This is a genomic window from Spirillospora sp. NPDC052242, assembly GCF_040679555.1.
Taxonomy (GTDB): Bacteria; Actinomycetota; Actinomycetes; order Streptosporangiales; family Streptosporangiaceae; genus Spirillospora.
The window spans coordinates 1-56631 of record NZ_JBFAUZ010000011.1; the positions used below are offsets into that span (position 1 = coordinate 1).

The following is a 56631-nucleotide window of genomic DNA, read 5'->3' on the forward strand; positions in this document are numbered from 1 at the left end:
ATCCGGTGCCTCAAACGCTACGTCGCACGCGAGCTCTTCCAGATCATCACCGCTCACGATCTCGAACTCGCCGCTTGACATCCATAAGAGCATCCCCGGGGCGGTGCGCGCCGAGCGCCGCACGCCGGTCGTCACGTCCAGACGGCACCGGGCCCAGGGTGGCCCGGTGCCCCGCTCCCGACCGGGTCGGCGGCACCGGACGTTGACGTGCGCCGGGGCAGCCGATTTCCGGGTGCATGGCGACATCCGGCAACCGACGCCGGACGCTTGCGCACGCAGTGGCATATCGACGGCGGCCCGACCTGGCAATTCTCTTGGGCCTCGAAGCGACTTCCGTAACCCTGTTAGCATAAGTGCGCCCGATCAAAGCGGGACAAATTGCCCTGTCTGTTTGCCCTGCTCACATGCCCGAGTCGTGTGTCGTGCAATCGGAGGGCGTTCTCGGTGGGTAGGCGCGGAAGACCCGGCGGTGGGCGTGGCGGCGGTGCGGCTCGCGGCATATTCGGGAAGGTGGCCAACAACCTCTTCGTGGCCCCCCGGAGAAGCGGTGGCGGCGGCGGTGGTGCGCCGAGTCCCAACGGCCGGCCTCGGACCAGCCCGAACCCGTCACCGTCGGGCGGGAACCGCCGGGACGGTTCGCCGCAGTCGCAGGCGCGCCCCACCGACCGGACGCCCAGCGGCGGCGACCCGATCAGCATCGTCACCGGTGACGTGTTGTTGTCGCAGGTCGACGTGTCGTGGCCGGGGATCCTGCCGCTGGTGCTGGAGCGGACGCACATCTCGTCGTTCCGGGCGGGCCGCTGGTTCGGGACGTCCTGGGGCTCGACCCTCGACCAGGCGCTTGAGCTCGACGGCGAGGGCGTGCATTTCGTGGGTGCGGACGCGTCGGTGCGTACGTATCCGTTGAATCTGGTGCCGAATGTGGCGTTCATGCCGGGTGCGGGTCCGCGGCATCCGCTGACGCTGACGTCCGATGGCGGTTACTCGCTGGACGACCCGTACTCGGGGCGGACGTTGCACTTTCCGGCGCCGGGGGAGGAGACGGGCTGGTCGCGGCTGCCGTTGACGGCGATCAGCGACCGCAACGGCAACCGGATCGATTTCCTCTATGAGGACCAGGTCCTCACCGAGGTGCGCCATTCGGGTGGTTATCGGGTCCTGGTCGACACCGCGCCCACCGGTGACGGCGACCGCCGTATCACCGCCCTGCGCGCCGGTGACGGCACGACGCTCGTCCGGTTCGGCTACGACGAGGCCGGCGATCTGACTGAGGTCTACGACTCCTCCGGTCTCCCGCAGCGGTTCTCCTACGACGACGAGCACCGGTTGACGGGCTGGGTGGACCGGAACGACTACTGGTATCGCTACACCTACGACGACCAGGGCCGCGCCGTACGCGGCGAGGGTTCGGCGGGCGTCCTGAACGCCACGTTCGTCTATGAGCCCGAGGCCAGCCGGACCTTGGTCACCGACGCGCTCGGGCACACGACGGTCCATCGGTACAACGAGTTCGACCAGATCGTCGAGGAGACCGACCCGCTCGGCAACGTCACCCGCTCGGAGTGGGACGAGTTCGACCGGCTCCTGTCGCGCACCGATCCGCTCGGCCACACGACCCGGTTCACCTACGACGAGCGCGGCAACCTCACCGGTGCCCGGTATCCGGACGGGACGTCCGACGCGACGGAGTACGACGAGCTGAACCTGCCCGTTCGCCGGGTCCGGCCGGATGGTGCGGTGTGGCAGTGGGCGTACGACGAGCGCGGCAACCTGACCGCCGAGACCGATCCGGCCGGGGCGGTCACCGCGTTCGCCTATGACGATCGGGGCGGCCTGGTGTCGGTCACCGACGCGCTGGGGAACACCACCCGCGCCGAGCTGGATGCCGCGGGGTTGCCGGTCACGATCATCGATGCGTCCGGCGGTGCCTCCCACCGTTCCTACGACGCGATGGGGCGGGTGATCGGCCACATCGATCCGACCGGCGCGCGCACGGCCTTCGCTTGGACGGTCGAAGGGCGTCCGGCGTCGGTGACGCTGCCGGACGGGACGGTCGAGCGGTGGCGGTACGACGGCGAGGGCAACCAGGTCGAGCACACCGATCCGCTCGGGCAGACGACCCGTACCGAGTTCGGGCCCCTCGACCTGCCGTCTGCGGTGATCCGGCCGGACGGGTCCCGGCTGGACTTCGTCCACGATGCCGAGCGGCGGCTGAGTGCCGTCACCAACGACGCGGGCCTGACCTGGCGTTACACCTATGACGCCGCCGGACGCCTGACCGGCGAGACCGACTTCAACGGCCGCGCCCTCGCCTACGCCCTCGACGCCGCCGGACGCCTGATCGCGCGGACGAACGGTGCCGGTGAAACCGTCTCCTATACCCGCGACGCCCTTGGCAACATCATCGAGAAGACGGTCGTCGATCAGGTCACCCGCTTCCGCCACGACCTGCTGGGCCGTCTACTCGAGGCCGTCGGCCCGGACTGCGAGCTGCGCCTGGAGCGCGACGCACTCGGCCGCATCACCGCCGAGACCGTCGACGGGGCCGCCACGACCTACGCCCGCGACCCGCTCGGACGCGTGGTCCGGCGCCGGACGCCGTCCGGCGCCGAGGACACCTGGGCCTATACCCCCGTCGGGGTCCCCGCCCGGCTCACCACCGGCGGTCAGACCATCGGCTTCACTTACGATCTTGCGGGTCGTGAAACCGGCCGCCGCATCGGTGGCACCACGGCATTGGCCCAGCAGTGGGACGCCGCCGGCCGTCTCACCGCGCAGAGCCTGTGGGGCGCGCCCGCGCCGGGCACCGACCAGGCGCGGTTGCTGCAGCACCGCACCTACGCCTACCGGCCTGATGGGAACCTGACCGGGGTCACCGATCGCCTCACCGGTGACCGTGCCTACACCCTCGACGCCCGGGGACGCATCACCGCCGTCACCGCGCACGGCTGGAGCGAGCGGTACGCCTACGACGTCACCGGCAACCTCGCCCACGCCGACCACCCGGACCCGGACCCGGACGCCGCCGAGACCGGCCCCCGCGAGCACGAGGGCACCCTCGTGCGCCGCGCCGGACGCACCCGCTACGAGCACGACGCCCAAGGCCGCATCGTCCTGCGCGAACGCGTCACCCTGTCCGGCAAGCGCCGCACGTGGCGGTTCCACTGGGACGCCGAAGACCGCCTCACCACCGTCGAAACCCCGGGCGGGTCACACTGGCGCTACCACTACGACCCCCTCGGCCGCCGCATCGCCAAACACCAGTACGCCCCCGACGGCACCCACATCCAGACCTACACCTACACGTGGGACGGCACCCGCCTCGCCGAACGGGCTCACCGCGTCCACGTCCGGGACCACACGCCCACCACCACCACGTGGACCTACCGACCGGGCACGCACACACCACTCACCCAGACCGAACGCCATCCCGCCGCCACCGCACCACAGGAATGGGTGGACCGGCGGTTCCACGCCATCGTCACCGACCTTGTCGGCACTCCCACCGAACTGGTCGGCGCCGACGGCGCCGTCACGCCCGCGCGCACCAGCGCGTGGGGGGCGCCCGTGACGGACGTGCCGTCGCCCTGCCCCCTGCGCATGCCCGGGCAGTACCACGACCCCGAGACCGGGCTGCACTACAACTTCCGCCGGTACTACGACCCCGCCGCCGCCGGGTACCTGTCGCCCGACCCGCTCGGCCTGGCGCCGCAGCCCAACCCGCACGCCTACGTCCCCAACCCCACCACCTGGCTCGACCCTCTCGGCCTCACGCCGCACAACTACGGCGACGGGTTCGAGGTCGTCGGGCCCGGCGAGGTCAGGACGGGCGACGTGCACGGTGATGTCGTCGTCCGGGGCGGGACGGTCCGGGGCGACGTGCACGGGACGGCGGTGATCACCGAGGGCGGGACCGTCGTCGGGAACGTCCAGGGCGTCGTCCAGATCGGCAACCGGAACGTCATCGGCGAGATGGGGCCGCCCGGCGCGAACTCCCTCGTCGGCAACCAGAACGAGTTCAGCGCCGTCGTGCAGGCCCGGCGGATCATCGGGGACATCAACATCGGCGAGGGGCACAGCCCCGCCGTGCAGACCGGGCAGGTCATCGGCGACGTCAACGTCCGCGGCCGCAGGTTGTGGCCGCTGTAGTGAGGCACCCGGAGCTTTGCGCGCCCTCGGCGTGCGGGGTTCGAGCTCGGGCCGGGCGGCCCCGGGCTCGCGGCGTCAGCCGCCGATGCGCAGGCTCTTCAGCCGCTGCCATCAGGGCGGAGAGAATTTTTTCTTCAGAGCTGTTCGTCGGCCTTCCGTGGGGGGTTTTGGAGCGATCCACGCGCTACTGGACTATTGATTCAAAAACCTGAGAGTTTCTCGAACAAGATCGCCGGCGTGGCCGCATCCGGCCGCGTCCGGTCTCCACCCGGCGGTGGACCCCGCGGTCAAGCCACGCGCCGATGGCCGACGCCGTCCGGACCGCATACCGTCGTGCCCATGGACGAGTCCGTGAACTGCGGCGGTGCATCCCGGCGCGTCGATCAGGTCGCCCGGCTGCTCGTCGTCGGCTGCCTCATCGGCTGGGGAGTGGGCTCCTACGTCCACCGCCTCTTCACCACCGACCCGGCGCCCGGCCTCCACGGCGCCGGGCTCGCCGTCCTGCTGCTCAACATCGCCCTGTTCGCGCTGCTGATCTGCGGCCTGCGCGGCCGACGGGAGGCGGGCTGCGCGGGCTCGCGCCGCCCACTGATCCCCTGCCTGGTGGCGGCCTTCCCGGTCGCCGCGGCGCTGTTCGCCGTCAACCCGGACTACGACGGCGCCTTCTACCTGTGCATGCCCGCGCTCTGGGCGCTGAGCATGCGGCTGCCCCTGTACCGGGGGCTGGTGAACGGGGCGCTCATCGCCGCCGCCGTGGCGGCCCTCGGGCAAGTCGTCGGCGACGGCGCCGACCTCGGCCTGCTGATCGCGTTCGCCGGCATCATCCTCGGCGGCGTCGCCACCCGGCAGGGCATGGCCGCCCAGCAGGCCGCCCGCCGCGCCGAGGCCGCGAACGCCGTGCTCGCCGAACGGTCCCGCATCGCCCGCGAGATCCACGACATCCTCGCGCACTCGCTCTCCGCCCAGGTCGTCCACCTGGAGGGGGCGCGGCTGCTGCTGTCCCGGGACGGCGACCGCGTGCAGGCGCTCGACCGCGTCGAGCGCGCCCGCAACCTGGCGCGCTCGGGCCTCGAGGAGACCCGCCGCGCCCTCGCCACCCTCCGCGGCGACGTCCCCGAACCCCGCGAGGTGATCGCCGAACTCGCCGAGGACTTCTACGCGTCCACCGGCCGTCCCTGCGACGTCCAGGTCACGGGCGCGGTCCGCGAACTGTCGCCGCAGGCCGGGCTGACCGTCGTCCGGACGGCGCAGGAGGCGCTCACGAACGTCCGCAAGCACGCGCCCGGCGCGCGCGCACACGTCTCCCTGCGCTACCTGAAGGACATCGTGGAACTGGAAGTGACGGACACCGGCGGAACGGAGCCCGGCCTACACTTGGGCGGCGGCGGATACGGCCTCGTGGGGATGCGCGAACGCGCGGAACTCATCGACGGAACACTCGAGACGGGCCCGGACGGGCAGGGCTTCCGGGTCGCCCTCCGCGTTCCGGTGGGATGAGGGAACGGTGAGCAGCACGAGAATCCTGGTCGTGGACGACCAGACCGTGGTCCGCGAGGGGCTGGTCCTCCTCCTCGAACTCCTGCCCGGCATCGAGGTCGCCGGTTCCGCCGCGGACGGCGAGCAGGCCCTCGCCATGGTCGCCGAGAAGCGCCCCCACGTCGTCCTCATGGACCTGCGCATGCCGCGGATGGACGGCGTCGAGGCGACGCGCCGCATCCGGGCGGAGCACCCGGACACCGAGGTCGTCGTCCTCACCACCTACGCCGACGACGAGTCGATCTTCGCCGCGCTCCGCGCCGGCGCCCGCGGCTACCTCACCAAGGACGCCGGCGCCGACGAGATCGCGCAGGCCGTCGCGGCCGTCCAGGACGGCGCCGCCCAGCTCGACCCGTCCGTGCAGCGCCGGCTCATCGAGGCGGTCGCGACCGGCGACCGCCCGCGGGCGTCCGGCAACGGCCTCCCCGACGGGCTCACCCGCCGCGAGGGCGAGGTCCTCACCCTCATCGCCCGGGGCCGGTCCAACGCGGAGATCGCCGGTGACCTGTTCATCAGCGAGGCCACCGTGAAGACCCACATCAACAACCTGTTCGCGAAGGCGAACCTGCGCGACCGCGCCCAGGCGGTCACCTACGCCTTCAAGCACGGCCTCGCCGACTGACCGCACGCCGTAACTCGCGCCGGTGTAAGTCGGGTGATGTAACTCAGGCGGTGTAACTCAGGTCGTGTAACTCGAATGGTGTAAGTCGGCCGCGCGATTACGGTGTCCGCCCACCGGGAAACGGCCGAGGGCGGGCGACCGACCGCTTGCTAACCTCCCGCCATGCCAAGTCAAGAGCAGATGAAAGCCGCGCTCCAGGCGTACGTGGACGGCTTCAACGCCGGCGATCCGGCCGTCGTCGTCGCCCTCTTCGCCGACGACGCGACGGTCGAGGACCCGGTCGGCAACGCGCCCATCGCCGGACGGGACGCGATCGCCGAGTTCTACGCGAACTCCGTCGCGTCCGGCGCCAAGCTGTCCCTCGACGCCCCGATCCGCGGCTCGCACGGCAACGCCGCGGCCATGGCCTTCACCGTGGAGATGCCGACCATGCGCATCCGCGTCATCGACGTGATGACGTTCGACGACGACGGCAAGATCAGCACGATGCGGGCACACTGGGGCCCGACCGACGTCGAGTCCTGAGCGCCGCCCCGGTTCAGCCGGACCGTCCCGCACAAGGGACGAACCGGACGAACGGGGTCCGTTCGCCGACGGCGCGGAAGTCGTCCGCCGTGCCGTCGACCGCGTAGCCCATGATCTTGCAGAGCCGCCGGGCGGTCCGCGGATGCCGCGGCCCGTACCGGGCCATCAGCTCCGCGCCCTCCTCCCTCGACATCGGCACCGCGGTGACCGGGACGACGCGCCGCCCCACCTGCACCGTGACGTCCGGCGTCTTCAGGACGTTGCGGTACCAGTCGGCCTGGACGCCGAACCCGGACGCCGCCACGTACCCGTCCGGGCCGCGCTCGACGACCTCGATCACGGCCCGGCGCGGCAGGCCCGACGTGCGTCCGATGTGGGTGAGCAGCATGATCCGCGGCGGCATGAACACGCCGAGCCGCCACCGGTAGAGGTGGATCGGCAGGCGCCACAGCAGGCGGCGCACGCCGGACGGCGGGGCGGGCGTCTTGACGATCTCCACGAGCGGCCTCCGCGCGATTGGTCGTTTGCTTAAATTGGTCGCCTGACCAATCTAGGCCGGACGCGCCGCTCCCGCCATCGGTTCCGCGCGGAGTTCAGGGGCCGCAGATGCCCGGCGTTTTGCCGATCATGGCCGGGTCCTCGGCGATGTCGAGCAGCGCCGCCGCGTAGTCCGCGCGCGACAGCTGCATCGCGCCGCCCGTCGCGTTGTCCTCGAAGTCGATGTGGACGCGTCCGGCCGGCGGCTTGTCGGTGAGCCGCGTGCCCCGCGCGATGCTCCAGTCGAGCCCGCTGACCTGCAGCATCCCCTCCGCTCGCGCCAGGTCCGCGTACGCCTCGCGCAGGAAGAGCCACGCCAGCGCGACCGCGAGGCGCGGGCGGGTGGCGGGCACCGAGCGGCTGCTCGTCATCACCAGGCGCCGCACCCCCTCCTCGCGCATCGCGGTGATGAGCGTGCTCGCGATGCGGCTGCCGCCGACCGCGGCGATCACCGCGTCCTGCCCGCGCACGGCGTCGCGCACGGCGGCCGCGTCGTGCGCGTCGCCCCGGTGGACGCCCGCGAGCGCGACGCCCCCGGGGAGCCGCTCGGGACGCCGGGCGAACGCGGCGACCGCGTGCCCGCGGTCGACCCCCTGGGACAGCACGTGCACGCCCGTCCGCCCCGTCGAGCCGATGACCAGGATCCGCATGATGATGCCTCCCTCTATATTGCAACTTGCTCTATAGTGAGACGCACGCCGCTATAGTGCAAGTCGCACTACGAAAGGAGGCACATGGCCCGGCGGCCCGATCTGGTCGGCCTGACGGTGCTCGCCCTGCTCACGGTCCGGGCGAGCCACCCGTACGAGCTGCACCGCCTGATCGTCGACACCCACAAGGACTACGTGACGGGCCTGCCCAGGAGCCTGTACCACGCGGTCGACCGGCTCGCCGGCGAGGAGCTGATCGCGCCGGTCGAGACGGTCCGGGAGGGGCGCCGCCCGGAACGCACCGTCTACGAGATCACCGCCGAGGGCCGCCGCGAGCTGGCGACCCGGCTCCGGGCGCTGCTCGAGACGCCGGGCCCCGACCGCCGGACCTTCACCGCGGCGGTCTCGCTCATCGGCGTCCTCCCGCTGCCCGACGCGCTGCAGTCGCTGCGCACCCGGGCGGCGGCGCTCGAAGGGATGCTGGCGGGGACGGACGGCCACCTGAGCGCCCTGCGCGAGAGCGGCCTCCCCGACCTCCTGACGATCGAGCTCGACTACGAGCGGACGGTGATCGGGGCCGAACTCGGCTGGCTGCGGGCGCTCGTCGCGCGCCTGGCGTCGGGCGAGCTCGACTGGTCGAGCACCACGGACCCCGAACTGCTGCGGCAGGTGCTCGGCGAGCAGTGAGAAGCGGCCGCCGGGGTGCGCCAACACCCCGGCGGCCGGACATCCGAACACGGCGCCTGGCCTGTCCGAACTCGCGATCCCAGGATAGGCGCCGCGACCACGAGGAGTTGCGCATGTCCGTGCACACCGACGTCGCCGGCCTGCTGGACCGGCTCACCGAGGCGTGGAACGCCGGCGACGCCGCCGCCTACGCCGCCGCGTTCACCGAGGACGCCGACTACATCTCGTTCGACGGCCGCCGCACCCGCGGCCGCGCCGAGATCGAGTCCTCGCACCGCCACCTGTTCGAGGGACCGCTGAAGGGCTCCACCATGAGCTCGTCCGAGGGCGAGGTGAAACCACTGGCCGACGGCGCCGTCCTGCTGATCGCCGAGGGCGGCACGGCCGTCCACGGCGGCCCGCACCGCCCGTCGATCGTCTCCCTCACCGCCGTCCGGACCCCGGACGGCTGGCGGTTCGCCTCCTTCCAGAACACCCGGGTCGCGGCATGAGGCGGGCGCGTCCGCTCGCCGAGGCCGCCGGGATCGTCGAGGCGCCCGCCGCCCGCGTCTGGGACGCCCTCGCCGACGAACTCCTCCCGGACGGCAGGCGCTCCGGCCGGTTCCGCGTCGAGGACGCCCCGGGCCACACCTCGACGGTCGAGGTGACCGACCGGACGATCGCCTTCCAGGGCGGCTGGTGGTACCGCGGGGAGTGGAGCGTCGAACCGCACCCGGACGGCGCCCGGATCGTCCACCGCGTCTTCAACGTCGCGCGCGCGACCGGCTGGGCCGTCCCGCTCGCCAACCGCATGTTCGCCGGCTTCGCCGACGACACCCGCACGGCCTTCATGGAACGCCTCGCCGACGTGGGCCGCCGCCTGAACCGCCCCACCCGCCCCACCTGACCATCGCCGGTGGCCTCACCCGGGGCCACCGGCACCCACCGTCTCCGCCGGCCGGTCAGAGGGGGAGGGTGGTGAGGAGGGTGGCCACCTCGTCGGCTCGGAAGATGAAGCCGGCGTGGGACGTGTCGAGGGTGCGGACGTCGTACGGGTTGCCGGGGGTCAGGGCGTCCGCTTCGGCGATGAGGCGGTCCTGCATGGCCACGGGGATGGAGCGGTCCTCGGTGAGGCGGACGTAGGTGCGGGGGATCGTGCCCCAGGTGTCGGCGCGGACGCGGGCGTCGGACGCCATCACCGTCATCGACTCGTCGGGCTGCAGGATGTTGAGGAAGGCGCGGAAGCGCTCGTCCGTGACGTCCGCCATGGTGGCGGCCTTGAGGGCGGCGAGCATCTCCGGGTCGGCGGTGCGGTAGTTGGCGCGGCCGACGCCGAGCCGTTCGGGGTCGCCGATGTTCAGCGCCGCCAGCGGCGCCATGAGGTTGTCGGCGAACTCGGGTTCCTGCATGTACTCGATGGGGTTCGCCCGGCTCACGCAGGACCAGGCGGAGAAGTAGACGAGGCGGCTCACCAGTTCGGGGGTCTGGTTCCCGACTCCGGTGATGGTCGTCCCGCCGAGGCTGGCGCCCACGAGCACGACCGGTCCGTGCTCCGCGAGGCGGCGGACGGCGGCGGTGACCGCGTCGACGTTGTCCTGCAGGGTGACGCCGGCGAGGGTGGACGGTTCGGCCGCCCAGGCGTCGAGGTCCTGCGGGGCCTGGTACGCGACCGGGTACTGGGCGTCGAGGCCGTGGCCGGGGAGGTCGACGGCGAAGCTGCGGCGGCCGAGCAGCGCCAGTTCGCGCTGGACGGACGCCCACATGAACGAGCTGGTGCCGGAGCCGTGGACCAGGACGTACGTGGCGTCGGCGTGCGGGGTCGCCGAGTTGGAAGCCGATGGCATGAAAACGTTCCGTTCGGACGGCGGCATGGAATGCCTGAAGTCGAGAGATGATCTGCCGACGGCGCGCGGACATGGCGCGCTGCGTCGGGGAATGCGCGCGGCGGGGCCGCGGCGCTACGGCGTGCGTCCGCCGGTGATCGGCGGGGCGTCCCGTCTCAGACGGTGCGGAGCCGGATGAAGTAGACCATGATCGCGATGTTAGCGGGCGGGTCAGCCGCTCGCGGCGGCGATGACGCGGGTGAGCGTGCGGTGCAGGTCGCGGAGTTCGTCGAGGTCCATGCCGAGGCGTTCCATGATCGTGGCGGGGATCTTCTCCGCCCGGGCCCGCAGCGCCTCGCCGGCGGGCGTCACGGTGACGGCGAGCAGCCGCTCGTCCCGGCTGTCGCGCTCGCGGCGGACGAGGTCGGCGGCCTCCAGGCGCTTGAGCAGGGGGGACAGCGTGCCGGGATCGAGTTCCAGCAGGCGGCTGAGCTCCTTGACCGACAGCTTCCGGTGCTCCCACAGCGCCAGCATCACCAGGTACTGGGGATGCGTGAGGCCCATCGGCTCGAGGATCGGCCGGTAGTGCGCGAGGACGGTGCGCGAGGCGACCACCAGGGCGAAGCACACCTGGTTCTCCAGCGCGAGGGGGTCGGGGCTGTTGCTCGGATCACCTGTCACGGGGCCTCCGTACCGATCGGTCTCCGGCTATAACTAATAGCACGGCAATGATTGGTGCACCAATCTTTAGGAGGCCCCGTGTTCGGCAGAGCTCCGCTGGAGGAGCGCATCGCCCGGCGCCAGGAGGAGCTGGCGCCGCGGCGCGGCGGGACGGGGCAGTTCGACCAGCCCACCGCCAAGTACCTGCTGGTCGGGCTGCTGATCGTGACGGTCGCGGCCCACGTCATCGGCGGCGTGCTGCTCGCCGTCCTGGCGCACTGAGGAGGACCGCATGCCCATCAGACGACCGTCCTTCCTGCCGTCCCTGGACGAACTGGAGCGGCAGGCCCAGGACCGTTCGGCGCACCGCAACCCGCCCGGCTCGCAGTTCGATCACCCCACGGCCAAGTACGTCCTCATCGCCGTCCTCGTCGTGACCGTGCTGGCGCACGTCATCGGGGGCATCGTGTTCGCGATCGTCGGCTTCTGAGGTCAGTCGGGCAGGTCGTCCGCGCGGGCGGCGACCAGGCCGAACATGTCGCCGATCGTGGTCAGCGCGGCGGCGTGCAGGACGTCCGCCGGCAGCGGCGCGCCGTCCGGGCCCGCGAGCGGACGGGTCGCGCACGCCTCGGCCACGACGGTCGGCCGGTAGCCGCGGTTGAACGCGCCCTGGGCGGTGGACTGGACGCACATGTGCGTCATGAAGCCCGCCAGGATCAGGTCCGGCCCGGCGCCGAGACGCCGCAGCACCTCCTGCAGGTCGGTGTTGTGGAAGGAGTCCGGGAAGTTCTTCACCACGACGGGCTCGCCGTCGCGGGGCGCGACGGGCGGCGCGATCCGCCCGTTCTCGGCATCGAGGTCGTAGGGGCTGCCCTCGCCCCCGTCGTGGACCACGTGCACGACCGGGATCCCGGCCGTCCGGGCGCGCTCCAGCAGGCGGGAGGCGGCGGCCAGCGCGCGGTCGGCGTCCGGCAGCGCCATGACGCCGGTGCGGTAGGTGTTCTGGAAGTCGATCAGGACGAGCGTCCCGGACGACAGCGCCGGCAGGGCGCCGTCGAGGCCGACCACGTCGCGCAGGGTCGTCGAAACGGACATGTGTGCTCCTTCGGATGGCAGGGGCGACCACCGGCCGGACGGCCGGGGGCGAGGAAAAACGATCAGGCGGCGACGCGGAAGCGCCGCCGGTACGCGGCGGGGGTGGTGCCGAGCCGCCGCCGGAACGCCCGGTGCAGCGTCTCCGCCGAGCCCAGCCCGCACGCGGCGGCGACCCGGTCGAGCGGCTCGTCGGTGCCCTCCAGCAGGCGCCGGGCCTCCTCCACCCGCGCGGCCTCGACGTACGCGGCGGGGGTGCAGGCGGTCTCCCTGCGGAACACCCGCGCGAAGTGCCGTTCGCTCAGGCACATCCGCTCGGCGAGGGCCGCCGCGGACAGGTCGGCGGTCAGGTTCGCGGTGATCCACGCGCGCAGCTCGTCGATGTCGCGGCGCTCGGCGGGGGCCTCCCACAGCGGGACGCTGAACTGGCTCTGCCCGCCCTGCCGCTTGAGGTACATCACGAGCTGCCGCGCCACCGCGAGCGCCACCCGCTCCCCGTGGTCCTCGGCGACGAGGGCGAGCGCGAGGTCCATGCAGGCGCTGATGCCCGCGCCCGTCCACACGTTCCCCGACCGGACGTAGATCGGGTCGGGGTCGACGGTGACGTCGGGGTGGTCGGCGGCCAGCCGGTCGGCGGTGGCCCAGTGCGTGGTGGCGGTGCGGCCCGCCAGCAGCCCGGCGGCGGCGAGGAGGTGCGCGCCGACGCACACCGAGGCGACGCGGCGGGCGTGCCGCGCGGTGCCGCCGATCCAGGCGACCAGGTCGGGGTCGATCACCGGCGCGCCCGCGGCGTCCACCGCGCCGGGCACGAGGAGGGTGTCGACCCGGTCGCCGACCTCGTCGAACGTCAGGTCGGTCGCGACCCGCACCCCGGCGCTGGTGCGCACGTTGCCGCCGTCCGCGCCGGCCAGCAGCACCTCGTAGGGCTTCCCGGACAGCTCCCGCCCGGCGACCGCGAACACCTCGGCGGGCCCGGTGACGTCGAGGAGGTCGACGTCGGGGAACACGGCGATCACGACACGGTGTGGAGCGGACATGTCTCCATTGTCGCCGTCGGCGCAGGTGACCGCCATGACGGGCTTCTGTCACATCCGGACGTCGCTCACTCGGTCGGCGTGCCGATGCGGAGCCGGTTGCCGTCGGGGTCGCGCAGTTCGATCTCGCGGGCCCACGGGGCGTCCGCGGCCCGCACGCCGAACTCGGCGGCGACGGCGTCGACGTCCCGGACGCGCAGGTAGATCAAGGTGTCGGGACGGGCGTCGCCCTCGTGCTCGGACAGGAACAGCCGGACGCCGCCCCGCGCGACCTCGACGAACGCGGGCAGGCCCGGCTCGAAGCGGTGCTCCCAGCGGAGGGTGAAGCCGAGCCGCTCGTACCACCCGGCCGCCGCCGCGGCGTCCGCGACGCGGAGGATGGGGATGACTTCCTCGTCCATGCGGTTCATCGTCGCAGACCGCGCGGGATGCGGGGGCCGGGCGCACCGCCCGCCCCCGCTCATGTCACTCCGCGGAGTCCGGGGGCGGCGGGCCCAGCGGGCCGCTGATCGAGGTGATCGTCGTGTCGAGTTCGTCGCCGGAGCCGTCGCGGCGGCCCAGGGGGGCGTTGAGGTTGGCCGGCTTGCCGCCCGGGCCCGCGGCGCGCAGCGGCGTCGGGGCCGCCCACGCCTGCAGCAGGACGTCCTCGCCCTTCAGGAACCGGTGCGAGCGGACGCCGCCGGTCGCGCGGCCCTTCGACGGGAAGTCGGCGAAGTCGGCGATCTTGATCGCGCCGTTCTGGGTGCCCGGCAGCGCCTCGGACGAACCGGACACCGTGATCACCCGCGCCTCGCGCGCCGGGTCGAGCGCCCCGAACCACAGGACGCGCGCGTCCGCGCCCAGCTTGATGCCCGCCATGCCGCCGGCCATCCGGCCCTGCGGGCGGACGAGCGACGCCGAGTAGTGCAGGAGTTGCGCGTCGTTCGTGATGAACACGAGGTGGTCGTCTTCGGACTGGAGCTGGACGGCGCCCACGACGCGGTCGTCGTCCTTGAGCGTGATGACCTCGAACTCCTCGCGGTTGTGCGGGAAGTCGGGCACGACCCGTTTGACGACGCCCTGCGTCGTGCCGAGGGCGAGGCCCCCGCCGACCTCGTTCACCGACGCGATGCCGACGATCGTCTCGTCCGGTTCGAGGTCGACGTACTCGGTCGCGGGCGCGCCGCCCGCCAGGGACGGGGGCGTCGCGGTGGGCGGCAGGACCGGGAGGTCCACCACCTCGATACGGATCATCCGCCCGAGGTTCGTCACGGCCCCGATCTGCCCCCGGACGGTCGCGGGGACGGCGGAGAGCAGGACGTCGTGCTGCGCGCGGGGCCCGCTGTCGGGCAGCGGCGACGCGTCGTGGGTGCGGGCGAGCAGCCCCGTGGACGACAGCAGCACCAGGCACGGGTCGTCCGCGACCTGCAGCGGGACGGCCGCGGCGGTCGCCTGGCCGGACGCCTCGAGCAGCACCGTGCGGCGCGGCGTCGAGTACTCCTTCGCGACCTCGCCGAGCTCCCGCGAGACGAGGTTGCGGAGCTTGCGCTCGGACTCCAGGATCGCCGTCAGCTTCGCGATCTCCTTCGCGAGCTGCTCCTTCTCCTTCTCGAGCTCGAGCCGGTCGAAGCGGGTCAGCCGGCGCAGCGGCGTGTCGAGGATGTACTGCGCCTGGATCTCCGACAGCTCGAAGACGTCCATGAGGTGCTGCTTGGCCTGCGCGGCGTCGTCGCTCTCCCGGATGATCCGGATGACCTCGTCGATGTTGAGCAGGGCGACCAGCAGGCCGTCGACGAGATGGAGGCGGTCCTCGCGCTTCCTGCGGCGGAACTGCGAGCGGCGCCGGACGACGTCGATGCGGTGGTCGATGTAGACCTGCAGCAGGTCGCGGAGGCCGAGGGTGCGGGGCTGCCCGTCGACCAGGGCGACGTTGTTGATGCCGAAGGTCTCCTCCATCGGCGTCAGCTTGTACAGGTCGGCGAGGACGGCCTCGGGGTTGAAGCCGTTCTTGATCTCGATGACCAGGCGGAGGCCGACGTTGCGGTCGGTGAGGTCCTTCAGGTCGGCGATGCCCTGCAGCTTCTTGGCGTTGACGAGTTCCTTGATCTTCGCCTTGACGCGTTCCGGCCCGACGGCGTACGGCAGCTCGCTGACGACGATGCCCTTGCGGCGCGGCGTGACGTTCTCGATGGTCGTGGTGGCGCGGGTGCGGAAGGTGCCGCGGCCCTTCTCGTAGGCGTCGCGGACGCCGTCCAGCCCGACGATCTTGCCGCCGGTGGGCAGGTCGGGCCCGGGGACGAACTTCATGAGCTCGTCGAGGGTGGCGTCGGGGTGGTCGATGAGGTGCCGGGCGGCGGCGACGACCTCGCCGAGGTTGTGCGGCGCCATGTTGGTGGCCATGCCGACCGCGATGCCGGACGCGCCGTTGACCAGCAGGTTCGGGAACGCCGCGGGCAGGACCTCGGGTTCCTGCTCCTGGCCGTCGTAGTTGGGCCGGAACTCGACGGTGTCCTCGTCGATGGACCCGACCATCAGCATGGCCTCGCGGGTCATGCGCGCCTCGGTGTACCGCATGGCGGCGGGCATGTCGTCGCCGCCGAGCGACCCGAAGTTGCCGTGCCCGTCGACGAGCGGCATCCGCATGGCCCAGCGCTGCGCCATCCGCACCATCGCGTCGTAGATCGCGCTGTCGCCGTGCGGGTGCAGCTTGCCCATGACCTCGCCGACGACGCGGGCGCACTTGACGTGCCCGCGGTCGGGACGCAGCCCCATCTCGTTCATCGAGTAGAGGATGCGGCGCTGCACGGGCTTGAGCCCGTCGCGCGCGTCCGGAAGCGCCCGCTGGTAGATGACCGAGTAGGCGTACTCGAGGAAGCTGCCGCGCATCTCCTCGGAGACATCGACGTCGACGATGTTCTCTTCGAAGTCCGGCGGCGGGGGAGGGGCTTGGGATCCGCGTCGTGCCATGCGCCTTATTGTGGCCGGTCCCAGAGACAGTTGTGCACATGCCACCCGGACGTCCGTCGCGGAAGGCACGGATCCCGGATGCGTTCGCCGATCTTCCGGTCGCCCGGGTGCCCGGCGGTAAGTTGGGGCGGCTGCGGAGGGAACGAACCGCGAGGAGGACGCTTCGTGAGCGGACTGGCCGACTTCCAGAACTCGATCTACCTGCAGGGGCTCGGTGACGTCACCCCCGCCTTCCCCACGGACCTCACGAAACTGGAGGAGCGCGCAGAGCGCGCGCTGTCGGCCCAGGCGTTCGGTTATGTCGCCGGTTCGGCCGGGAGCGAGGCGACCGCGCGCGCCAACCGGGACGCGTTCGACCGCCACCGGATCGTCCCCAGGATGCTCCGGGACGTCGCGGAGCGCGACCTGTCGGTGAACGTGCTCGGCACGGCGATGCCGTCGCCCGTGCTGCTCGGCCCGATCGGCGTCCTGTCCATCCTGCACCCCGACGGGGAGTTGGCCGTGGCGCGCGCGGCGGCCGCCGAAGGCGTCCCGATGGTGCTGAGCACGGCGGCGTCCCACTCCATCGAGGAGGTCGCCGAGGCCGGGGGCGAGGGGCCGCGCTGGTACCAGCTGTACTGGCCCAAGGACCGCGACCTCGCCGTCAGCTTCCTCGAACGCGCCAAGGCGGCCGGCTACACGGCCCTGGTCGTCACCCTCGACACGTTCACGATGGCGTGGCGGCCCCGCGACCTCGATCAGGCCTACCTGCCCTTCCTACGCGGCATTGGCGTCGCGAACTACTTCACCGACCCCGTCTTCCAGCGGGCGGTCGGCGGGCCGGTCACCGACGCCAACCGCGACACCGCGCTGCTGCACTGGGTCGCGAACTTCGGGAACCCGTCGCTGACCTGGGACGACCTCGTGTTCCTCCGCGAGCACTGGGACGGCCCGATCGCCCTCAAGGGCATCCAGCACCCCGACGACGCCCGGCGGGCGGTGGACGCGGGCATGGACGGCGTGATCGTCTCCAACCACGGCGGACGCCAGGTGGACGGGGCGATCGCGTCGCTGGACGCGCTCCCCGGCGTCGTCGAGGCCGTCGGCGACCGGACGACCGTGCTGTTCGACAGCGGGATCCGGACGGGCGCCGACGCCGTGAAGGCGCTCGCGCTCGGCGCGCGGGCCGTCCTGCTCGCGCGCCCGTACGCCTACGGGCTCGCGCTGGGCGGGCAGGCCGGCGTCCAGCACGTCCTGCGCTGCTTCCAGGCGGAGATGGAGCTGACGATGGCGCTCGCCGGGATCGCCCGTCCGGACGAGATCGTCCGGGAGATCCTCGCGGGCACGTGACGGCCGGCCCGTGACGGCGGCTCCGTGACGGCGGCTCCGTGACGGCGGCTCCGTGACGGCGGGCGTCTGACATTTGTCACGGGCGACCGGTGCGTTCCTCACCGCCGATTCCTGATGCCCGTGACTGCACGCCCGCGCGCCGCGCGGGAAGCATGGACGGCATGAAGGCACCCGTGATCGAGGTACGCGACCTGGAACTCAGCGACGGCGTGCACGACAGCGTGCGGGACGTGGCGTTCACCGTGGCGTCCGGCGAGATCTACGCGGTGCTCGGCCGGTACGGCGCGGGCAAGACCACGCTGCTGGAGGTGCTCGCCGGGCTGCGGCGGCCCGCCGCGGGCACCGTCCGGGTGCACGGCGCCGACCCGTACGCCGACCGGGACGCCGCGCGCAGCGGGGCCGTCTGGCGCGACGGCGGCCTGTTCCCCGGGCTGACGGTCGCCGAGGTCGTCGACACGTGGCGCCGCTGGACGCTCGACCCGCTCGCCCGCGCGGACGTCCTCGACCGGGTCGGCCTCGCGGACGCCGCCGGCGTGCCGTTCGAGCGGCTCGCGCCGGGGCAGCGGCGGCGGCTGGACCTGGCGCTGGCCCTCGTCGGCCGGTCCGACCTGCTGCTCCTGGACGAGCCCACGGCCGGCCTCGACGGCGGCCCGGCCCGCGAGGTGCGGGCGCTGCTGCGCGACCTGGCCGCGCAGGGCACGACCGTCGTGCTCGCCACCCGCGACCCCGACGAGGCGTGCCGCGCCGACCGGGTGGGCGTCCTCGACGAGGGACGGCTGCCGGCCGGCCGCGCCTCCGCCCGCGTCTCCGGCGCCGCGTCCGGCCGCGCGTCCGGCCGCGCGTCCGGCCCGCGCGCGGCCTGACCCGGGCGCGTGGCGGGCACGTACGCTGGGCGCGTGCAGCCCTGGATTCCGCGGCCCACGGCGATCGCCGCGACGATCGTGGGGATGACGGTCCTCACCCTGAGCGGGTTCATGGTGCCCGCGCTGTGGAACGAGGCCGTCGGGGCGCGCGACGCCGCCGCGTTCGCCATCGGGCTCGTCGGGGTCGCGGCGGTCTTCGCCGGATACGCCCGGCTGCTGTGGCTGAACCTGATGCGCCGCACCCGTCCCGCGCACCGGCTCGGGCTCGCCGCGATCGCCGCGGCGTGCTGGACGGCGCCGCTGCTGGGCGTCGAGCAGGGCTGGGGCAACGCGCTGCTCGTGCCGTCCGGGCTGATCGCGGTGGTGCTGCCGGTGCGCGAGGCGGTCCCGGTCGCCGCCGCCGCGACCGTCCTGACGCCGCTCTACGGGGTGCTGCTGGGGCTGCCCGCGCTGACCGTCCTGTACGAGGTGACGGGCGTCCCGCTGGGCGCCTTCTCCGGATACGTCACGGTCTGGCTGTTCCATGTCGTGCAGGAGCTCCGGGAGGCGCGGGCCGAGCTGGCCCGGTCGGCGGTCGGGGAGGAGCGGCAGCGGTTCGCCCGCGACCTGCACGACGTGCTCGGGCACAGCCTGCAGGCGGTCGCGCTGCGCGCCGAGGTCGCCGAACGGTTCCTCGACCGCGACGGCGGGCGCGTCCGCAAGGAGCTCGCCGAGATCCAGCGGATGGCCCGCGACTCGGTGCGCGACGTGCGCGAGGTCGTCCGCGGCTACCGGGCGACGTCGCTGGCCGCCGAGCTGGACGGCATGTCGGCGGTGCTGCGCGCGGCGGGGATCCGGTGCGAGCCGCCCGAGGTGTCGCCCGCGCTGCCCGCCCACGTGCACGAACCGCTCGGCTGGGTGGCGCGGGAGGCCGCGACGAACGTCCTGCGGCACTCCGCCGCGACCTGGTGCGAGATCAGCGTGCGGGCGGACGGCGGCGGCGTCCGCGTCGAGATCGTCAACGACGGCGCCGGGCGGCGCTCCGCCGGGGACGCCGGCAGCGGCCTGCCGGGGCTCGCCGAGCGGATCGCCGCGGCGGGCGGCGAGTTCCACGCCGGGCCGGGCGGCGACGGGACGTTCCGCGTCGCGGCCGCGCTGCCCGCCGCGCCCCCGCCGGGCGCGGGGAAGGGAGACGCATGATCCGGGTGCTGCTGGCCGACGACCACCTCCTGATCCGGGAGGCGCTCGTCCTGCTGCTGGAGACCGAGGACGGCATCGAAATCGTCGCCGACGTCGGGCGCGGCGACGACGCCGTCGACCGGGCGCTCGCGCTGAAACCGGACGTCGCGGTCCTCGACATCGACATGCCGGGGCTGGACGGGCTCGCCGCCGCCGAGCGGCTGGCCCGCGACCTGCCCGGCTGCCGGCTGGTGATCGTCACCGCGCACGGACGCCCGGGCAACCTGCGGCGCGCGATGGCCGCCGGGGTGCGCGGGTTCCTCGGCAAGGACGCGCCGGGCGCGCGGCTCGCGGAGGTGATCCGGCAGGTCGCGGACGGCGCCCGGTACATCGACCCGCAGCTCGCCGCGGACGCGCTCGCCGCCGAGGAGTGCCCGCTGACCCCGCGCGAGCTGGACGCGCTGCGCGCCGCGGCGGACGGCGCCCCGGTGGCGCGGATCGCGCGGAGCCTCGGCCTGTCGGAGGGGACGGTCCGCAACTACCTGTCGGCGGCGGTCACCAAGCTCGGCGCCGACAACCGGCACGCCGCCGTCCGCACCGCCCGCGACCTCGGCTGGCTCTAGCCGCGGCGGCGGCTTCAGCGGCGGGCGAGGATCAGTGCGCCGCGCTTGGTGACCGGGCGCGGGGTCGGCACGCGCGCGGCGGCCTCCTCCGCGTCCGCGCGCGCGACGTGCCGCGCGATCAGGTAGTCGCGGACGGCCGCGCGGTGCGGGAGCGTGATCAGCGGGGCGTCCCAGCGCTCCACCTCGACCTCGCCGAACACCGCGCACACGAGCGCGGGCGCGTCCTCGGCGTCGAACGGGGTGCGCGGCGGGGACCAGACGGGCGCGAGCTCCGGGCTGTCGGCGCGGCTGATCGCGGACGCCAGCAGCAGCCCGCCGGGCGCCAGCACGCGCCGCGCCTCCCGCAGGGCCGGGACCGGATCGTCCAGGTGGTACAGCACGTTCACGGCCGTGACCGCGTCGAACGTCCCGTCGCGGAACGGCAGCCGCACCGCGTCGCCGCGCACCGCCGGACCGGGGTGGGCGCGCAGCAGCGCCGCGGACGCGTCCAGGCCCACGATCGGGAACGGCGGCGGGTCGGGCAGCGCGCCGTTCAGCGCGCCCTCCCCGCAGCCGACGTCCAGGACGCGCGACGCGCCCGCCGCCCGCAGCTTCGCGGCGACGTGGTCGTGCAGGCTGCGCGCGCCGATCAGGTACCGGCGGGTCACCCGCGCGGCGAGGCGGAAGCGTTCGGGGTCGGCGTCGTAGTCGGGCGTCACGGCCATGTCCGCAGTCTGCCCGGACCGGGACGCGCGGAAGCGTCGCCGCGTGGTCAGGCCTGCGAGCGCGCCGGGGCGGGCGCGGGCGCGAGGTCGAGGGTGTCCAGCACGGAGCCGTCGGCGTCGAGCGCCTCCACGACCGGCGCGCGGCGGGCGCCCCACACGACGGCGACGTGGCCGTGCGGCGGGACGACGAGCAGCCGCTTGCCCACGCGGACGCGCGCGACCTCGGCGGACGCGCGCAGCCGGGCCTCGCTCACCCACTTGGCGCCCCACGGCAGCAGCCGGTTGGCGTTGCGGACCGTCCGGCCCGAACCGTACTTCTGCAGGTGCCGGCCCATCTCCCCGGACGACCGGCGGGCGAGGGGCTCGTCGGGCGCGGAGCCGGCGGCGCCGCCGATCTCCATCCACTCGCCGTCGCGCTGGTGGAAGGTCCAGCCCTCGATGAGTGGAACGGTCCCGCCGTCGCCCCACTGAAGGAAGGTGACGACGGCGATGTCGCCGTCCCGGTCGACTCCCAGGGGAAGGAAGTCCAGGCCGTCGTCGAAGGCGTGGGGGGCGGGGTCGGGCAGGCCGTCCCGCAGGAGCCGCAGGCACTCCTCGTGCACCTTGTGGTCGTACATGGTGGGGGACCTCTGATCGCGCGGGCGGGGATTGACGCAGACGGGAATGATGCAGACGGGTTCGATACAGACAGGTTCGACAGGCAGGTTCGACAGACAGGGGGTCGCCGGGGCGAGGGCCCTCGTGCGCGAGGACCCCGGCGTCTGCATCACTCTAGAGGTCCGGCTCGTCTGCTTTCATCCGTCTGGCCCACACACGTCAGCGCTTCGCAAGCCGTCCGTCACCGAATCGTTGTTCGGAGGGCGATGTGGGGGTTTGTGACGATTCTCTCCCGTTGTGACGGTGCTCACGTGGAGTCGTCCCGCGATGGCGGGATGTCCGGCGGAAAGGCGGTACGCACCGCTTCAGGGTCGATTTGCGTCATCTGTCTTTCGCGGATTAACTGCTGGCATGACCGCCGTGCGCCCGTGCCCGGAGCACCGCCCGCAGATGACGCGGGCCCCGCGGTGTGCGCGCTGCCGTCGAATGTGTGACCGCTGAGGGCCCCCGCCTGAGCCTCGCGCCCCGAAGCGAGCGAACCCCGACCCCCGAGTCACGCATGATCATCGAACGCCACCTGCTGAGCCACGCCCCGTACCCGCCCGGTCGCGCCTGACCGGGCCGGTCGAGCGTCCGTCCGCGGCGGCCGGGACGCCCGCGCCCGCACCGGCGTCCCGCGCGGCCCGTTCGTCCCGGATCAGCACCATCCGTATGCATCCGCACGCCTCATCCGCACGCCTCATCCGCAATGCACCGCCGCCCCTCCGGCGGCGCCTGTCCGCACGGGTTGATTCTCTGTGATCCAGATCGAAGAACTCCGCAAGGTCTACCGCGCCCGAGGGCGCGAGGTGACCGCCGTCGACGGCGTCGACCTCACCGTCCGCGAGGGCGAGGTGTTCGGCGTGCTCGGCCGCAGCGGCGCCGGGAAGAGCACCCTGCTGCGCTGCGTCAACCTGCTGGAGCGTCCCGACTCCGGACGCGTCCTGGTCGACGGCTCGGACCTGCTCGCCCTGCGGGGGGCGGAACTGCGCCGCGCCCGCCAGGGCATCGGCATGATCCACCAGCACTTCGGCCTGCTCGGCAGCCGCACGGTCGCCGGGAACGTCGCGTTCCCGCTGGAGGTCATGGGCGTCCCGCGCGCCGAGCGGGCGGCGCGCGTCGCCGAGCTGCTCGACCTCGTCGGGCTCACCGACCACGCGAAGGCGTACCCGGCGCAGATCTCCGGCGGGCAGAAGCAGCGGGTCGGCATCGCCCGCGCCCTGGCCGGACGCCCGAAGGTGCTGCTGTCGGACGAGGCGACCTCGGCGCTCGACCCCGAGACCACCGCGTCGATCCTCGAACTGCTGCGCGACCTCAACCGGCGGCTCGGCCTCACCGTCCTGCTGATCACCCACGAGATGGACGTGGTCAAGCGGATCTGCGACTCGGCGGCCGTCATGCGCGCGGGCCGGTTCACCGAGTCGGGCCCGGTCACCGAACTGCTCGCCCGTCCGGGATCGGAACTGGCCCGCGGCCTGTTCCCGCTGCCGCCCGCCGAGCCCCGCCCCGGCTCGACCGTCGTCGAGGTCACCTTCGTCGGCGGCGCCACCGACGAGCCGTTCGTGTCCGCGCTGGCCCGCAAGTACTCGCTGGACGTCAACATCCTCGGCGGGGCCGTCGAGACGATCGCCGGCGAGCGCGTCGGACGCCTCCAGCTCGAACTGCCCGGCGACCCGTCGGTGAACGCGGCGCAGCTCGCGTTCCTGCGGGAGGCGGGCCTGTCCGTCGAGGTCCGCGAACCCGCCGCCCCCGAGACCGCCGAGGAGGACGCCCGATGACGTGGGACGAGGTCATGCCGCTGCTGTGGCCCGCCACCTGGGAGACGCTCTACATGACGGGCGTCGCCACCCTGTTCACCGCCGTGTTCGGGCTGCTGCTCGGCGTCCTGCTGGTCGTCACCGAGCGCGGCGGGCTGCTGCCCGCGCCGCCGGTCAACAAGGTGCTCGGCGTCGTCGTCAACATCGGGCGGTCGTTGCCGTTCCTGATCCTGATGGTGGCGATCATCCCGTTCACCCGGATCGTGGTCGGCACCAGCATCGGCAACGAGGCGGCGATCGTCCCGCTCACCATCGGCGCGATCCCGTTCTACGCGCGCCTCGTGGAGATCGCGCTCCGCGAGGTCGACCCCGGCGTCATCGCCGCGGCGGACGCGATGGGCGCGACGCGCCGCGAGATCGTCCGCAAGGTGATGCTGCGCGAGGCGCGGCCCGGCCTGGTGTCCGGGCTGACCGTCACCGTGATCGCGCTCATCGGATACACCGCCATGGCCGGGACGGTCGGCGGCGGCGGCCTGGGCAACCTCGCCGTCGTCTACGGCTACCAGCGCTTCGAGACCAACGTCATGGTCGCCACCGTGGTGCTGCTCATCGTCCTGGTCCTCATCATCCAGGCGGTCGGGGACTTCGTCGCCCGCCGCCTCACCCACCGCTAGAGAAAGGCACTTGTCGTGCTTCGCAAGATTTCCGTCGCGCTGGCGTCCCTCGGGCTGCTCGCGGGACTCACCGCCTGCGGCTCGTCCGGCGCGTCCGACGACCCGAACGCGCCGCTGAAGGTCGCGGTCAACCCCGTCCCGCACGGGGAGATCCTCCAGTACGTCAAGGACGAGCTGGCCGCCGACGCCGGCCTCGAGCTGGAGATCGTGACCTTCAACGACTACAACCAGCCCAACACCGCGCTGGTCGAGAAGCAGGTCACCGCCAACTACTTCCAGACCGTGCCCTTCATGGAGGAGTTCGAGAAGAAGGCGGGCGACGACCTCGAGTGGATCGCCCCGGTCCACCTCGAGCCGCTCGGCGTCTACTCCGAGAAGGTCAAGGACCTGAACTCCGTGCCGCAGGGCGCGACCGTCGCCGTCCCGAACGACCCGGCCAACCAGGGCCGCGCGCTGAAGCTGCTCGCCGACAACGGGCTGCTCACCCTGAAGCCGGACGCCCCGACGAGCGCGACCGAGCAGGACATCGCGGACAACCCGAAGAAGCTCGAGATCAAGCCGCTGGAGGCCGCGCAGCTGCCCCGCTCGCTGCCGGACGTCGACCTCGCGGTCATCAACGGCAACTACGCCATCGAGGCCGGGCTGACGCCGAAGGACGACGCGCTCGCCGCCGAGAAGGCCGAGGGCAACCCGTACGCCAACGGCATCGTGACGCTGCCGGAGGACAAGGACGACCCGCGGGTGAAGAAGCTCGTCGAGCTGCTGCAGGGCCCGGAGGTCGCGAAGTTCGTGGAGGGCAAGTACAACGGCGCGGTCCTGATCTCGACCGGAAAGGCCGCCGCCACCTCCTGATCATCGTTTCCTGAACTCGCGTTCCGCTGAAGCGCGGCGATTTGTCCGCCCGTCCTGATAGGACAGGGCGGACAAATCCGTTCAGGGGGAGCCTTGGGTATCTGGGATCTGCAGGACGAGTACGCCGAGCTGCCGGTGTTCCGGTTCGATCAGGAACGGCTCGAGGGGGACGCGGAGGGGCTCGCCGAGCTCCCCGCCCCCGGGGACGTCGCGTGGTGCGTGGCGACCGCGTTCGACGAGGCTCCGTGGGACGACGTGTGGAAGCTGTTCCGCGAGTCCGTCGACACCACCGAGATCACGACGCTGATGCTCGGCTACTGGGGCGCCGACTACGACACGGACTACACCTATCCCGTGCCGCTGCTGGTGGAGGCCGCGGCCTCCCTCCCCAAGCTCAGGAACCTGTTCCTCGGTGAGATCACCGCCGAGGAGGCCGAGATCTCGTGGATCAACCACGGCGACATCACGCCGATCTTCGCGGCCTTCCCGAACCTGGAGCGGTTCGACGTCCGGGGCGCGCAGGACCTGGCGCTGCAGCCGGTCGAGCACGCCGCGCTGCGGACGCTGCGGTTCGAGTCCGGCGGGCTGCCCGCCTCGATCGTCCGCGCGGTGGGGGCGAGCGACCTGCCGAACCTGGAGCACCTGGACCTGTGGCTCGGGACGGACAACTACGGCGGTGACGCGACGGCCGCCGACCTCGCGCCCGTCCTGTCGGGGGAGCGGCTGCCCGCGCTGCGGCACCTCGGGCTGGAGGACGCGGAGATCCAGGACGAGGTCGCCGAGGCGGTCGCGGGCGCGCCGGTGGTGGCGCGGCTGGAGTCGCTGAGCCTGGCGATGGGCGTCCTCACCGACCGGGGAGCGGAGGCGCTGCTGTCCGGCCAGCCCCTCACCCACCTGCGCAGGCTCGGCCTGCGCCACCACTTCTTGTCCGACCCGATGATGGAGCGGGTCCGCGCCGCGCTGCCCGGCGTCGAGGTCGACCTCGACGACCGGCAGAAGCCGGACGGCGACTGGTTCTTCATCGAGGTGTCGGAGTGATCGACGAGAACCTGACGGAGTTCGCCGACCTCCCGGTGATCGACTTCGCCGACGCGGCCGCCGGAGGACCGGCGCCGTCCGCCGGAGGGGTGGCCTGGAAGCTGGCGACCCGGTACGACGGGGAGCCGTTCGGCGAGATCTGGAAGCGGTTCCGCGCGACCGTCGACACCACCGAGGTGACCGCGCTCGTCATCGGCTACTGGAGCATGGAGCGCTTCGACCTCTCCCAGTACCCGGTGCCGATGCTCGTCGAGTCGGCCGCGGCGTTCCCGAACCTGCGGTCCCTGTTCCTCGGCGACATCACGTACATGGAGTCCGAGATCTCCTGGATCAGGCACGGCGACATCACGCCGCTGCTCCGGGCGTTCCCGAAGCTGGAACGCCTGGACGTCCGGGGCGGGGACGGCCTGGTCCTGGAGCCGTTCGCGAGCGAGGCGCTGCGGGTGCTGCGGTTCGAGTCCGGGGGCCTGCCGGCGTCGGTCGTCCGGGCGGTCGGGGCGTGCGACCTGCCGAACCTGGAGGAGCTGGACCTGTGGCTCGGCGAGGACTCGTACGGCGGTGACGCGACCGTCGCCGATCTCGCGCCCGTCCTGTCCGGGGAGCGGCTGCCCGCGCTGCGGCACCTCGGCCTGGAGGACTCCGAGATCCAGGACGAGATCGCCGAGGCGATCGCGGGCGCGCCGGTCGTCGCCCGCCTGGAGTCGCTGAGCCTCGCGCTGGGCGTCCTCACCGACCGGGGAGCGGAAGCGCTGCTGTCCGGCCAGCCCCTCACCCACCTGCGGGAACTCGACCTGAGCCACCACTACCTGTCCGACTCGATGATGGAGCGCGTGCGCGCCGCGCTGCCCGACGTCGACGTCGACCTGGACGACCGGCAGGACCCGGAGGAAGGCGACTTCTTCGTCGCGGTGGGGGAGTGACGCCCGGCGGGCGGTGCTCCGCCCCGATGGCGGATCGAGCGGAACCGGCGTGAACGTCCGCCCGTCCGAAGGGCGGGCGCGACCAGTGGAGAGGACTTCGACGGCATGTGGGAGATCAACGGCGGGTACACGGGCCTGCCGGTGTTCCGGTTCGACCACCATCGGCTCGGCGAGGGCGCGGAGGGGCTCCCGGAGCTCCCGCCCGCCGCCGGCGCGGCCTGGTGCGTGGCGACCGCGTTCGACGAGGCGCCGTGGGGCGACGTGTGGAAGCTGTTCCGCGAGTCCGTCGACACCACGCAGGTCAGCGCGCTGATCTTCGGCTACTGGGGCGCCGACTACGACACGACCTGCACCTACCCGGTGCCGCTCCTCGTGGAGGCCGCCGCCGCGTTCCCGAACCTGCGGTCGATCTTCCTCGGCGACATCGAGTCCGAGGAGTCCGAGATCTCGTGGATCAACCACGGCGACATCACCCCGATCCTCACGGCGTTCCCGCGCCTGGAGTGTCTCGAGGTCCGCGGTGCCCAGGGCCTCGCCCTCGAACCGGTCGAGCACGACGGGCTGCGGATGCTGCGGTTCGAGTCCGGCGGGCTGCCCGCGACGATCGTCCGCGCGGTGGGGGCGTGCGACCTGCCGAACCTGGAGTGCCTGGACCTGTGGCTCGGGACGGACAACTACGGCGGTGACGCGACGGCCGCCGATCTCGCGCCCGTCCTGTCGGGGGAGCGGCTGCCCGCGCTGCGGCACCTGGGGCTGGAGGACTCCGAGATCCAGGACGAGGTAGCAGCAGCGGTCGCAGGCGCGCCGGTCGTCGCGCGCCTGGAGTCGCTGAGCCTGGCGATGGGCACCCTCACCGACCGGGGCGCCGAGGCGCTCCTGTCGGGCCAGCCCCTCACCCACCTCGACCGGCTCGACCTGCACCACCACTTCCTGTCGGAGGACATGATGAAGCGCGTCGAAGCGGCCCTCCCCGAGGTGGAGGTGAACCTCGACGACCGGGAGGAGCCGGACGAGTTCGACGGCGAGACCTGGTTCTTCGTCGAGGTGTCGGAGTAGTGATCGACGAGCCCCTCGGGGAGTACGCCGGGCTGCCCGTCGTCACGGCCGACGATCCGCCGCCCGCCGGCCCCGCCGCGTGGAAGGTGGGCACCGACCACGACGACGATTTCCCGGGGGAATGGGAGAAGTTCCTTCGCGCCGTCGACCCGGCCGAGGTGACCGCCCTGGTGATCGGCCACTGGGGGCCCGGCTCGTTCACCTACCCGCTGCCGATGCTGCTGGAATCGGCCGGGGCGTTCTCGAACCTGCGGTCCCTGTTCTTCGGCGACATCACCTACGACCTCGCCGAGATGTCCTGGATCAGGCACGAGGACATCTCACCCCTGTTCACGGCGTTCCCGGCGCTCGAACGGCTGGACGTCCGCGGCTCGGACAACCTCTCCCTCGACCCGATCGTGCACGCGTCGCTGAAGGTCCTGCGGTTCGAGTCCAGCGAGCTGCACGCCGGGATCGTCCGCGCGGTGGCGGCGGGCGACCTGCCGAGTCTGGAACACCTGGACCTGTGGCTCGGCAGGACCGACGCGTCCACCGCCGATCTGGCGCCCGTCCTGACGGGGGAGCGCTTCCCCCGGCTGCGGCACCTCGGCCTGGAGAACGGCGAGGACCAGGACGACCTCGCCGAAGCCCTCGCGTCCGCGCCGGTCGTCGCGCGGCTGGAGTCGCTGAGCCTGGCGATGGGCGCCCTCACCGACCGCGGCGCCGAGGCGCTCCTGCTGGGGCAGCCCCTGACGCACCTGCGGAAACTCGACCTGCACCACCACTTCCTGTCCGAGGACATGATGCAGCGGGTCGCGGCGGCGCTGCCCGGCGTCGAGGTCGACCTGGGCGACCGGCAGGTCGCGGAGGACTTCCGGGGCGATCCCTGGTTCTACGTCGCGGTGTCGGAATGATCTCCGGCGCGGACCGTCCCTGCTACCTGGTAGGACATGGCGGACGAAACATGAAAGGGACGGCATGATCGGCGAGAACCTGGACCAGTACGTCGGCCTCCCGGTGGTCGGCTTCGAGGCGGACACGGGCGAGGAGCCGCCCGCCGGGCCGGTGGCCTGGAAGGTGGCGACCGAGTTCGACGAGGAGCCGTTCGGCGAGGTCTGGAAGCGGTTCCGCGCGGCCGTCGACACCGCCGGGGTGACCGCGCTGGTGATCGGCTACTGGGGCGCGAGCTACGACGAGCACAACGATTACCCGGTGCCGCTGCTGGTCGAGTCCGCGGCGTCGTTCCCGAACCTGCGCTCCGTCTTCCTCGGCGACATGACGTACATGGAGTCCGAGATCTCCTGGATCGTGCACGAGGACATCACGCCGCTGCTCCGCGCGTTCCCGAAGCTGGAACGGCTGGACGTCCGGGGCGCCGGGGAGCTCGTGCTCGAACCGGTCGAGCACACCGGGCTGCGGACGCTGCGGTTCGAGTCCGGCGGGCTTCCGGCGGGCGTCGTCCGGGCGGTGGGGGCGAGCGACCTGCCGAACCTGGAGCATCTCGACCTGTGGCTCGGGACGCCGAACTACGGTGGTGACGCGACCGTGGACGATCTGGCGCCGATCCTGTCGGGCGACCGCTTCCCGTCGCTGCGGCACCTCGGGCTGGAGGACGCGGAGATGCAGGACGAGATCGCCGAGGCGGTCGCGTCCGCGCCGGTGGTGGCGCGGCTGGAGTCGCTGAGCCTGGCGATGGGCAGGCTGACCGACCGCGGCGCCGAGACGCTGCTGTCCGGGCAGCCCCTCACCCACCTGCGGAAACTCGACCTGCACCACCACTTCATCTCCGCGCCGATCCAGGAGCGGATCCGCGCGGCCCTGCCCGGCGTCGACATCGCGCTGGACGCTGCACCGCGCGACGAACCGTACATCGAAGTCTCGGAATGAGCCGGTGAGGCGCTGAGGAGCGGGCATGGGGATCTGGGAGCCGAAGGAGCACTACGCGGGCCTGCCGGTGTTCCGGTTCGACCAGGAGCGGCTCGACGCCGAGGCGGCGGCCCTCCCGGACCTTCCGGCGGCGGGCGCCACGGCGCTGCTCGTCGGCAACTGGTGCGCCGAGTACCGCGACCCGGAGATCTACCCGGTGGCGCGGCTGGAGTCGCTGAGCCTGGCGATGGGGACGCTGACCGATCGGGGTGCGGAGGCGTTGCTGTCGGGCCGGCCGCTGACCCATCTGCGCAGGCTGGACCTGCGCCATCACTTCCTGTCCGAGGGGATGGCGGAGCGCGTGCGCGCCGCGCTGCCCGGCGTCGACGTGGATCTCGGCGACCGGCAGGAACCCAAGGACCACGACTGGTTCTACGTCGAGGTGTCGGAATGACCTATCAGGACGTCCTGGAGCATTACGTCGGCCTGCCGGTGGTGCCGTTCGATCCCGAGGCCGCCGACCCGGCCGGCGCGGCGCCGGCGGACGAGGTCGCCTGGCGCCTCGAGGGCGACCGCCGGGGGGAGTACGACGACGTCTTCACGGCCTTCGCGGCGCTGGTGGACCCCGCCCAGGTCGTCGCCGTGGTCCTCGGAGGCTATTCCGACACCACGCCGCTCGCGGCGTCGAGTCTGGCCAGGGCCGCGTCCTACCCCCGGCTCAGATCCCTGTTCGTCGGCGACGTCACGCCCGAGGTGCCGATCTCATGGATCGAGCACGAGAACGAGGAGAGCTTCTCGTCGATCTTCCGGGCGTTTCCGAGCCTGGAGCGGTTCGAGCTCCGCGGCGCGAACCTCCTCGAACTGGATCCGTTCGAGAGCACGTCGCTGAAGGTGCTGCGGTTCGAGTCCGGCGGGCTTCCGGCGGGCGTCGTCCGGGCGGTGGGCGCGAGCGACCTGCCGAACCTGGAGCACCTCGACCTGTGGCTCGGGACGCCGAACTACGGCGGTGACGCGACCGTGGACGATCTGGCGCCGATCCTGTCGGGCGACCGCTTCCCGTCGCTGCGGCACCTCGGGCTGGAGGACGCGGAGATGCAGGACGAGATCGCCGAGGCGGTCGCGTCCGCGCCGGTGGTGGCGCGGCTGGAGTCGCTGAGCCTGGCGATGGGGACCCTCACCGACCGGGGTGCGGAGGCGCTGCTGTCGGGCCAGCCGCTGACCCATCTGCGCAGGCTGGACCTGCACCACCACTTCCTGTCCGAGCCGATGACGGCCCGCGTGGCGGCCGCCCTGCCCGGGACCGACGTCGACCTGAGCAACCGGCAGGACGTGGACGGCGACCGGTTCTACATCGCGGTGTCGGAATGACGGGGGCCGGAACCGCGGGGGCGCCCGCGTTCGCCGTCGTCGCGACGCCCGGCGACCGGCGGCCCGTCCTGTTCGCGGACGCGTGCCGGGCGTGCGGGCTGCCCGAACCCCGGGTCGTCCCCTGGACGGACGTGCTGCGCGGCGGCGACCTCCCGTTGGGGCCCGGCGACCTCGTGCGGATCGACTCGCCGGGCGAGGACGCCGCGGCGGACGCGCTGCTGCGCGGCCCCGGCGACCCGACCCGGGTCGGCGGCGGCGCCCGCTGGTACCGCACGTTCACCGCCGCGCTCCGCCGGATCGACGCGGCGGCGTCGGCGGCGGGCGCCCGCGTCGTGGGGGACGTCGGCGACATCGCCGTCATGTTCGACAAGCGGCTGTCGCACGCCCGGATGCTGGCCGCCGGGGTGCCCGTGCCGCCCGCGCTCGCGCCCGCCGGCGCGCCCGTCCGGGACTACGCCTCGCTGCGGGACGCGATGGACGCGGCGGGGGAGCGGCGGGTGTTCGTCAAGCCCGCGCACGGTTCGTCCGCGTCCGGGGTCGTGGCGCTGCAGACCGCGCCGGGCGGCCGGATCCGCGCCATCACCTCGGCGGCGATGACCCCGGACGGGCCGCGCAACTCGCTGCGGGTGCGCACCTACCTCACCGAGCCGGAGGTCGCGTCCCTCATCGACGCGCTCGGACCCGACGGGCTGCACGTGGAGCGCTGGGTGCCGAAGGCGTCAACCGGCGGACGGACGTTCGACCTGCGCGTCGTCGCCATCGGCGGCGAGCCCGCGCACGCGGTCGTCCGGACGAGCCGTCACCCCATGACCAACCTTCACCTGGGCGGTGCCAGAGGCGACCTGGAGGCCGTCCGGCGCGCGCTCGGGCCGGACGGCTGGGACGAGGCGATGGACGTGTGCGCGCGGGCGGCCGCGTGTTTCCCCGGCAGCCCGATGGTCGGCGTGGACCTGCTCGTCCTGAACCGCCTGCGGGGCTTCGCGGTGTGCGAGGTCAACGCGTTCGGCGACCTCCTGCCGCGCCTCACCGGCTTCCCGGGCGGGCCCGCCGAGGGCGTCGACGTCTACACGGCCCAGGTACGGGCCGTCCTCGCGGGGAGCGGCGCCCGTGCGTGACATGAACCGGATCGTCGGCACCCATGACGTGCTGCTGGTCACGCTCGACACCCTGCGGTACGACGTGGCCGCCGAACTCGCCGCGGCGGGCGAGACGCCCACGTTCGTCCGGTACCTGCCGGACGGGCGGTGGGAGCGCCGGCACACGCCCGGCAGCTTCACCTACGCGGCCCACGCGGCGATGCTCGCCGGGTTCCTGCCGACCCCCGCGGCGCCCGGCCCGCACCCCCGCCTGTTCGCGGGCGCCTTCCCCGGCAGCGAGACGACCGCGCCCGGCACCTGGACGTTCGACGCCGCCGACCTGCCGTCCGGTCTCGCCGCCGCCGGCTACCACACGGTCTGCATCGGCGGCGTCGGGTTCTTCAACAAGCGCACCCCGCTCGGCTCCGCGCTCCCGGCGCTGTTCGCCGAGAGCCACTGGGAACCGGAGTTCGGGGTGACCGACCCGGACGCGCTGCCCAACCAGATCGACCGGGCCGCCGCGGTGGTGGCCGGGCTGCCGTCCGACCGCCGGCTGTTCATGCTGGTCAACGTCGCGTCCCTGCACCAGCCGAACTGGTTCTACCTGGACGGCGCGTCCCGCGCGGACGGCGACACCCGCGCGAGCCACGCCGCCGCCCTGCGCCACGTCGACGCCCACATCGGGCGCCTGTTCGCCCTCATGCGCCGCCCCTGCCTCGTCATCGTGTGCTCCGACCACGGCACGGCGTACGGGGAGGACGGCCACACCGGGCACCGCATCGGCCACGAGGTCGTGTGGACCGTTCCGTACGGAGAGTTCGTTCTGCCTTGACTGTGACCAGCACCGTGACCAGCACCGCCACCGGCGGATCGCCCTACCAGGGATACGTCTACGCGTACCCCCACAAGACCGCCTACCGTCCGCTCGATCCCGCGCCCGCCCTGCGAGACGTGTGGGCGGGCGAGCCGCTCGGCGCGCTCTTCCTCTACCTGCACATCCCGTTCTGCGAGATGCGGTGCGGGTTCTGCAACCTGTTCACCCGCACGGGCGCGCCCGAGGAGCTCACCGGCGCCTACCTGGACGCGCTCGACCGGCAGGCCACGGCCGTCCTGCGCGCCCTCGACGGCCTGGACGGCGCGGACGGCCGGGACGGCGCGTCGTTCGCCACCGCGGCCTTCGGCGGCGGCACCCCCACCTACCTCACCGCGCCCGAACTCGAACGGCTCTGCGACATCGCGGGACGCTTCCCCGGATTCGGGACGGGACCGCTGGGCGTCGAGACGTCCCCGGCGACCGCCACCACCGACCGGCTCACCGTCCTGGCCGAGCGCGGCACCACCCGCGTCTCCATCGGCGTGCAGAGCTTCCTCGACGACGAGGCCCGCGCGGCCGTCCGCCCGCAGAAGCGCGCCGAGGTCGAGGCCGCGCTCGACCGCATCCGCGCCGTGGGGTTCCCCACCCTGAACATCGACCTCATCTACGGCATCGACGGCCAGACGCCCGAGACGTGGAGGCGGTCCCTCGACGCCGCGCTCGCGTGGCGCCCGGAGGAGCTCTACCTCTACCCCCTGTACGTGCGGCCGCTCACCGGGCTCGGACGGCGCGCCCGCGACTGGGACGACCAGCGCCTCACCCTCTACCGGCTCGGACGCGACCACCTCCTGGCCGAAGGCTACGAACAGGTGTCCATGCGCATGTTCCGCCTGCCCGGCGCGTCCGCGAACGGGACGGAGTACTGCTGCCAGACCGACGGCATGGTCGGGCTCGGCTGCGGCGCCCGCTCCTACACGACCCGCCTGCACTACTCGTTCGAGTACGCCGTGGGGGCGTCCCAGGTCCGCTCGATCATCGACGACTACGTGCGGGAGACCGACTTCGGCACCGCGCGCGTGGGCTTCACCATGACCGAGGACGAACTCCGCCGCCGCCACCTCCTCCAGTCGCTCCTCCAGGCGGACGGACTCGACCTCGCCGCCTACCGCGCGCGCTTCGGCGACGACCCGTCCGCCCACTTCCCGGACGAACTCCGCACGTTCGGCGAACGCGGCTGGCTGGAACCGTCCACCGGCACCCTCCGCCTCAGCCCCGAAGGGCTCGCCCACTCCGACGCCATCGGCCCCGCCCTGTTCTCCGGATCCGTGCAGTCCCTCATGGCGTCCTACGAGGCGCGCTGATGGACCACCTGACGATCCTTTACCGAGGACCCCTCGCGAGCTGCGACTACGACTGCCCGTACTGTCCCTTCGCAAAGCGCCGTGACACGACCGAACAGCTCCGCGCCGACCGCGCCGCCCTCGAACGCTTCACCGCCTGGGTCGCCGCCCAAGAGCACCCGATCTCCGTGCTGTTCACGCCGTGGGGCGAAGGGCTCGTCCGCTCCTGGTACCGGCGCGCCCTCGTCGACCTGAGCCACCTGCCGCACATCGAGCGCGTCGCGATCCAGACGAACCTCAGCCACCGCACGTCCTGGACGTCCGAGGCCGACCCGTCCCGCCTGGCGCTGTGGGCCACCTACCACCCCGGCCAGGTGCCGTACGACCGCTTCCTCGGCAAGTGCCGCGACCTGCACGCGCGCGGCGTCCGGTTCAGCGTCGGCGTCGTCGGGCAGCCCGAGCACCTCGACGCCGCCCGCCGCCTCCGCGCCGACCTCCCCGCCGACGCCTACCTGTGGATCAACGCCGCCGAGGGCCGCGTCTACGACGACGCCGAGGCCGACGCCTGGACCGCGATCGACCCGCTCTTCCCGGTCAGCCGGCACCCGCACCCCAGCCGGGGCCGCGCCTGCCGCACCGGCGACACCGTCGTCTCCGTGGACGGCGACGGCACCGTGCGCCGCTGCCACTTCGTCCCGTCCGTCCTCGGCAACCTCTACGACGGCACCTTCCGCGCCGCCCTCGGCCCCCGCCCCTGCCCCCTCGCCACGTGCGACTGCCACATCGGCTACGTCCACCTCGAACCGCTCGGCCTCTACGACACCTTCGCCGGGGGCGTCCTCGAACGCATCCCCGCGCTGCTGGGCGACCGCGCGCGCCCGGCATGACGCGGCGGGCGCCCGCTGGCGACTGGGGAAGTGCCGCCCGCGAACGCCCGCCGGGGGACCGGAACCACCGGTCGTTCAGGGGGCCCGCTCAGGTCTGCTTCTCGGGGCGGTAATCGGCCTCGTCGACGCCGAACGTCCACGCGACGCCCTCCCGCGCCGTCCGGGTGGCCGGCGGGACGCGCAGGTAGTACGTCCGGTACGTCCCGTCGGGCTCGGGGGTGGAGTTCACGACCTCGACCATCACCACCGGCTCGTCGCCCGGCAGGTCGATCGACCACAGCACGCCCGTCTCGTCCTGGTGGACCGGCTTCGCCCCGACGTCGGCGAGGTAGCGGTCGTAGCCGTAGATCTCCAGCATGACCCGGCGCAGCTCGGCGTTCTCCTCGCGCAGGATCCGGTCGGCGCTCAGGTCGGTCAGCGACTCGACGAAGTCGGGCGGGATCGGCATCCCGCGCCAGGCGTGCAGCGCGAACCCGTCCGGGTGCGCGAGCGCCGGGCCGTCCCCGCGGTGCAGCCGTCCAGGCTCGTCCCGGTGCAACTCGGACGGACGCTCGCAGCAGATCGCCAGCCGCTCGTACGGCCACCACCAGTTCGCGGAGCGGGCGACCTCGGCGAGCCCGGAGAGCCGGCCGTCGAGCCGCCCCAGCGACTCGAACAGCGCCAGCCACGGCGCGTCGTGCTGCCCCAGCACCGCGTCGAGCGTGGCCGCGCGGAGCAGCGACTCGGCGTGCGCCTGCTCGTCCGTCGCCTCCTCCGGATCGGGCGCCGCGACCGCGCCGACGGCCGCCCGCACCCGCGTGACCAGCGACTGCACCTGGTCCCAGAGCAGCCCGCCGCTGTCGGCCCACGCCCGCGGCCAGCCCGCCGCGCCCAGCTCGGCCGCCGCGGCGGCCCGCTCGGCCTCCCAGGGCCGGGTCCGCACGGTGTCGCGGACGCTCGCGCCCGCGTCGGCGTCCGCGCCCAGGTCGGCGCGGGCCCGCTCGACCTGCTCGTCCAGCCCGGCGGCGCGCAGCGCCTCCGCGTGCCCGGCGAGGACGGCCGCCGCGACGGCGCCGCGCAGCGGCGACGGCACCCACAGGACGCGTTCGGGCGCGGGGAGCCCGGCGGCGGCGTAGGCCGCGGCGATCCCCGCCTCGGCGCGGGCCCGGTCGGCGGGCGTCGCGGCGAACGCGGCGGACTGCCAGTCGCCGACGACGAAGTGCGCGGGGCGCGGGGTCTCGGTCAGCATGCCCGCCACCTCAGTCCGCCACGACCCGGACGGAGCCCGGCACGTACTCGCGCTGGCGGATCACCCGGTACCAGCCCTTCGGCAGCGAGATCGCCGCGTGCTCCTCGTGGACCAGCCGCCCGCCCGACGGGAGGTGCAGGTGGTCGGGGGTGCGCGGGTCGGGGGTCCGCAGCAGCGTGCCCGGCGCGGCCAGCGCGTGCGCGTGCCCGGTCGCCTCGCCGAGCGCGAGCACCATGCGGCCCCGTCCGTCGCGCGGCGCCGGCGGCAGGCCCCGGACGGACGGCGGCACGTCCGCCTCGGCCACGGGCAGGATCAGGATGTCTCCCTGTCGGTACATGCGGCGAACGTAGCGCCCCGCACCGACAAATCCGGCACCCGGCTCAGAAGCCGCGCGTCCGGCGGGCGGCCGGACGGGCCCAGCGGCCGGACGCGGTGAGACCGACCCGCTGGAACGCCCGCACGAGTTCACCGCCGAGGTTCACCCCGGCGCCGAGCGCCAGCGCGATCGACAGCGCCGAGATCAGGCTGAGGATGCCGTCCTGCGGCGACCCCGTGTTCAGCTCGACCATCCCCCGGTACAGCGGTGTCCCCGGCAGCAGCGGGCCGATCGCCGGGACGACGTAGGGCATCACGGGCGCGCCCTGCCTGCGCGCGACCACGTTCGCCAGCGTCCCCACCACCGTGGCGGCCACCGCGGAGGCCAGCACCGGCGGCATGTCCCAGCCGCGCATCAGCACGTACAGCACCCAGATCACCGCGCCGCCCAGCGCGACCGGCGCCAGCACGGCGCGCGGCGCGGCCAGCGACAGCGCGAACGTCGCCGACACGGCCGCGGCGGCGAGGACCTGGACGGAGTCGAGCGTCTCGGCGGCCTTCGGCAGATGCCGCACGTCGATCGCGACGTCGAAGTTCACCGCGATGTAGACGACCACGCCCAGCCCCGCGACGAGCGCCGCGATGATGAAGAACACCTCGAGCACGCGCGCGCCCGCGCTCACGAGGTCGCCGGTGATGCCGTCCTGGATGCTCGCCACCAGCGGGCGTCCGGGCAGCAGCGCCAGGATCACCCCGGTCACCACCGAGGCGGCCGGCCCCGGACTGCCCGTCACGACCACGATGACCGCGCCCGTCGCGCCGATCGCGGCGGCGACCGTCAGCTGGAAGAACTCCGCGACGCCCCGGCGGGCCAGGTAGGCGGCGGCGCGGTCGCCCAGGACCGTTCCAGCGAACGCGGTCAGCGCCACCAGCAGCCCGCCGCCCGACAGCACACTCGCCGACGCCGAGATCAGCCCCAGCCCCAGCACGATCGCCCACGGCGGGTACGGGCCCCGCCCGCGCTTGATCTCCGCGAGCCGCCGGTGCGCCGCCTCCAGCTCCAGCATCCCGATGGACGCCTGCTGGACGAGGTCGTGCAGCGCGGTCAGCCGCCAGTGCGCGGGCGTGCGGCGCCGGATGGCGCGGGCCGCCGTCACCGGCGGCGCGCCCTTGCCCGGATGCGCCGACACGAGCAGGCTCGTCAGCGTGACCTGCACCTCGCAGCGCGGCAGCTCGTAGGCCACCGCGAGGCCGAGCATCGCCTCGTTGACCCGCTCGGTCGTCTCGCCGCTGGCCAGCAGGAGTTCCCCGACCCGCAGCACGAGGTCGACGGCCCGCGGATCGACGGTCTCCCCGGGCTCCTCCTCGGGCGGCTCCGGCGGCGACCCGTCCATCAGGACCTGCCAGGTCCGCCGCAGCCGGTCGGCGGCGGCCGAATTCCGCAGCCGTTCCACCGCGCCCGGGGTCTCCGGGCGCTGCGTCGCGCTCATCCCGCGCTTGTGTCCTTCCAGCAAGATCCGATCTCGCCCGCAGGCTACCCACGGCCGGAGGCTGACACGTCCATCGGGGTTGCCGACAATCGGAATTTGGGTCACAGGTTGTCCATGTCCCTCCCTTCGGGCCGCGGACACAGCCGCGAACGTGAACCGGCGCACGGACGCGAGCGGATTGCATGGTCGGACCAGCACTGACCAGCGTTCAACTGATCTTGCTCTACGATGTGAGACATGGCTCGCACAGTGAAGCGGGCGTTCAAGTACCGCTTCTATCCCACGGACGAGCAGGCGGCCGAGCTGTCGCGCACGTTCGGGTGTGTGCGCCTGGTGTACAACAAGGCCCTCGAAGAACGCACGCGGGCTTGGTATCGCGAGCAGCAGCGCATGTCCTACGTCGATACCTCCTCGGCGTTGACCGGGTGGAAGAAGACCGGCGAGCTGGCATTCTTGAACGAGGTGTCCAGCGTGCCGCTGCAGCAGGCGCTGCGGCATCTGCAAGCCGCGTTCGTGGCGTTCTTCGATAAGCGCGCCAAATACCCGCGTTTCAAGTCGCGCAAGAAGTCCCGAGCTTCTGCCGAGTACACCCGATCGGCGTTCAAGTGGCGCGGTGGTGAGCTGACCTTGGCGAAGATGAGCGGCCCGCTGGACGTCGTGTGGTCGCGTCCGTTGCCGGAGGGTGCCGAGCCGTCCACGGTGACGGTGTCGCGGGACGGTGCAGGCCGCTGGTTCGTGTCCCTCCTCTGCGAGGACCGCATCACCCGCCTCGACTCCGTCGATGGGGCTGTGGGCATCGATGCCGGGGTCACGTCCCTGGTGACGCTGTCGACCGGGGAGAAGATCGCCAACCCCCGGCACGAGCGCCGCGACCGCGAACGCCTCGCCCGTGCCCAGAAGGTACTTGCGCGTAAATGCAAGGGCTCGAAGAACCGGGACAAGGCACGCCGCAGGGTCGCGCGAGTCCATGCCCGGATCGCCGACCGGCGCCGGGATTTCCTGCACAAGCTGTCGACTCGGCTCGTCCACGAGAACCAAGTGGTCGTGATCGAGGACCTCGACGTCCGCAACATGGTGCGGAATCACAACCTGGCGCGTGCGATATCGGACGCGGCGTGGCGGCAGTTGCGGACGATGCTGGAGTACAAGGCCGGCTGGTACGGCCGTGAACTCGTGGTGATCGACCGGTGGTTCCCGTCCACCAGAACATGTTCGGAGTGCGGGACCATTGCCGAAAAAACGCCGCTCAATGTGAGGAAATGGGAGTGCGGCGAGTGCGGTGCCCGGCACGACCGGGACGTCAACGCCGCGCGCAACATTGTGGCCGCCGGGCTGGCGGTGTCGGCCTGTGGAGCCGGTGTCAGACCTCAACGGGAGTCCTCCCGGACGAGGCAGCCGGCGTCGAAGCAGGAAACCTGACCGGTGACGGTCGGAATCCCCGCCTTAGGCGGGGATGAGGTCAACCCCAGAACCAAGTTCTGGTGTGACGGTCCTCGCATCGTTGATACCAAGGGGACATGCACTCTCCCAGCGACCTTCGTGACGAGGCCGAACGGACCCTGCGCGCCCTCGCCGGCGACCACGCGCGGCTCCGCGACGACCAGTGGACGGCGATCGACGCCCTCGTCGTCGGGCGCCGGCGGGCCATGGTCGTCCAGCGCACCGGATGGGGCAAGTCCGCCGTCTACTTCGTCGCCACCCGCCTGCTGCGCGCCCGCGGCGCAGGCCCCACCGTGATCGTGTCGCCGCTGCTGGCGCTGATGCGCAACCAGATCGACGCCGCCGAACGCGCCGGCATCCACGCCCGCACGATCAACTCCGCGAACACCGACGACTGGGAGGGCATCTTCGCCGAGGTCGAACGGGGCGAGGTCGACGTCCTGCTCGTCAGCCCCGAACGGCTCAACAACCCCGACTTCCGCGACCTCGTCCTGCCCCGCCTCGCCGCGGGCGCGGGCCTGGTCGTCGTCGACGAGGCCCACTGCATCTCCGACTGGGGCCACGACTTCCGGCCCGACTACCGCCGCATCCGCACCCTCCTCGCCGACCTCCCGCCGGACGTCCCCGTCCTCGCCACCACCGCGACCGCCAACGCCCGCGTCACCCGCGACGTCGCCGAACAGCTGGCCGCGTCCCCGCACCCGGACGCGGGGGACGCGCTCGTCCTGCGGGGCCCGCTGGAACGCGAGTCGCTGCACCTGTCCGTCGTCACCACGCCGACGGCCGAGCAGCGCATCGCCTGGCTCGCCGAACGGCTCGACCGCCTCCCGGGCTCCGGCATCGTCTACACCCTCACGGTCGCCGCCGCGCACGAGATCGCCGCGTTCCTCCGCGACCGCGGCCACGAGGTCGCCGCCTACTCCGGCCAGACCGAACAGGCCGAGCGGCTCCAGGCCGAGCAGGACCTCCTCGACAACAAGCTCAAGGCCCTCGTCGCCACCAGCGCGCTCGGCATGGGCTTCGACAAGCCCGACCTGGGCTTCATCGTGCACGTCGGCGCGCCGCAGTCGCCCGTCGCCTACTACCAGCAGATCGGCCGCGCGGGCCGCGGCGTCGACCGCGCCGAGGTGATCCTCCTCCCCGGCCGGGAGGACCGCGAGATCTGGGAGTACTTCGCGAGCATGGCGTTCCCGCCGGAGCACATCGTCCGCGACACCCTGCGCGTCCTCGACGAGGCGGACCGGCCGCTCTCCCTGGGCGCGCTCGAACCCCGCGTCGACCTCGGCCGCTCCCGCCTGGAGATGATGCTCAAGGTCCTCGACGTCGACGGCGCCGTCCGCCGCGTCAAGGGCGGCTGGACCGCGACCGGCGTCCCCTGGACCTACGACCGCGAACGCTACGAGCGCGTCACCGCCGAGCGCCGCCGCGAGCAGAGCGCCATGCTCGACTACATCACCACCACCGGCTGCCGGGAGGAGTTCCTGCGCCGCCGCCTCGACGACCCGGCCGCCGCGCCCTGCGGCCGCTGCGACAACTGCACCGGCGAGCACCGGTCCGCCGACGTCGCCGCCGAGAGCACCGCCCGGGCCCGCGACCGCCTCCACCGCCCCGGCGTCGACGTGGCGCCCCGCCGCATGTGGCCGACCGGCGTCAAGGACGACCTCGGCGTCGCCGGCCGCATCGCCCCCGCCGAGCAGGCCGAGACCGGCCGCGCCCTCGGCCGCCTCACCGACATCGGCTGGGGCAACCGCCTCCGCGACCTGTTCGCCGCCGGCGACACCGACGTTCCCCCCGACATGCTCGACGCCGTCGTCACCGTCCTCGCCGCCTGGGACTGGTCCGCCCGCCCCACGGGCGTCGTCACCATCGGCTCCCGCTCGCGGCCCCGCCTCGTCACCGGCCTCGGCCACCGCATCGCCGAGATCGGCCGGCTCCCGTACCTCGGCGAACTCGCCCCCGTGGGCGAACCCGTTCCCCGGCGCCACAACAGCGCCCAGCGGCTCCGCTCCGTCTGGGACGCCCTCGCCCTGCCCGACGCCCTGTCCGGCGCCCTCGCCCCCGCCCCCGGCCCCGTCCTCCTCGTCGACGACCGCATCGAGACCGGCTGGACGATGACCGTCGCCGCCCGCCTCCTCCGACAGGCCGGTGCCCCCGCCGTCCTTCCCCTGACCCTCGCCACCCCCGCATGACCCGCCCGAACCGCCCGGCGACCCCCACGCGCCGGGGCGGCGGCGCGGCGTGGGGCTGCGGGGTGGTGGCTTGATGGGCCGGGGCGGGTGGACGGTGCGTGGGCGGTCAACGCCGCCGCTTGGACGTCGGCGCCGCGATCATCGCCGAGAGCGGCTCGCCCGCCTCGGGTTCGGCGTGCGCCCGCCCGGCGTCTCGCCCGGCACCCTGGTCGCCGCCGGCGGCGCGCCCGTGCTCGCGTCCCCGGGTGTTCCGCCGCAGTGGCCGCCCGCGTAATCGACGCGGCGGCCCGTCACGAGGGCAGGCCGACGGAGACGTGCGGAGACAGGACGCCCAGGGAGTCTGGCGCCTCCTGCGGACAACCGAAGTCGGGCGCCTCCCGCGGCATCGAAAGTCGGGCGCCCCCGGCGGGCATCGGAAGTCGGGCGCCTCCTGCGGACATCGTGGGACTACTGGGGGTCGACGCGCTGCGGGTGGCGCGTCGGGTCGCTGCGGGGGCGGTGCCGCGCGGCGCCGGGTCGCATCCTCTCGGGGGCGCGCGGCCTCGGAGGCCTCCGGGCCGCGGTCAGGTCGGGAGCTTGGCGGCGAGGTCGGGCTTCAGCAGGTCGCGGACCTCGGCGTACGGGGCGGCGAGCCGCGACTTCATGCACCCGCTCCCCTCGGTCGACCAGTTCAGCACGAACCGGTCGGGGGCGAAGAAGACCGTCGCGTAGGGCGGGGCCTGCTCCGGGGAGACGCCCGCCGGGTTGGCGCGGGGGAAGAAGTCGGGGCGGCGCGGCGGACGGTTCCGGGCGCAGCCGTTCGGGCCCCACATGGGGGCGATGGCTTCGCCGGGAACGAGGGTCAGCCGGCCGAGCAGCGTATCGATCCCGGCCGGGGTGAGGGTGCCGGGCTTGAAGATGTCGTCGGGCGTGTAGGTGCGGCCCGTCTCCGCGTCCACGGTGACCGCCCAGCCCGGGAGGATGCCGTCCACCGGAGTGCACAGGACGGACCTGTTGTCGGGGTAGAGCACGGAGATCAGCGTCGGGCCCTTGACGCCGACCTGTGCGGTCATCTCCACGACGCTGTCCTGGACGCAGGCGGAGCCCATGTCTTCCGTCGCGGCCCGGACCCGCTGGATCGTCCAGTCGAGCGGGGAGCGGAGCGTCTCGTTGATCCTGCGCTGGACGGCGGGGTCACCGTGGCCGCTGATCCGCACGTACTGGGAGCGCACCACCAGCGGCAGGCCGTCCATCCGCTGGTTCTGCACGGCGACCGCCGCGGCCACCGGACGGGCCCCCTCGGGCGGCGTGTCGCGGCCGACGGTGTAGGCGGTGACGCCGCCGCCGACCAGCGCGACTCCCGCGACGCCCACCGCGACCTTCCCGCCCACGCCCGCGAAGAACCCGGCCGCCGAACCCCCTGCCGCACCGGCCGCCCCCACGGCCCCGCCGCCTGCACCCGCACCTGCGGCCGCGCCGCCCATGCCGACCGTGCCCGCGCCAGCGCCACCCGCCGCAGCGCCGCCGGCCCCGGCTCCGGCGCCTCCCGCAGCCGCTCCGCTCGCACCGGCCGCGACGCCCCCGGCTCCGCCTGCGGAAGCCCCTGCCCCGGCTCCGGCCCCCGCACTGCCCATGGCGGCCCCGGCGCCCGCACCGCCTGCGGCGGCCCCGGCGCCACCGGCTCCGGCGGCGCCGCCCGCGACCGCACCGCCCGCGGCGGCGGTGGGGAGACCGGCGGCGGCCAGGGGGAAGAGCGCGGCGAAGGCGGCCGCCGCTCCGGCGAGGGCGCGGATGCCGCGCTCCTCCCAGTCGCGCCCGTACGCCCCGGCGGCGGCCTCCTCCAGGTCGCGGACGAACTCCGCCGCGCCCGCGGGGCGTTCCCCGGCCGTCTTGGCGAGGCCGCGGACCACCAGGTCGCGGACGGACGCGGGGACGTCCTCGACCGGCGGCGGCGCGGTCAGGTGCCCGGCCATCAGCGCCGTGCGGTCGCCGCCGAAGGGACGGCGGCCGGTGAGGCATTCGAAGAACACGCAGGTGGCGGCGTAGACGTCGGTGGAGAAGGAGACGGGCTCCCCGCGCCACTGCTCCGGGGCCATGTAGGCGGGGGTCCCGGAGCGGTCCCGGCCGCCCGCGGGGACGGCGATGCCGAAGTCGATCAGCTTGCTGAGGCCGTCCGGCCGCACCATCACGTTCGCGGGCTTGTAGTCGCGGTGCACGACGCCGACGGCGTGCGCGGCGGCGAGCCCGGTCAGCGATCCCTTCAGCACCGTCAGCGCCTGCTCGGGGGTGAGCGAGCCGTGCTCGGCCAGCACCCGCTTCAGCGTGACGCCGTCCACCGCCTCCATGACGATCGCCGCGCCGTGCGGGCTCTCCACCAGCCGGTACAGCCGCGCGACGTGCGGGTCGGCGACCCGGCCGAGCAGCGTGGCCTCGTGCCGGAGCCGGGCGGTGTCGTCGACGGCCGCGACGTCCACGTACTTGATCGCGACGGGGACGCCCGACTCCGAGTGCCGGGCCAGGACGACGCGTCCCTGCGCGCCCCGGCCGAGTTCCGCGACCTCGTCGAAACCCGTGATCTGCCAGCCGCCCACCGCACGTCCTTCCGCACCGCCCGATCGATCCATTGGTGAGATGCCGGAACGCCCCGCCGAGTTTGGCCCTGCGATGGACGAGTGGTCGCTTTCCGCCGTTGCGTGCGTCGGAACCGCGCCGTAGGCCGCCTGCGCCGCGCCGCCCTGTCGTTGCCGTCTCCCTCTTCGGCGCCGAGCCGCGGAGGCGTCCCGTCTGTGGGGCCGAGTCCCGCGGAGGCATCCCCTTCGCGCGGGAGCGCCTCCCGCCGGGCCTCCCGCCGGGGCGTTCCGTGGACGGTCCCGGGGTCAGTGGTTGCGGGCCGCCCGCGCGCCCCTGTCGGCGCGGGCGGCGCAACCGAGCCGGCCCGTGCGCGCGGCCCCGCGCACGGGCCGACGGCCGACCCGGCGCCGCGGCGGAGAAGAGCCGCGGCGAACGGGGGTCATCGGTGCCGGGACCGGTGCGCCGGCCCCGGGCGGCGGTCCCGGCGAGGACGGTCGCCGGGACGCGCCCGGGAGCGCCGCCGGGGCGTCCGGGAGGTGGACGCGGCGGCGTGGGGGAGGGTCGATCGGCTCACGGTGCTTCCTCGGCGGGGTCCGGACGAGAGGAAAGTGTTCTAGAGGTCAGAAAACCCTGTCCAGCTGTTTGGAAGAACATCTCAAGATAAGTTGGAGGGGAAATGTCATCAATTCCCGTTGGAGTGTGCGGGAGGCCATTTCGGCGACGGCCGGGCGGCAGGTAGTAATGTCCGGTCCCGTGCCCCTCGACGAGCTTCTCGACTGCCCGTCCGGTCTGCTGGACATGACGTTCGACCAGCTGCGGACGCTTCTCGTCGTGCACGAGACCGGGTCCGCGCTGCGCGCGGCGCGGGCGCTCGGGCGCGAGCAGTCGAGCGTCCAGAAGCAGCTCGACACGCTGAACCGCACCAGCCAGGCGCTGTGCGGGGAGGTCCTGACCGTCCGGCAGGGGCGCGGGAAGGACTTCCTGTTCACCCCGACGGGCGAGACGACCGTGGAGCTGGCGCGCGGGACGTTCGAGGCCTGGCTGGAGGCCGTGCACCGCAGCAGGCGCCGGCTGGGCCGGATGCTCACCGTGGGGACGACGGAGTTCACGCTGCCGATCGTGTCCCGCGCGTGGAACCGGGTGTCGGAGGAGTTCCGGCAGCGGGAGGTCGAGTTCAAGGTCGCGCACGTGCGGACGAAGGACGTGTGGTCGCGGCTGGAGACGAACCAGGTCGACCTCGTGTGCGGGAGCATCGTCAGCACCCCGGAGGGGGATCGGCGGCTCAAGGAGTACGAGGTCATCGAGTACGCGCGGGGGCAGGCGCTGCTGCTGACGAACCTGCCGGAGCGGGAGCTGCCCGACACCCCGGTGCGGACGAGCCGGCTGCCGGGCGTCCCGCTGGTGCTGCCGCCCGCGGGCCTCGTCGCGGACCTGCTGGCGACCTGGTACGGGCCGAACTACCGGGAGCGGCTGAACGTCGTCGCCGACATCGACGACGTGCACTACGGGCTGTCGCTGCTGCGGTCCGGGTTCGTCCGCGGCTGCATGATCGTCACCGGGTCGATCGGCCGGGGGATGGCCGGGCGGGACGACCCGGACGCCGTGCCGCTGCGCGCGATCGGGCTCGACGACGACATGGAGCCCCGCGCGGAGCTGATGACCGGCGCGTTCGTGCGGCGCGCCGACCTCGAGCGGTACGGCGCGGACCACCCGCTGAACCGCCTGTGGGAGGCCGTCCGCGAGGACGTCCGCACCTACACGCCGCTGGCCTGACGCGTCAGATCTGGTTGTCGACGACGTCCAGGGTCGGGCGGGCGCCGAGGTGCCGCATGGCGCGGGCGGCGAGGCGGCAGCCGGCGGTGAGGGCGTCGGCGGGCTGCTTGCCGTCCAGCCACGGCGGCAGGAACCCGGCGACGAACGCGTCGCCCGCGCCGGTGCCGTCCACGACCTTGTCGACGGGCTCGGCGGCGACGGTGACCGGCTCGGGGCGGCCGTTGGTGTACCAGAGGGCGCCGTCGGCGCCGTCCTTGATCACGACCTGGGGGTACCAGGCGGTGAGCACCTTGGCGGCCTGGTCGGGCGTGTCCCGGCCGGTGAGGATCTCCGCCTCCTTGGCGTTCACGATCAGCAGCCGGGCGCCCTGCGTCCACTCCAGGAAGGGCTCGGCGCCCATCCGCTTGAGCGGGGAGAACGAGCCGCCGTCGACCGAGACCGACATCTGCGCCTTGCGCGCCATGTCCAGCGCGACGATGGCGGCCTTCCGGGAGCCCTCGTTGATCAGCGAGTAGCCGGAGAGGTGCAGGTGGGTGCCCTGGACGAACAGGTCGCCGCAGCGCTCGATGTCCTCGGGCAGCAGCGCGCCGTTGGCGCCGGGGTCCGACAGCATGGTGCGGTCGCCCTTGTGCGTGACCATCACCACACAGGTGCCGGTGGGACGTTCGGCGTCCATGACGAGGCGGGCGTCGACGCCGTACCCCATCATCTCCATGTCCCGGTTGCGGCCCGCGATGTCGGAGCCGCGGCGGCCGACGAAGGCCACCTCGACCTCCTCCACGGCGAGCCAGGCGGCCACGTTGGCGCCCGAACCGCCTCCGTGGGTCGTCACGGCGGCAGGCGTGTCGCTCCCCTTGGCCAGGGGAAACGCGGCACGGGCCACGGTGTCTGTCATCAGATCGCCGACCACGACCACGCGCGTCATGGAGTCATCACCTCGATCAACACGGCCCGCGCGAGCGGCATCCTGGGCGTGGGCTCGACGTTAACAGCTCCGGGGCCTCGTTTAGGTCTCGAACGCGCAGCGAAACCGAGGAAGCCGTGTTTTTCCCCACCGCGGGCGCCGGTGCGGCGTGCCTTACCCTCGGTTACGTGACCGAGGGTTATCCGGTGCAGTGGGAGGCGGACGTCGTCCTCAGCGACGGCGGGACCGCCCATCTGCGCCCCATCCGGCGCGACGACGCCGAGCTCCTGCGGGTGTTCTACGCCCGGCTGTCCCCGGAGTCGATCTACTACCGCTTCTTCTCGCCGCGTCCCCGCCTGACGGACCGGGAGATCGAGCACTTCACGGGCGTCGACTACGACCGGCGCGTCGGGCTGATCGCGACGATCGGCGAGGAGATGGTGGCGGTCGTCCGGTACGACCGGCTCGCGGACGCCCCGGAGACGGCCGAGGTCGCGTTCCTCGTGGAGGACGCCCACCAGGGGCGCGGGATCGGCAACGTGCTGCTGGAGCACATCGCGGCGGCGGCCCGGGAGCGGGGCGTGCGGCGGTTCGTCGCGAGCGTCCTGCCCGACAACCGGCGGATGACCCGCGTGTTCCGGGAGGCGGGGTACCAGGCGGAGCAGCGGTTCGAGGAGGGCGTGATCGAGCTCGTCCTCGACCTGGAGCCGACGGAGACGTCGATGGAGGTCATGGCGGCCCGCGAGCACCGGGCGGAGTCCCGGTCGATCCAGCGGCTGCTGTTCCCGGGGTCGGTCGCCGTGATCGGCGCGAGCCGCGCGGAGCACACCGTCGGGCAGACCGTCCTGCGGAACCTGCTGGCGGGCGACTTCAGCGGCCCCGTGTACCCGGTGCACCCGACGGCCACGGCGGTCGCGGGCGTGCGCGCGTACGCGTCCGTCCTGGAGATCCCGGACGACGTCGACCTCGCCGTCGTGGCCGTGCGGGCGGACGCCGTCCACGAGGTCGTGGAGCAGTGCGCGGCGAAGGGCGTCCGGGGGCTGGTGGTCGTGTCGTCCGGTTTCGGCGAGACGGGGCCGGAGGGGCGCGCGAGCCAGGAGGAGCTCGTGCGGATGGCGCGCGCGTACGGGATGCGGGTCGTCGGGCCCAACTGCCTAGGGATCGCCAACACCGACCCGGACGTGCGGCTGAACGCCACCCTGGCGCCGACCATGCCCGGCAGGGGCCCGATCGGGTTCTTCTCGCAGTCGGGCGCGCTGGGCATCGCGATCCTGCAGCGGACGGCCGAGCGCGGGCTCGGGCTGTCCACGTTCGTGTCCGCAGGGAACCGGGCGGACGTCTCCGGCAACGACCTCATGCAGTACTGGGAGGAGGACCCGGCCACGAAGGCGGTCCTGCTCTACCTGGAGTCGCTGGGCAACCCCCGCAAGTTCGCGCGGCTGGCGCGCAGGCTCGGCCGCCGCAAGCCGATCGTCGCGGTGAAGAGCGGGCGCAGCACCCAGGGCGTCCCGATCGGGCACGCCGCGCGCGCGCTCACGCTGCCCGACCACGCGGTCAGCGCGCTGTTCGAGCAGGCGGGCGTCATCCGGGTGGAGGACCTGTCCGAGCTGTTCGACGTCGCGCAGCTGCTGGCCTACCAGCCGCTGCCCGCGGGCGACCGCATCGCGATCATCGACAACTCCGACTCGCTCGGCCTGCTGGCGCAGGACGCGGCGACGGCGCTCGGCCTCCAGGTCCGGCCGCGCATCGACCTGGGCCCGCGCGCCGACGCCGACGACTACGAGGCGGGACTCGCCGCCGCGCTCGAGGACGACGCGGTCGACGCGGTCGTCGCGCTGTTCACCCCGCCGACGATCGGCGGCTACGACCTGCGCGTCCCCGAGAAGATCCTCCGGCTCGCCGCGGCCAGCCCCAAACCGGTCGTGGCGACGTACCTCGGCTCCGAGGGCATGCCCGCCGACCTGCGGATCACGGCGCCGGACGGGTCGCCCGCCGAGGGCTCGGTGCCGTCGTACCCCGCGCCCGAGGACGCCGTCCGGGCCCTCGCCTACGTGATCAGATACGCCCAGTGGCAGCGCCGCCCGGCCGGGAACATGCCCGAGTTCGAGGACGCCGACCGCCGCCGCGCCCGGACGCTCGTCGAGGGCTGGCTCGACTCCGGCGCGCCCGTCCACGCGACGCCCGCGCAGGCCGCCGAGCTGCTCGCCTGCTACGGGATCGAGGTCGACCGGGACGACGCCCGCGCCGGGGTCCCGACGCGCATCGTCACCATGGAGGACCCGTCGTTCGGCGCCGTGGTCTCCTTCGGCCTCGCCGACGAGACGGCCGCGCTGCTGGACGACCGCGCCTACCGCCTCGGCCCGCTGTCGGACGTGGACGCCGCCGAGCTGATCCGCGCGATCCGGACGGCCCCGCTCCTGCTCGGCCACCGCGGCGCCGAACCCGTGCGCGTGTCGGCCCTCGAGGAGCTGGTCATGCGGGTGTCGCGGCTCGGCTTCGACCTGCCCGAGGTGGCCCGGCTGGAGCTGAACCCGGTCGTCGCGGACGGTTCGGGCGCCGCCGTCCGCGAGGTCGCGCTCCGCCTCGAACGTCCGCTGGGCCCCCGTCCGGAACTGGGCCCGCGCCGCCTCCGCGGCCCGGACACCGACCCGATCGCCTGACCGTCCGCCCGTCCGGTCGCCCTCGGACGGCCGGGGCTGCGGGCTCGGGGCCGGGCGGTCAGCCGGGGGTGGCGGGGCCCGGTTCGGGCGCGGGGCCGGGCTCGGGACCCGGCGGAACCGGATCGGGGTCCGGCACGGGCGGGCTCGGATCGGGCGCGGGACCCGGCGGTGTCGGCTCCGGCGGCGGGCCGGGCGGGACGGGGTCGGGTGCGGGACCCGGCGGGACGGGGCCCGGCGGCCGCGGCGGGGGACCCGGGGACGGGCCCGGCGGCGGCTCGGGCGGGACGGGCGGCTGCGGCGGCGGCGCCGGGTCGGGCGTGGGCGGCGGCACCGGCGGCGGGCCCGGCAGTGGATCCTTGTCGTTCATGTCCGTTTCGTACCCCGGACGGACGGCGATGACCGCATGGGCGGACGCCGGGTGCGGCCCAGGGCGCGGCGGCGGGGCGCCACCGGGCCCGGTCGTGTGCACGTCCGGGCCCGAACAAGGCAGGATGGGGCCATGAGGGAAACGCGAGCGACCGCCAACGGGCTGCGCACGGCCATCGAGCGCAGCGGTTACTACCCGGCCCTGGTCGCGGACGCGGTCGAGTCGGCCATCGGTGACGAGCCGGTCACCGCCTACGTGGTGCACCACGAGGCGACGTTCGACCCGGCGATGGAGGTGCGCCGGCATGTGACCGTGCTGGTCCTGTCCGCGAGCCGGCTGCTGGTGTGCCACACCGACGAGCACCCCCCGGGCGAGGGCATGCCCCGGCCGCACGCCTCCACGACCACCGAGGCCGTCAAGCTGGACCGCGTCCAGTCCGTGGCGGTGACGCGGGTCGTCCCCGACCCCGCGGCCTACGTGCCGGGCGTGCCGCCCACCGAGGTCGTCCTGACGATCGGGTGGGGCGCCATCGCCCACATCGACCTCGAGCCCGCGACCTGCGGCGACGAGAACTGCGAGGCCGACCACGGCTACACCGGCAGCGTCACGGCCGACGACCTGTCGCTGCGGGTGAGCGAGGCCGCGGACGGCGCGGACGCCGTCGGCCACGTGCTGGCGTTCGCGGAGGCGCTGTCCGCCGCGACCGCGCGGTGAGCGCCCCGCCGCCGCCCGTCCCGCGCTACGGGACGGGAACCCTCGCGGACGTGACGCCGTCGGCGCTGGCCGCGCTGGGCGTCCCCGGGGCGGTGAACGTGCTGGGGCTGCCGCCCGCCGCGCGCGTCTGCGTCCTGCTGGTCGACGGGCTCGGCTGGGAGCAGCTGCGCGCCCACCCGGAAGAGGCGCCGTTCCTCACCTCGCTGGGCGGCCGGGCGATCGACGCCGGGCTGCCGGCGACGACGGTGACCAGCATCGCGTCGCTCGGCACGGGCCTGCCGCCGGGCGGGCACGGGCTGCTCGGCCTGCAGGTCGCGGTGCCGGAGGCGGGCGGGCTGCTGAACCTGCTGCGCTGGAGCGACGACGCCGGGGTCGACCCGGGCGAGTTCCAGCCGGTGCCGACCGTGTACGAGCGGGCCGCCGCCGACGGCGTCGCCGTCCGGTACATCGGGTTGTGGAACCTGCGGCGCACCCCGCTGAGCCGTGCCACGTCGCGCGGCGCCGAGTACCTTCCCGCGGACGCCCTGGGCGAGCTCGTCGGCCGCGCGGAGGCGGCGCTGCGGGAGGGCGACCGCGCGTACGTGACCGTCTACCACGCCGACCTGGACGCGACCGGGCACCGCCGCGGCGTGGGGTCGGCGGAGTGGCGGTTCCAGCTGCGGTTCGTCGATCTGCTCGCCGAGCGGATCGCGAGCGTGCTGCCCCCCGGGGCGCTGCTGTGCGTGACGTCCGACCACGGGATGGTCGACCCGGGGGAGCGGCTGGACGCCGACCGGACGCCCGAACTGCTGGAGGGCGTCGCGCTGCTCGGCGGGGACGCGCGCTGCCGCTACGTGTACGCCGAGCCCGGGGCGCGCGACGACGTCCTCGCGGCGTGGCGGGCGGTCGTGGGCGACCGCGCGTGGGTGGTGCCGCGCGAGGAGGCGGTCGCGGACGGTTGGTTCGGCCCGGTGGCGCCCGGGATGGCCGAGCGGATCGGGGACGTGGTCGCGGTCCCGCACGGGGGTCTGGCCATCGTCGCGTCCGAGCGGGAGCCGTGGCTGGAGCGCATGGTCGGCATGCACGGCTCGATGATCGCGGCGGAGCGGCTGGTGCCGATGCTCACCGTGTCCGGGCCGACATGACCGGACGAACTGCGTAGCCTGGATGACTGTGACGAACCAGGATCCACCTCTCCCCAACCCGGGCGACGGCGTTCAGACTGGCGGTGTGCACCCACTCATCGACGTGCCCGCGCTGGACCGGCTGATCAGGCGGCGGGCCCCCGTGGTGCTGCTGGACGCGCGGTGGCGGCTGGCCGGCCCCCCGGGGATCGAGTCCTACCGCGAGGGCCATCTGCCCGGCGCGGTCTTCGTCGACCTGGACGGGGAGGTGACCGGGCCGCCGGGCCGGGCCGGGCGGCACCCGCTGCCGGCCGCCGGGGACTTCGAGGCGGCGATGCGGCGCGCCGGGGTCTCCCCGGACCGCCTCGTCGTGGTGTACGACGACGCCGACTCGACGGCCGCGGCGCGCGTCTGGTGGTCGCTCCGCTACTTCGGCCACGACCGGGTGCGGGTTCTGGACGGCGGCTACCGGGCCTGGACGGAGGCGGGGCACCCGGTGTCCACCGAGGAGCCCGACGTCAAGCCGGGGGACTTCCTGGCGACCCCGGGACGGCTGCCCGTGCTGGACGCCGAGGGCGCGGCGGAGCTCGCGCGCGGCGGGGTGCTGCTCGACGCGCGCAGCGCCGAGCGCTACCGGGGCGAGCAGGAGCCGGTCGACCCGGTCGCCGGGCACATCCCGGGCGCCCGCAGCGCGCCGACGTCCGGGAACGTCGGCGTCGACGGACGGTTCCTGCCGCCGGGGCTGCTGCGCGAGCGGTTCGGCCAGCTCGGCGCGACCGACGCCGCCGACGTCGGCGCCTACTGCGGGTCCGGGGTGACGGCCGCCCACGAGATCCTCGCGCTGAACCTCGCGGGCATCCCCGCCGCCCTCTACGTCGGCTCCTGGTCGAACTGGGTGGCCGACCCCGCCAACCCGGTCGCGACCGGCCCCGGCTGACGCCGCACGCGACCGCCCCGACCGGCCTCGCGCCCGGTCGGGGCCCGTCTTCCGCCCGGTGGCGGCGGGCTCGACGCCGAGACGCCGCCGGCCCGCACCGGGGCGGCGGGGGCGACCCCGTCCGCCGACGGCTTCGATATGGGGCGCTCGCGGGCTCTCCGGTCGCGGCCCTGCGGTCGCGGCCCTGTGCTCGCGGCCCTGCGGTCGCGGCCCTTCGACCATGGGCGGCCCCTTCAGCCGCCGCCCATGCAGACGAACCCGGTGACGCCCGGGGTGCGCGGGGCGGCGGCGAGGGCGCGCGCGGGCGGCAGCCCCGCGGCGAGGCCGGCGTGGAAGGCGGCCATGAACGCCGGGGCGGCCGCGTCCCGGACGGGCGTGACGCTGGCGATCACGGTCGCGGTGCCGAGGGCGAGCAGGACGCCCGCCATGCCGAGCACGGCGTCGCCCTCGTCGCCGCGTCCGATGTCGCACGCGGACACCACGATCACGTGCGGCGGCGCGGCCAGCTCGTCGAGGTCGTGGACGAACAGCGGACCGTCCGCCAGCCGCAGCCGGGAGAACAGCGCGTTGCCCTCGCGGAACTCGCCGTGGGCCGCGAGGTGCGCGAGGGACGCGCCGTCCAGGGCGTCCCGCACGGCCTCCGCGCGCGCCCTCGGCCCGTGGAGGACGCGCGCGTCCGGGTAGAGCCGCCGCAGGGTCGCGACCTCCCGCTCGGCGTGCTCCAGTCCCGGCCCGGCGGCGAGCAGGACGTGCCCACCGGTGCGCGGCGCGGCGGCGGTGCGGGCCCGGAGCCAGGCGCGCGCGGACGGGACGACCGTGACCGGGCGCCCGGCCAGCGACGGCAGCGCGGACCAGGGGATCCCGTGGAGCGGACCGGCCGGGGCCAGCACGAGGTCGCGGTCGCCGAGGACGGCCCGCAGCGGGGCCAGCAGGAGCCGGTCGAGCCGTCCGGCGGCGCTCGCGAGCGCCTCGGCCGCGCCCGGGTCGTCGCCGGCGGCGAGGCGGCGCGCCGCGAGGTGCAGCACCCGGACGTCGTGGCGGACGCCGTCCGCGCGCCCCAGCGGGTGCCGCCGGGGGCGCCCGGCCGCGATCGTCACCGCGTGCAGCTCCGCGCCGACGGCGATCAGCTCCACCAGCGCCCGTTCGCCCAGCGCCGCCGCGATCTCGGTGGCGCCCGGCGTCCGCCCGGACGGCGCGGCCCGGGACCCGGACACCGGCGCGGTGGGGGAGCGGCGCCGGGTCCGGGCGCTGACGGCCGCTTCCAGCGCGGCCAGCTCGGCCGGGTGCGGCGCCGGAACGCCCCGCGCGGTCGCGGCGGTGTGCTCCCCGCTGCGGACGCGCAGTTCGGTGAGGGCCGCGGCCCGTTCGGGGTCGGCGGGCGGGCGTACCCGCACCGGGCGCGCGATCGCCCGCCGCCGCTCCTCGACGGCGAGCAGCTCCCGCGCCGACCGGGCGAGCACGAGCCCGAGCCCGGCCAGCTCGGCGGCGGGCCCGGCGGCGCGGGCCCGCAGGTCCAGGGCGCCGAGCGCGTCCGCGTGCTCCTCGATCACCCGCAGCCCCGCCCGGACGGCGGCGACGGCGCCCGGCCGGTCGGCGTGCTCGGCGCGCTCCAGCGCCGTGGCGTGCCAGGCGGTGATCCGGGCGGACAGCGACCCCCGGGCACGGGCCGGCGGCGCCAGCAGGTGCCCGGCGGGACGCCCGAGGGCGAGCGCGACCCGCGCGGCGACGAGCCGCGCGTCGGCGGCGGCGTCGGCCCACCCGCCGCGCGCCAGCCGGTCGGCGGTCGCGGCGGCGGTGCCCAGCAGCACCGCCGAGCGCTCCCCGGCCGCCCAGCGCGCCCGCAGCAGCAGGTGCTCGGCGAGCAGCATCCACCCCGTGCGCTCCTGCTCGGCGAACGCCGCCCGCGCGCGCTCGGCCGTGCGGACGGCCCGCTCCGGCTCGCCGTCGTCCAGTTCGGCGTGCGCGAGCAGCAGCAGCCCGTCGGCGGTGTCGCACCGGTAGCCGTGGTCGGCGGCCGACGCCAGCGCGGCCTCCAGGACGGGACGCGCCTCGCGCGGCAGCCCGGCGGAGATCAGCGTCTCCGCCTGGTCGAACCGGCACTGCGCCGAGCGTTCCCCGGACAGATGCGGTTCGGCCTCCGCATAGAGCCGAAGCGCGCGCGGGACGTCCCCACGCCTGGACACCACGAACGCCAGGTTGCCCGTGGACATCGCCGTCTGGTGCGGCAACCCGGCGGCCCGCGCCACGTCGACCGCCTCGGTGAGCGCCGCCTCCGCCGCGGCGAACTCGCCTTGCAGCGCCCGCGCGAGCCCCAGGTTGGTCAGCAGCCCGTTCAGCGCCGCGGGATCGTGGCCCCGCCGCAGCACGGGCAGCGCGCGCGCCGCCGCGTCCTGCGCCTCGCGGAGACGGCCCGCCCGCGCCAGCGCGCACGCCGTGTTGGCCGCCAGCCGCGCCGCGTCCGGCCCCGTCAGGACGCCCTCCGCGCGCGCCGCCTGTGCGAGCGCGCCCGCCAGGTCGCCGCTCGCGGAGAGCAGGCCGACGAGGCTCATCCGCACCTGGGCCGCCGCGTACCCGCCGTCCGGGGACGCCTCCGCGATCTCCAGCGCCCGCCCGAGGAGGTCGAGGCCCTCCGCCAGCCGGCCCAGCTCCTTCGCCGCGAGCCCGGCGGCCCGCAGCGCGGCGACGGCCGCGCCGCCCGTGCGTCCCCCGGCCCGGGCCAGCGCCCGCGCGTGCGCGGCGGCTGGGTCCGCCGCGACGAGCCGCAGCAGGTCGTCGGCCTCGGTCACACGTGCGCCCAGCTCGTCACGACGGACGCGCCGCCGTCGAGGCGGAACACCAGGCTCACCAGGCCCGCCGGGACCTCCGGCAGGCAGAACAGCCCGCCCGGCTCCACCCGCGCGCCCGCCGGGTCCGGCGGCAGGTCCCGGTGCCGCACCGCGACGGACGCGGCCGCCGCCGGGACGATCCGCCCGGTGAGCTCCCGGAACCGGCCCGCCTCCGCGACCTCCACCTCGACCGTCGCGTCCGGGCAGGTGAACGTCAGCGTGCGCACCGTCCCGCCGCGCGTCCCGCGCGCCGCGCCCACCGTGCGCTCCAGCGTCAGGCCCGCCAGCGTCGCCGCCGGCAGCCGCCACGCCAGCGCCGCGCGGCCGGCCGCCAGGACGTCCCCCGGCACCGGATCGAGCACGGTGAAGGCGTCCCGGACGCCCGCCATCAGCTCGTCGTCGTTCACCGCAGGAGCCTCCGCAGCGTGTCCAGGCAGCGCGCCCGGGTGGGGCCGACGCTGCCGAGCGGGATGCCGAGCGCCGCCGCCAGCTCCTTGTACGTGGGGGCCAGCGCGTAGAGCCGCAGCAGCGTGCGGCAGCGCAGGGGCAGCTCCTGCAGCGCCGTGCCGACCCGGCCCAGCCGGTCGCGGTCCAGCACGACCCGGTCCGGGGCCGGTTCCGCGGACGGCCCCACGGCCCCGGCCCCCGCCGCGGAGGGTTCGGCGGGGCGCGCCACCGGCAGCGCCCGGCCGCGCAGGCGCACGACCCGCAGGCTCTCGCGCCGCGCGGTCGTCACCAGCCACACCCGGACCGCCCCGGCGTCCCGCACCGTGTCGATGCTCTCCACGAGCCGCAGCCACGTGGTCTGGACGACGTCGCCGGAGTCGGCGTCGTGCAGACCGTGCGAGCGGGCGACCGCCCACAGCAGCGGGCTGTGCTCGTCCACCAGCCGGGCCCACGCGGCGCCGTCACCGTCGCGGGCCCGCGCCAGCAGTGCGTCGTCGTCCATGCCGACG

General features: G+C 74.0%; 53 protein-coding genes. 34 read left to right on the forward strand and 19 right to left on the reverse strand.

Translation table 11 applies throughout. The annotated features are described in order from the left end of the window. Positions 1–528: 528 nt before the first annotated feature. The 4 genes from AB0L25_RS11265 (at position 529) to AB0L25_RS11280 (ending at position 6832) form a co-directional block, all read left to right on the forward strand. Complete coding sequence (locus tag AB0L25_RS11265; RefSeq protein ID WP_500171211.1) at positions 529–4149, forward strand: DUF6531 domain-containing protein; 3621 nt, start codon at positions 529–531, stop codon at positions 4147–4149. A gap of 339 nt (positions 4150–4488) precedes the next feature. Next, entirely contained in the window at positions 4489–5646 is a 1158-nt protein-coding gene (locus tag AB0L25_RS11270; protein WP_500170925.1) for a sensor histidine kinase, read from the forward strand. A gap of 7 nt (positions 5647–5653) precedes the next feature. Continuing rightward, entirely contained in the window at positions 5654–6307 is a 654-nt protein-coding gene (locus tag AB0L25_RS11275) for a response regulator (RefSeq protein ID WP_500170927.1), read from the forward strand. 162 nt (positions 6308–6469) lie between these two features. Then, positions 6470–6832 (forward strand): steroid Delta-isomerase, encoded by a 363-nt coding sequence (locus tag AB0L25_RS11280; RefSeq protein ID WP_500170929.1) that lies wholly within the window; start codon positions 6470–6472, stop codon positions 6830–6832. Between the two features lie 13 nt (positions 6833–6845). Here AB0L25_RS11280 and AB0L25_RS11285 read toward each other — a convergent pair whose 3' ends face one another. After that, entirely contained in the window at positions 6846–7331 is a 486-nt protein-coding gene (locus tag AB0L25_RS11285) for a nitroreductase family deazaflavin-dependent oxidoreductase (protein ID WP_500170931.1), read from the reverse strand. 94 nt (positions 7332–7425) lie between these two features. Beyond that, complete coding sequence (locus AB0L25_RS11290; protein WP_500170933.1) at positions 7426–8019, reverse strand: NAD(P)-dependent oxidoreductase; 594 nt, start codon at positions 8017–8019, stop codon at positions 7426–7428. 84 nt (positions 8020–8103) lie between these two features. Here AB0L25_RS11290 and AB0L25_RS11295 point away from each other — a divergent pair, with 84 nt between their 5' ends. From AB0L25_RS11295 to AB0L25_RS11305, 3 genes are all read left to right on the forward strand, one after another. Next, entirely contained in the window at positions 8104–8706 is a 603-nt protein-coding gene (locus AB0L25_RS11295) for a PadR family transcriptional regulator (RefSeq protein WP_500170935.1), read from the forward strand. Positions 8707–8819: 113 nt separating this feature from the next. Continuing rightward, a complete protein-coding gene (locus tag AB0L25_RS11300) occupies positions 8820–9197 on the forward strand; it encodes an SgcJ/EcaC family oxidoreductase (protein ID WP_500170937.1) in 378 nt (125 codons plus the stop codon). Continuing rightward, entirely contained in the window at positions 9194–9592 is a 399-nt protein-coding gene (locus AB0L25_RS11305) for a ricin-type beta-trefoil lectin domain protein (RefSeq protein ID WP_500170939.1), read from the forward strand. The genes AB0L25_RS11300 and AB0L25_RS11305 overlap by 4 nt, the downstream gene beginning before the upstream one ends. A gap of 55 nt (positions 9593–9647) precedes the next feature. Here the strand turns inward: AB0L25_RS11305 and AB0L25_RS11310 are convergent, their stop codons facing one another. Both AB0L25_RS11310 and AB0L25_RS11315 read right to left on the reverse strand, forming a co-directional pair. After that, a complete protein-coding gene (locus AB0L25_RS11310; RefSeq protein ID WP_500170941.1) occupies positions 9648–10529 on the reverse strand; it encodes an alpha/beta hydrolase in 882 nt (293 codons plus the stop codon). A gap of 210 nt (positions 10530–10739) precedes the next feature. Continuing rightward, positions 10740–11189 carry a MarR family winged helix-turn-helix transcriptional regulator gene (locus AB0L25_RS11315; protein WP_500170943.1) on the reverse strand — a complete coding sequence of 150 codons (450 nt, stop codon included), beginning with the start codon at positions 11187–11189 and terminating at the stop codon, positions 10740–10742. A gap of 78 nt (positions 11190–11267) precedes the next feature. On the opposite strand from AB0L25_RS11315, the gene AB0L25_RS11320 reads away from it, so the two are divergent. Both AB0L25_RS11320 and AB0L25_RS11325 read left to right on the forward strand, forming a co-directional pair. Continuing rightward, on the forward strand, positions 11268–11450 hold the full coding sequence (locus AB0L25_RS11320; RefSeq protein ID WP_500170945.1) for a hypothetical protein: 183 nt from the start codon (positions 11268–11270) through the stop codon (positions 11448–11450). A 10-nt stretch (positions 11451–11460) separates the two neighbouring features. After that, the gene (locus AB0L25_RS11325) at positions 11461–11658 is read left to right on the forward strand and encodes a hypothetical protein (protein WP_500170947.1); all 198 of its coding nucleotides are present in this window, start codon (positions 11461–11463) and stop codon (positions 11656–11658) included. A gap of 2 nt (positions 11659–11660) precedes the next feature. Here AB0L25_RS11325 and AB0L25_RS11330 read toward each other — a convergent pair whose 3' ends face one another. The 4 genes from AB0L25_RS11330 to AB0L25_RS11345 all read right to left on the reverse strand — a co-directional run bounded on the left by AB0L25_RS11330 (position 11661) and on the right by AB0L25_RS11345 (position 16240). Then, positions 11661–12263: a cysteine hydrolase family protein gene (locus AB0L25_RS11330; RefSeq protein ID WP_500170949.1), complete on the reverse strand. Its 603-nt coding sequence runs from the start codon at positions 12261–12263 to the stop codon at positions 11661–11663. Positions 12264–12325: 62 nt separating this feature from the next. Continuing rightward, positions 12326–13297, reverse strand: a complete 972-nt coding sequence (locus AB0L25_RS11335) for a GlxA family transcriptional regulator (RefSeq protein WP_500170951.1) — start codon at positions 13295–13297, stop codon at positions 12326–12328. A 65-nt stretch (positions 13298–13362) separates the two neighbouring features. Then, positions 13363–13695 (reverse strand): glyoxalase superfamily protein, encoded by a 333-nt coding sequence (locus tag AB0L25_RS11340; RefSeq protein WP_500170952.1) that lies wholly within the window; start codon positions 13693–13695, stop codon positions 13363–13365. Positions 13696–13759: 64 nt separating this feature from the next. Further along, entirely contained in the window at positions 13760–16240 is a 2481-nt protein-coding gene (locus AB0L25_RS11345) for a DNA gyrase/topoisomerase IV subunit A (protein ID WP_500170954.1), read from the reverse strand. Between the two features lie 165 nt (positions 16241–16405). Between AB0L25_RS11345 and AB0L25_RS11350 the strand changes: the two genes are divergently transcribed. From AB0L25_RS11350 to AB0L25_RS11365, 4 genes are all read left to right on the forward strand, one after another. Continuing rightward, positions 16406–17569, forward strand: coding sequence for a lactate 2-monooxygenase (locus AB0L25_RS11350; RefSeq protein WP_500170956.1), 1164 nt, complete (start codon positions 16406–16408; stop codon positions 17567–17569). A 161-nt stretch (positions 17570–17730) separates the two neighbouring features. Further along, positions 17731–18432, forward strand: a complete 702-nt coding sequence (locus AB0L25_RS11355; protein WP_500170957.1) for an ABC transporter ATP-binding protein — start codon at positions 17731–17733, stop codon at positions 18430–18432. 33 nt (positions 18433–18465) lie between these two features. Further along, entirely contained in the window at positions 18466–19611 is a 1146-nt protein-coding gene (locus tag AB0L25_RS11360; RefSeq protein ID WP_500170959.1) for a sensor histidine kinase, read from the forward strand. Further along, positions 19608–20213, forward strand: coding sequence for a response regulator (locus tag AB0L25_RS11365; RefSeq protein ID WP_500170961.1), 606 nt, complete (start codon positions 19608–19610; stop codon positions 20211–20213). Before AB0L25_RS11360 ends, AB0L25_RS11365 begins: the two co-directional genes overlap by 4 nt. Positions 20214–20227: 14 nt before the next feature. Here the strand turns inward: AB0L25_RS11365 and AB0L25_RS11370 are convergent, their stop codons facing one another. Continuing rightward, the gene (locus tag AB0L25_RS11370) at positions 20228–20917 is read right to left on the reverse strand and encodes a class I SAM-dependent methyltransferase (RefSeq protein WP_500170963.1); all 690 of its coding nucleotides are present in this window, start codon (positions 20915–20917) and stop codon (positions 20228–20230) included. A gap of 47 nt (positions 20918–20964) precedes the next feature. Then, entirely contained in the window at positions 20965–21534 is a 570-nt protein-coding gene (locus tag AB0L25_RS11375; RefSeq protein WP_500170965.1) for a hypothetical protein, read from the reverse strand. A 777-nt stretch (positions 21535–22311) separates the two neighbouring features. Here AB0L25_RS11375 and AB0L25_RS11380 point away from each other — a divergent pair. The 14 genes from AB0L25_RS11380 to AB0L25_RS11445 all read left to right on the forward strand — a co-directional run bounded on the left by AB0L25_RS11380 (position 22312) and on the right by AB0L25_RS11445 (position 35180). Further along, positions 22312–23331, forward strand: coding sequence for a methionine ABC transporter ATP-binding protein (locus tag AB0L25_RS11380; protein WP_500170967.1), 1020 nt, complete (start codon positions 22312–22314; stop codon positions 23329–23331). Further along, a complete protein-coding gene (locus AB0L25_RS11385) occupies positions 23328–23984 on the forward strand; it encodes a methionine ABC transporter permease (protein ID WP_500170969.1) in 657 nt (218 codons plus the stop codon). Before AB0L25_RS11380 ends, AB0L25_RS11385 begins: the two co-directional genes overlap by 4 nt. A 15-nt stretch (positions 23985–23999) precedes the next feature. After that, positions 24000–24836: a MetQ/NlpA family ABC transporter substrate-binding protein gene (locus AB0L25_RS11390; protein WP_500170971.1), complete on the forward strand. Its 837-nt coding sequence runs from the start codon at positions 24000–24002 to the stop codon at positions 24834–24836. A gap of 93 nt (positions 24837–24929) precedes the next feature. Beyond that, positions 24930–25874 carry an STM4015 family protein gene (locus tag AB0L25_RS11395; RefSeq protein ID WP_500170973.1) on the forward strand — a complete coding sequence of 315 codons (945 nt, stop codon included), beginning with the start codon at positions 24930–24932 and terminating at the stop codon, positions 25872–25874. Continuing rightward, positions 25871–26794 carry an STM4015 family protein gene (locus AB0L25_RS11400; protein WP_500170975.1) on the forward strand — a complete coding sequence of 308 codons (924 nt, stop codon included), beginning with the start codon at positions 25871–25873 and terminating at the stop codon, positions 26792–26794. The genes AB0L25_RS11395 and AB0L25_RS11400 overlap by 4 nt, the downstream gene beginning before the upstream one ends. A gap of 105 nt (positions 26795–26899) precedes the next feature. Then, complete coding sequence (locus tag AB0L25_RS11405) at positions 26900–27850, forward strand: STM4015 family protein (RefSeq protein ID WP_500170977.1); 951 nt, start codon at positions 26900–26902, stop codon at positions 27848–27850. Then, positions 27850–28743 (forward strand): STM4015 family protein, encoded by an 894-nt coding sequence (locus AB0L25_RS11410; RefSeq protein WP_500170979.1) that lies wholly within the window; start codon positions 27850–27852, stop codon positions 28741–28743. Before AB0L25_RS11405 ends, AB0L25_RS11410 begins: the two co-directional genes overlap by 1 nt. A 64-nt stretch (positions 28744–28807) precedes the next feature. Continuing rightward, positions 28808–29716: an STM4015 family protein gene (locus AB0L25_RS11415; RefSeq protein ID WP_500170981.1), complete on the forward strand. Its 909-nt coding sequence runs from the start codon at positions 28808–28810 to the stop codon at positions 29714–29716. 25 nt (positions 29717–29741) lie between these two features. Next, positions 29742–30149 carry a hypothetical protein gene (locus tag AB0L25_RS11420; RefSeq protein ID WP_500170983.1) on the forward strand — a complete coding sequence of 136 codons (408 nt, stop codon included), beginning with the start codon at positions 29742–29744 and terminating at the stop codon, positions 30147–30149. After that, the gene (locus tag AB0L25_RS11425) at positions 30146–31063 is read left to right on the forward strand and encodes an STM4015 family protein (protein WP_500170984.1); all 918 of its coding nucleotides are present in this window, start codon (positions 30146–30148) and stop codon (positions 31061–31063) included. The genes AB0L25_RS11420 and AB0L25_RS11425 overlap by 4 nt, the downstream gene beginning before the upstream one ends. Then, a complete protein-coding gene (locus AB0L25_RS11430; protein ID WP_500170986.1) occupies positions 31060–32178 on the forward strand; it encodes an STM4014 family protein in 1119 nt (372 codons plus the stop codon). The genes AB0L25_RS11425 and AB0L25_RS11430 overlap by 4 nt, the downstream gene beginning before the upstream one ends. Before the next feature lies 1 nt (position 32179). Beyond that, positions 32180–32971, forward strand: a complete 792-nt coding sequence (locus tag AB0L25_RS11435; RefSeq protein WP_500171212.1) for an STM4013/SEN3800 family hydrolase — start codon at positions 32180–32182, stop codon at positions 32969–32971. 2 nt (positions 32972–32973) lie between these two features. After that, the gene (locus AB0L25_RS11440; protein WP_500170988.1) at positions 32974–34314 is read left to right on the forward strand and encodes an STM4012 family radical SAM protein; all 1341 of its coding nucleotides are present in this window, start codon (positions 32974–32976) and stop codon (positions 34312–34314) included. Further along, on the forward strand, positions 34314–35180 hold the full coding sequence (locus AB0L25_RS11445) for an STM4011 family radical SAM protein (protein ID WP_500170990.1): 867 nt from the start codon (positions 34314–34316) through the stop codon (positions 35178–35180). The genes AB0L25_RS11440 and AB0L25_RS11445 overlap by 1 nt, the downstream gene beginning before the upstream one ends. 88 nt (positions 35181–35268) lie before the next feature. On the opposite strand, the gene AB0L25_RS11450 is transcribed toward AB0L25_RS11445, so the two are convergent. Genes AB0L25_RS11450 through AB0L25_RS11460 form a run of 3 tightly spaced genes read right to left on the reverse strand, consistent with a single transcriptional unit; the run spans position 35269 to position 38213 of the window. After that, positions 35269–36408 (reverse strand): DUF6745 domain-containing protein, encoded by a 1140-nt coding sequence (locus tag AB0L25_RS11450; protein ID WP_500170992.1) that lies wholly within the window; start codon positions 36406–36408, stop codon positions 35269–35271. Between the two features lie 10 nt (positions 36409–36418). Continuing rightward, positions 36419–36745, reverse strand: coding sequence for a DUF8820 family protein (locus AB0L25_RS11455; RefSeq protein WP_500170994.1), 327 nt, complete (start codon positions 36743–36745; stop codon positions 36419–36421). Positions 36746–36788: 43 nt separating this feature from the next. Next, positions 36789–38213, reverse strand: a complete 1425-nt coding sequence (locus AB0L25_RS11460) for a threonine/serine exporter family protein (protein WP_500170996.1) — start codon at positions 38211–38213, stop codon at positions 36789–36791. 237 nt (positions 38214–38450) lie between these two features. Between AB0L25_RS11460 and AB0L25_RS11465 the strand changes: the two genes are divergently transcribed. Together AB0L25_RS11465 and AB0L25_RS11470 are read left to right on the forward strand one after the other, a co-directional pair. Further along, positions 38451–39632 (forward strand): RNA-guided endonuclease InsQ/TnpB family protein, encoded by a 1182-nt coding sequence (locus AB0L25_RS11465; RefSeq protein ID WP_500170998.1) that lies wholly within the window; start codon positions 38451–38453, stop codon positions 39630–39632. Between the two features lie 98 nt (positions 39633–39730). Then, positions 39731–41842: a RecQ family ATP-dependent DNA helicase gene (locus AB0L25_RS11470; RefSeq protein ID WP_500171000.1), complete on the forward strand. Its 2112-nt coding sequence runs from the start codon at positions 39731–39733 to the stop codon at positions 41840–41842. A 563-nt stretch (positions 41843–42405) separates the two neighbouring features. Here AB0L25_RS11470 and AB0L25_RS11475 read toward each other — a convergent pair. Beyond that, positions 42406–44412, reverse strand: a complete 2007-nt coding sequence (locus AB0L25_RS11475) for a serine/threonine-protein kinase (RefSeq protein WP_500171001.1) — start codon at positions 44410–44412, stop codon at positions 42406–42408. Positions 44413–45145: 733 nt separating this feature from the next. On the opposite strand from AB0L25_RS11475, the gene AB0L25_RS11480 reads away from it, so the two are divergent. Next, positions 45146–46165 carry a LysR family transcriptional regulator gene (locus tag AB0L25_RS11480; protein WP_500171003.1) on the forward strand — a complete coding sequence of 340 codons (1020 nt, stop codon included), beginning with the start codon at positions 45146–45148 and terminating at the stop codon, positions 46163–46165. Between the two features lie 4 nt (positions 46166–46169). Here the strand turns inward: AB0L25_RS11480 and AB0L25_RS11485 are convergent, their stop codons facing one another. Next, positions 46170–47090, reverse strand: a complete 921-nt coding sequence (locus AB0L25_RS11485) for a carbohydrate kinase family protein (RefSeq protein WP_500171005.1) — start codon at positions 47088–47090, stop codon at positions 46170–46172. 167 nt (positions 47091–47257) lie between these two features. Here AB0L25_RS11485 and AB0L25_RS11490 point away from each other — a divergent pair, with 167 nt between their 5' ends. Further along, the gene (locus AB0L25_RS11490; protein ID WP_500171007.1) at positions 47258–49729 is read left to right on the forward strand and encodes a bifunctional acetate--CoA ligase family protein/GNAT family N-acetyltransferase; all 2472 of its coding nucleotides are present in this window, start codon (positions 47258–47260) and stop codon (positions 49727–49729) included. Between the two features lie 58 nt (positions 49730–49787). Here AB0L25_RS11490 and AB0L25_RS11495 read toward each other — a convergent pair whose 3' ends face one another. Then, positions 49788–50096 carry a hypothetical protein gene (locus tag AB0L25_RS11495; protein ID WP_500171009.1) on the reverse strand — a complete coding sequence of 103 codons (309 nt, stop codon included), beginning with the start codon at positions 50094–50096 and terminating at the stop codon, positions 49788–49790. 132 nt (positions 50097–50228) lie between these two features. Here AB0L25_RS11495 and AB0L25_RS11500 point away from each other — a divergent pair, with 132 nt between their 5' ends. From AB0L25_RS11500 to AB0L25_RS11510, 3 genes are all read left to right on the forward strand, one after another. Then, a complete protein-coding gene (locus AB0L25_RS11500) occupies positions 50229–50810 on the forward strand; it encodes a DUF5998 family protein (protein WP_500171011.1) in 582 nt (193 codons plus the stop codon). Then, on the forward strand, positions 50807–51934 hold the full coding sequence (locus tag AB0L25_RS11505) for an alkaline phosphatase family protein (RefSeq protein WP_500171013.1): 1128 nt from the start codon (positions 50807–50809) through the stop codon (positions 51932–51934). Before AB0L25_RS11500 ends, AB0L25_RS11505 begins: the two co-directional genes overlap by 4 nt. An 85-nt stretch (positions 51935–52019) precedes the next feature. Next, positions 52020–52850: a sulfurtransferase gene (locus AB0L25_RS11510; RefSeq protein ID WP_500171015.1), complete on the forward strand. Its 831-nt coding sequence runs from the start codon at positions 52020–52022 to the stop codon at positions 52848–52850. Between the two features lie 233 nt (positions 52851–53083). On the opposite strand, the gene AB0L25_RS11515 is transcribed toward AB0L25_RS11510, so the two are convergent. The 3 genes from AB0L25_RS11515 to AB0L25_RS11525 are packed head-to-tail and all read right to left on the reverse strand — an operon-like array spanning position 53084 to position 56624. Then, positions 53084–55636, reverse strand: coding sequence for a CHAT domain-containing protein (locus AB0L25_RS11515; RefSeq protein WP_500171017.1), 2553 nt, complete (start codon positions 55634–55636; stop codon positions 53084–53086). Then, a complete protein-coding gene (locus AB0L25_RS11520) occupies positions 55633–56082 on the reverse strand; it encodes a hypothetical protein (protein ID WP_500171019.1) in 450 nt (149 codons plus the stop codon). Before AB0L25_RS11520 ends, AB0L25_RS11515 begins: the two co-directional genes overlap by 4 nt. Next, positions 56079–56624, reverse strand: a complete 546-nt coding sequence (locus AB0L25_RS11525) for an RNA polymerase sigma factor (protein ID WP_500171020.1) — start codon at positions 56622–56624, stop codon at positions 56079–56081. Before AB0L25_RS11525 ends, AB0L25_RS11520 begins: the two co-directional genes overlap by 4 nt. Positions 56625–56631 lie beyond the last annotated feature (7 nt).

Excerpts from the sequence above, each read along its gene's own strand:
- AB0L25_RS11460 (WP_500170996.1), bottom strand. The coding sequence starts at position 38,213 with ATGAGCGCGACGCAGCGCCCGGAGACCCCGGGCGCGGTGGAACGGCTG.
- AB0L25_RS11470 (WP_500171000.1), top strand. The coding sequence starts at position 39,731 with ATGCACTCTCCCAGCGACCTTCGTGACGAGGCCGAACGGACCCTGCGC.
- AB0L25_RS11330 (WP_500170949.1), bottom strand. The coding sequence starts at position 12,263 with ATGTCCGTTTCGACGACCCTGCGCGACGTGGTCGGCCTCGACGGCGCC.
- AB0L25_RS11485 (WP_500171005.1), bottom strand. The coding sequence starts at position 47,090 with ATGACGCGCGTGGTCGTGGTCGGCGATCTGATGACAGACACCGTGGCC.
- AB0L25_RS11335 (WP_500170951.1), bottom strand. The coding sequence starts at position 13,297 with ATGTCCGCTCCACACCGTGTCGTGATCGCCGTGTTCCCCGACGTCGAC.
- AB0L25_RS11290 (WP_500170933.1), bottom strand. The coding sequence starts at position 8,019 with ATGCGGATCCTGGTCATCGGCTCGACGGGGCGGACGGGCGTGCACGTG.
- AB0L25_RS11465 (WP_500170998.1), top strand. The coding sequence starts at position 38,451 with ATGGCTCGCACAGTGAAGCGGGCGTTCAAGTACCGCTTCTATCCCACG.
- AB0L25_RS11495 (WP_500171009.1), bottom strand. The coding sequence starts at position 50,096 with ATGAACGACAAGGATCCACTGCCGGGCCCGCCGCCGGTGCCGCCGCCC.
- AB0L25_RS11365 (WP_500170961.1), top strand. The coding sequence starts at position 19,608 with ATGATCCGGGTGCTGCTGGCCGACGACCACCTCCTGATCCGGGAGGCG.
- AB0L25_RS11325 (WP_500170947.1), top strand. The coding sequence starts at position 11,461 with ATGCCCATCAGACGACCGTCCTTCCTGCCGTCCCTGGACGAACTGGAG.
- AB0L25_RS11420 (WP_500170983.1), top strand. The coding sequence starts at position 29,742 with ATGGGGATCTGGGAGCCGAAGGAGCACTACGCGGGCCTGCCGGTGTTC.
- AB0L25_RS11305 (WP_500170939.1), top strand. The coding sequence starts at position 9,194 with ATGAGGCGGGCGCGTCCGCTCGCCGAGGCCGCCGGGATCGTCGAGGCG.
- AB0L25_RS11340 (WP_500170952.1), bottom strand. The coding sequence starts at position 13,695 with ATGGACGAGGAAGTCATCCCCATCCTCCGCGTCGCGGACGCCGCGGCG.
- AB0L25_RS11385 (WP_500170969.1), top strand. The coding sequence starts at position 23,328 with ATGACGTGGGACGAGGTCATGCCGCTGCTGTGGCCCGCCACCTGGGAG.
- AB0L25_RS11435 (WP_500171212.1), top strand. The coding sequence starts at position 32,180 with ATGAACCGGATCGTCGGCACCCATGACGTGCTGCTGGTCACGCTCGAC.
- AB0L25_RS11355 (WP_500170957.1), top strand. The coding sequence starts at position 17,731 with ATGAAGGCACCCGTGATCGAGGTACGCGACCTGGAACTCAGCGACGGC.
- AB0L25_RS11430 (WP_500170986.1), top strand. The coding sequence starts at position 31,060 with ATGACGGGGGCCGGAACCGCGGGGGCGCCCGCGTTCGCCGTCGTCGCG.
- AB0L25_RS11375 (WP_500170965.1), bottom strand. The coding sequence starts at position 21,534 with ATGTACGACCACAAGGTGCACGAGGAGTGCCTGCGGCTCCTGCGGGAC.
- AB0L25_RS11270 (WP_500170925.1), top strand. The coding sequence starts at position 4,489 with ATGGACGAGTCCGTGAACTGCGGCGGTGCATCCCGGCGCGTCGATCAG.
- AB0L25_RS11370 (WP_500170963.1), bottom strand. The coding sequence starts at position 20,917 with ATGGCCGTGACGCCCGACTACGACGCCGACCCCGAACGCTTCCGCCTC.
- AB0L25_RS11525 (WP_500171020.1), bottom strand. The coding sequence starts at position 56,624 with ATGGACGACGACGCACTGCTGGCGCGGGCCCGCGACGGTGACGGCGCC.
- AB0L25_RS11300 (WP_500170937.1), top strand. The coding sequence starts at position 8,820 with ATGTCCGTGCACACCGACGTCGCCGGCCTGCTGGACCGGCTCACCGAG.
- AB0L25_RS11415 (WP_500170981.1), top strand. The coding sequence starts at position 28,808 with ATGATCGGCGAGAACCTGGACCAGTACGTCGGCCTCCCGGTGGTCGGC.
- AB0L25_RS11455 (WP_500170994.1), bottom strand. The coding sequence starts at position 36,745 with ATGTACCGACAGGGAGACATCCTGATCCTGCCCGTGGCCGAGGCGGAC.
- AB0L25_RS11345 (WP_500170954.1), bottom strand. The coding sequence starts at position 16,240 with ATGGCACGACGCGGATCCCAAGCCCCTCCCCCGCCGCCGGACTTCGAA.
- AB0L25_RS11280 (WP_500170929.1), top strand. The coding sequence starts at position 6,470 with ATGCCAAGTCAAGAGCAGATGAAAGCCGCGCTCCAGGCGTACGTGGAC.
- AB0L25_RS11445 (WP_500170990.1), top strand. The coding sequence starts at position 34,314 with ATGGACCACCTGACGATCCTTTACCGAGGACCCCTCGCGAGCTGCGAC.
- AB0L25_RS11310 (WP_500170941.1), bottom strand. The coding sequence starts at position 10,529 with ATGCCATCGGCTTCCAACTCGGCGACCCCGCACGCCGACGCCACGTAC.
- AB0L25_RS11425 (WP_500170984.1), top strand. The coding sequence starts at position 30,146 with ATGACCTATCAGGACGTCCTGGAGCATTACGTCGGCCTGCCGGTGGTG.
- AB0L25_RS11295 (WP_500170935.1), top strand. The coding sequence starts at position 8,104 with ATGGCCCGGCGGCCCGATCTGGTCGGCCTGACGGTGCTCGCCCTGCTC.
- AB0L25_RS11500 (WP_500171011.1), top strand. The coding sequence starts at position 50,229 with ATGAGGGAAACGCGAGCGACCGCCAACGGGCTGCGCACGGCCATCGAG.
- AB0L25_RS11450 (WP_500170992.1), bottom strand. The coding sequence starts at position 36,408 with ATGCTGACCGAGACCCCGCGCCCCGCGCACTTCGTCGTCGGCGACTGG.
- AB0L25_RS11405 (WP_500170977.1), top strand. The coding sequence starts at position 26,900 with ATGTGGGAGATCAACGGCGGGTACACGGGCCTGCCGGTGTTCCGGTTC.